Consider the following 57,671-nt stretch of genomic DNA (forward strand, 5'->3'; position numbering starts at 1 on the left):
GTCTTATTGCATCATAAATATAAGGATATACAAGGCCAAATGGCATAAGTAAGGAGTGCTCTTAAGAGAGCACCCCAACATTTGACTTAGAACCTCTTTTTTAGAATCAAAATAATGCTTACCTGCTAGTTTGCTAGATGAAAACAATTTGTAAGAGCGATTTTAATGAGTGAAACCTTAATCAACATGCATGTTCTCATATTTTAAATCTTAACGTATGGAAATTTATATGAACCCTTGTAATACGATGTATGATATTTTATACTGTAACTATATTCCAGTGAAAGGGAAGAATAAATTATGGATAAAGAAATGATGAAGGGTAACATTGATTTGATTCTGTTGTCGTTGATAGCAGAGAGGGATTTGTATGGATACGAAATGACGAAGAAGCTTAAACGTTTGAGTGATGAAGCGTACAGTATGAGTGAAGGAACGTTATACCCAGCGCTAAAAAGAATGGAACGCAAGGGTTGGGTGACTTCGTATTGGAGCGCCCCGGAAGGTGAAAGACGGAAAAAATATTACACGATGACCAAAGAAGGCGAAACCGAACTTGAGCGTAAGCAAAAAGATTGGGCATCGATTCAAAGTCTGCTTTATAAGGCTAGAAGATCGTATGACACGTAAGCTGGAGGTTTATGTGAAGCGGATCGCCGCACAGACTGACTGCAGTCGCTCTGAGCAAGAAGATCTGTATGAAGAGATGTTAACACACGTTCTAATGCGACGCGATGAAGAAATGGAAGCAGGCAAAACGGAAAAGGAAGCGGAGGAAGAGGCGATGAAAATGTTTGGGAAAGAGGCTCATATCGGAGATGGTTTACAACAGGTGATGTTTCCGTACCGCCGAGAGTTGCTGCTCTTACTTGCCTTGCTCGGTTTTTTGTTTACATTTGGAAAATATGCAATGGTCCTTGTTCAAGATCAGACAGCCCTTTGGTATCTTTTCGTCGGAATTATTGGTCATTCGATTGTACTGTTTTTCGCATTGAACCGTACTTTTGTCGTCAACCGGAAGCTTTGGCTGGCACTTGGTTTGGTACTGAACCTATTGTTTCTTATGACTCAATGGTCGACTTATTATAATTTCTCAATTCCGGCACTTCTTTTGATGTTACTGCTCAATTTGTATCTTTTGTACCGGACAGTTTTGACGTATGAGCGCCAGAAGGACCATATAGCATCCCGGCGAATCATCCATATCGTCAATATCACGCTTTCTCTAGTCGGTGGGTTAGCAGCATTGTATATTCATCTTATTGCTATGGGATTTGGCGCTCCTGCTACTATTTTGTTAAATGTGTTTATTCCTATGGCCTTATGGGCAGTGCTTTATACGGTTCAGATAAGGTTGCTTCCTCGTTATCCGAAATTAATGGTTGGAAGCTTGGTTTTGACCGTTCTCATTCTGGCGTATATGTTTTGGCCGTTCATCGTTCCATCTATCATGTGATTGTTTGATTAAGAGGAGTGAGTAAATGAATAAAAAAGGAATGTTGATTGTATTAGGTTTCATTATTATTGTGACAGCCGGTTTTGCTGCGGCGGGAGGCATAGTGGAATCCAGTCAAAACGCAAAGCCGTCTTTTACCGGCGAATACAACGTCGCATCAGATGGGCGTATCGCTTATGTGATGGAATCAGACGGCAGACAGACACTGTATGTGAAAGGTCAAGGTGCAGAAAGTCATGAAGTCTACACGGCTGAAGAATCTAAGATGTTGTGGAGTCCAGTGTTCAACGAAAACGGAGATTTTTCCGTTGTCGAAACGACCGGGTACCCAGAAGCTCCTTCTGGTAAACAAGAATTTCAGCTTGAACACAGCGATGTTCATACGATTTCCGCGGAAGGTGGAGATGTAGAAACCGTTTTACAGGCACGTGGTGTTATCACTAATCTCGTGAAGGATCCGGCACGAAAGCGCTGGATCATCAATGGTATCCATCTCAGTACGCAAGGGGAGCCGGAAGAAGGGTTCATACCTTACGCATCGGGTTTATATACGTTGAAGCCGAACGGTGATTTTGAAGAAATACAGTCGTTTGAGACGTATTCACCAAGTTCGCTGAGCATAGCAGAGAATGGGAAGAGGATGCTCATGGTGCTACCTGATGATTATGAAAATGCCACGCCGGATTCGATGTTTGAATCTGTGGAACGGATTTATGAAATGAACATCGAAAAGCCGGAGGAGATGAAGATCATATCTAATAAAGATAGTGAAGTCCCAATCAGTGAAGTGGTATGGATGGAAGATCAAAATAAATTATTATACCAGACAATCATGAATTACGGGGAAGACGGTTTGTATGAGTATGACATGGTATCGTATGATCGTGCATCTGGAGAAGAAGGGGATCGCCTTCGCATTAATGATTCCGTACAGCATGCAAAGCTCACCAGCGATAACACACTTTTGTATTATGTGAAAGAGGTGAGCGAAGCGAACCAGTCAGAATCCTATGAATTGTTCAGGTATCACCTAGAGAGTGGGGAAGAAGAAAAAGTTGAGCTTTCGCCGTAATTCCACTGACTTCTTCTTTTTGACAAATTCAATTGACAAGACGTTTGAAGTAGATATACATTAGAAGATAAGGCATAGCCTTGAATTGAAAACTGAATGCGTTCAATGGTGGCTTTATGATAAAGCTGAAAAGGGAAGACCGGTGAAATTCCGGCACGGTCCCGCCACTGTAAAGATGATTCATATAGGTGGCTCCCACTGTTCATAGAACGGGAAGGGCTATATGAAGAAGATTCTGAGTCAGGAGACCTGCCATTGGAAAGAACATTTGATCCTACGGGAGATAGGAGGGTGTTACATGTGACTAGGCCAGCAAGTGATTGCTGGACAAATTTGTATGTAATCTTAAATGCCCAAGTGCACCTTCTTTTAGGAGGTGTATTTTTTTATGGGGAAAGAGAGGAGAAATGGTGTGGAACCACTACCTATAAGTTATTCGAGAATGTCGCAAACAAGATTGGTATTACCACCAGATACGAATCATATGGATACGATTTTTGGTGGAAAAGTGTTAGCCTATATTGATGAAATTGCTGCGTTAACAGCGATGAAACATTCTGGCAATGTGGTTGTTACAGCATCCATTGATTCAGTCGATTTTATATCATCAGCACAGGTTGGTGACGCCTTAACTTTGGAAGCTATCGTGACTAGTACTGGACGGACATCAATGGAAGTGTATGTGAAAGTATTTGCTGATAATTTATTACTTGGCAAAAAAGTGCTGACCACAGAATCGTTTTTATCGATGCTGGCGGTAGATCGTGATCGGAATCCGACTGAAGTACCTGGGGTTATTCCAGAAACAGAGGAGGAGTGTCGGTTGTATGAGACTGCAAATTCGAGAAAAGAACTTCGAAAAAATCGGATGCGTTTGAAATGAAAAAACGGAAGAATATTCGATGTCTAAAATAAATTAAACGTAAATTAGGAAGTTGGCATCGAAGGATCATTTAGATTTTAATGGACATTTACCTTACAATCCAAAATAGACACAGAAGAACTGAGATCAACTCTCAGTTCTTTTTTTATATCAGCCCCTTAATTCAACAAACATTCAATTATGATGGATAAATTTAATGAAAAAGCAAAAATTACTATGTAGGGTAGGTATTTCGAAAAAGTGGAGGAAGTCATATGAATGTCGCGAACGTTTTAACGATTATTGGATTTGCATTATTAATGATTATTCTATTGGCTATTGCAGTTATTGCATTTTATTTAATCAGGGTCGATCGAACGCAGAAGCAGCATCCAATTTTACGTAATTATCCTTTAGTCGGTAGGATGAGATATTTTCTAGAACGTATTGGGCCAGAAATGCGTTCTTATTTATTTAATAGTGATAACGGGGGAGAACCTTTTTCACGTGTGGAATATGAGGATATCGTTAAAAAGGCTAAATATAAGCGTGATGTACTAGGATTTGGTTCTAGAAGAGATTTTGAAGAAGAAGGCTTTTATATACGAAATTCAATGTTTCCAAGATTAACAGAAGAGTTGAAAATGGACCGAATGACAGAAGTTTTAACTAATCGTTATTTACTGATTAAAGAGCCATTATTCACGCAAAAAGTAGAGGAATGGGAATCTGATCAATCTTTAGCTTATTTGTTAGATGAACAGGATTCGATTGTGATTGGGCCAAATACTAAGAATCCGTTTAAGGTTAAAGGCCAAATTGGGATGTCGGCCATGAGCTATGGATCATTGGGTGACCGGGCTATTTCAGCATTGTCTGAAGGGTTAGGCATTGCTAAAGGGACTTGGTTGAACACTGGCGAAGGAGGCATATCTGATTACCATCTAAAAGGTGGAGTGGATATAATTATGCAAATTGGGCCAGGACTATTTGGTGTTCGAGACCGTGAAGGGAATTTCAGCTGGGAGGCTTTGAAAGAAAAAAGTGACATTCCTGAGGTGAAGGCATTTGAGATCAAGATGGGACAGGGTGCCAAAACACGTGGTGGACATATAGATGCTGAAAAGGTCACTGAAGAAATTGCTAGAATTCGAATGGTCGAGCCGTATCAATCCATTGATAGCCCCAATCGGTTTGAGGATTACAGTGATTTTCCTTCACTTTTAAATTTTATCGATGAAGTTCGAGAGCATGCAGGAAAACCTGTCGGCATCAAAGTTGTCATAGGAAGTCGTTTTGATGCCGATGATTTAGCAAAGAATATTAAGGAGACAGGGATTTCACCGGATTTTATCACCGTAGATGGTGGTGAAGGAGGAACTGGAGCATCTTATCAAGAGTTGTCGGATAGCGTTGGGTTGCCAATTAAATCTGCGTTGCCACTAATGAATGAAGCGTTAGTGCAATATGGTGTAAGGGATCAAGTGAAGATCATTGCATCAGGTAAATTATTTTCCCCGGATCGTGTGGCGATTGCATTAGCTATGGGAGCGGATTTGGTCAATATAGCTCGAGCTTTCATGATTACAGTTGGTTGTATTCAAGCTTTACAGTGCGAATCAAATGCTTGCCCAGTCGGTGTTGCAACAACAGATCCAGAACTTCAGAAAGCTTTAGTTGTAGATGAAAAGAAACATCGTACGGCTAACTATGTCATTTCGATGCGTAAGGGGCTTTATCGACTGGCAGCAGCGACTGGGTTAGAGTCACCAACTGGATTTAGAAGAGAACATATCATGTATAAAGACGATCAAGGTCATGTTATAACATTGGATGAAATATATCGTTCAATCACATAAAACTTTTAGTAAGGATGATGGAGAAGATGAATGTATCTGAAACGATTGTGCGTTGTTTGGAAGCAGAAGAAGTTGAATACATTTTCGGTGTACCAGGTGAGGAAAATATTGATTTATTAGATGCCCTATACGATTCTGATATTGAGTTTATCGTAACGCGTCATGAGACGAGTGCGGCTTTTATGGCTGGAATTTATGGTCGACTGGCTGGTAAACCTGGTGTCTGTTTAGCAACTTTAGGGCCTGGTGCGACGAATTTACTGACAGGGGTTGCGAATTCGAATATGGACTTGAACCCAGTAGTAGCCATCACGGGCCAAGCGGGTTTGAATAGACAGCATAAAATTAGCCATCAGTATTATGATTTAATCAAAATTTATGAGCCAGTGACAAAATGGAATGCTCAAATTAAAACACCTGACATAGTGCCAGAGGTGGTTCGAAAAGCGTTTCAAGTGGCTAGTTCTGAAAAACCAGGTGCGACGCATTTCGATCTTCCAGAGGATATTGCCAGCGCAGAATATAAAGCTGAACCATTAACTGTACGAATGCCAAAACTTTCGGGTGCGAGTGAAGAGACGATACAGGAGGCAGCTGAACTCATTCAATCAGCGGAAAACCCACTTATTATAGCAGGGAACGGAATTACCCGCGGGAAAGCTTCTAACGTCTTACGATCATTCATCGAACATACGTCGATTCCTGTTGTCCACACCTTTATGGGGAAAGGAGCTTTGCCTTGGACACATGATTTAAGTCTACTGACGGCTGGTTTAGGCAGTCAAGATTATATTACGTGTGGTCTCAATGCTTCTGACTTAATTATCACCATTGGCTTTGATATAGCAGAGTATTCACCAAAAGACTGGAATCCTGAAGGGGACAAGCCTATTCTTCATATTGATACGACGAATCCTGAAACAGACGCCTTCTATCCAGTCAAAACAAGCGTGATTGGAGATATAGGGCAGAATTTATCGAAACTAAAGCAAGCACTTCCTCAGCTAGAACGCGATGTCACTTGGGCAAAAGAAGTGCGAGACAATGCGATGAATGAATTAAAGGACTATGAACAAGATTCTGGTTTTCCTGTTAAGCCACAGAGAATTATTTCGGACTTAAGGGAAGCACTAAACGATGATGATATCGTTATCTCGGATGTTGGTGCACACAAAATGTGGATGGCACGCTTGTTTCACACGGCCGAACCGAATACATGCCTGATTTCGAATGGTTTAGCTTCTATGGGAGTGGCTGTTCCAGGTGCAATTTCGGCTAAGATGGTCCAGCCAGAAAAAAATGTTGTAGCTGTTTGTGGTGACGGAGCTTTTCTGATGACAGGTGCTGAATTAGAAACGGCCGTGCGTCTTAATTTACCAATTGTCGTTTTATTATGGCGTGACGATGGCTATGGATTAATCGAATGGCACCAGATGAAGAAGTTTAACCGTGCGTCTTATATTGAATTTGGCAATCCTAATTACGTGGATTTAGCCAAATCATATGGTTTTGAGTCATTTGAGATTCAACAAGCTGAAGAATTATTACCAACGTTGAAACAAGCCATAAGCTTAAATAAACCTGTATTAATCGATTGTCCGGTTGATTATCGTGAAAACATGAAATTAACTGAGAAACTGGGCGACATTATTTGTAAGTAATGACGACAAGAGGTGACATGGATGAGAATTGGATCAATTATTAACGGGAATGAGATCAATGAAGATCAACGCGAAACTGAAGAAGTGGTCAATCCTTTTAATCAACAGACGATTGCCGAAATCGTCTTAGCGAAAGAAAGTGATTTAAATGAAGCAGTAGATGGGAGTTTTGATGTCTTTCATTCTACAATGAAGCATATGCCGGCCCATCAGCGTAGTGATATTTTGCGGAAAACGGCTGATTTATTAGAAAGTCGGCAAGAGGAGTTCGCACAAACGATTATGCAAGAAGCGGGAAAACCGATTGTGAGCAGTCGAGCAGAAGTCGAGCGTTCCATTCAAGTCCTTCGTTTTTCCTCTGAATGGGCTAAACATATCATGGGTGAATTAATTCCAATGGATGCTGCAAATGGTGGTGAGAATCGACTAGGTATGGTAAAACGAGAGGCGCTGGGAGTCGTTGGGGCCATTACACCTTTTAATTTTCCGTTAAATTTATCACTTCATAAAATTGCACCAGCGATTGCAGCTGGAAACACGGTCGTTTTTAAACCGGCTGAGAAAACGCCCGTTACAGCTTATAAATTAACGAAGCTGTTTTCTGAAGCGGGTCTACCAGATGGTGTATTGAACTTAGTGATCGGGACTGGAAGTGAAGTGGGCAGTCCTTTAACGCAACACGAAAAGTTAGAAAAAATCTCATTCACTGGAAGTTTACCAGTTGGAAAAGAGATCAGTCAGAGCGCTGGGTTTAAAAAAGTAACACTCGAATTAGGGTCGAATTCACCCAATATTTTATTTGAAGATGCTAACGTTGAACAAGCTGTGAATAAGTTAGTTAAAGGGGCTTTTACTTATTCAGGTCAGATCTGTATCTCAGCCCAAAGAATATATATTCAAGAGGGTATTTTTGATGCTGTTGTTGAACAGCTCGTTAATATGACGGAGGCGTTAGTTATTGGTGACCCAAGTGATGAATCAACGGATTTAGGCCCAATGATTAGTGAAGATGAAGCCGAACGTGCAAAACAGTGGATCGATGATGCTGTGTCCAAAGAGGCAAAAGTATTATCAGGTGGTAAACAAAAAGGCACGATGCTTGAGCCGACAGTGATGGCACAAGTCCAAAACGATATGAAAATTATCGCGGATGAAGTTTTCGCCCCAATCGTTTCAGTGATCCCTTTTAAAACGGAAGATGAAGTTGTCGAAATGTCGAATGATTCGATTTATGGCTTACAAGCAGGTGTGTTTACGAAAGATATTAACCGAGCGTTACGTGTTGCCGACCAATTAGAGATGGGAGGCGTGTGGATTAACGAAATGTCCACCTTTAGGCGAGACAACCATCCTTATGGCGGCGTGAAACAAAGTGGAATGGGTAAAGAAGGTGTGAAATATGCTGTTGAGGATATGACGGAATTGAAGTTTATTGGCGTGAATTTAGAGTCTGAATAGTCATGGAAGGAGGAGTGGTAAGCTCCTCCTTTTTCAGTTATATCTAGCATTTTCTATTAATATCGGTTAAGAAGACGGAGATACGCATGAGACGATGCAGCTTAACCTTGATCAATAGCATTGTTTAACTTTTTGCGATACTTATCTTGCCAGGACGATTCATCTTTTAAGAGGTCGTCGCAAAAGCTTGCTACATCTTCGCCAGTTAGTTTTGTTACTTGTCTGTTATGGGCTGCACCTTCTTCAAATAAGTCAAGAATCCCTTCAAAGATTCGCTTGGCACTTTTCCAATCTGACACACCACCAGTGGACCAAATATACTTTTGCATTGCTTTATAAGCGTTGTAATAGTCATGAGGCAGAGCTTTCGCGCGTGTTTCCATTGCTCGCCATTCGCGTTTGTCATTTAGACTCCCAACCAACTTTTCAAATATACTCATCATGATTCTCCTTTCAATTTTAATCTTTGAGTTTATTAATCGTACTCGAAATAAATCCCCACTTTTCCCAAAAATCGTTTAGATGCTTATATCCTGCTTCGTTTAGTGTGTAAAACTTTCTTGGCGGCCCTTTGGTTGAAGGTTTTTTCTCGATATTGACGAGATCGTTTTTCTCAAGTCGCATCGTAATCGTATAAACGGTACCTTCAACAATATCTGTAAAACCGAGCTCACGTAGTTGCTGGGTGATCTCATAGCCGTATGTCTCACCACGGCTAATGATTTCAAGGACACATCCCTCAAGTACGCCTTTCATCATTTCTCTGAAGTTATGCATAGTGACCTCCTTTCAAGGTGTTAATCGAAAAGTTATTTATGTTTTCACTATTCCGTAATACTTACTACTAGTATATAGTAATACAGAATAGTGAAAGTGTCAAATTTGTTTTTAATGATACCAGTGTGGGTAAGTCGACTAATATACATTCCATACATTCGGTGTTGCACGAGTTGGGTTAGGGTGATGAGTATTGCATGAGAAGCTAGTATGACGCTGGTCATGCTTTGTGCTATACTCATATAAAAGGCTAGGGGAGGCGCTTGTATGAGTATCACATTTGATGTGGAACGAACATTTAATGTATCGCAGCAAACCGCGTATAACAGTTTGATCGACCTAGATGCTGCTCATCATTGGATGCATGGTTTGGTGCGAATGGACCGATTAGATGATGGCCCGATTAAAGTCGGTAGTGAATGGAAAGAAACGAGAAAGATGTTTGGTAAGGAAGCTTCGGAACATTTTGAAGTGATGGAGTTACAAGAACCGGAGAAAATTGTGTTACGTTGTGATGGTTCAAAAGGATCGACGGGTAAAGGGGAATATATTTTTACGTATACGGTGGATTCAGCTGGTGACCAATCACAGGTAACCCTTCACGGAGAGATTAAGGGGTTAACAGGCTTATCGAAACTCTTTGGAAAGCTCATGGCTGGGTCGTTTAAGAAAGCGTGTGCGAAAGATTTAGATGCGTTAAAACAGTATTTAGAAAACTAAAGTTAAGACATGTGAATGGAGGATTAGTCATGAGTGAATATGGCACATTAGAAGAAATCGATGGCGGTTACGCTCTAAAATTTCAACGCTATTTCCCATTCGAGGTGGAACACGTTTTTGACTACCTGACAAAGTCAGAGTATTTCTCAGCATGGTATCCATTTGCAACGGGTGAGATGAATCTTCAAATTGGTGGGAAGATTATGTTCGATGATGGTGAGGGCTCGGTTTATGAAGCGGTCATTACAGAATTTGATCCACCTAATAGATTTAATTTACGTGAAGGTGATGACCTTCTACATATGCAGTTGGATATGAAGAGTGATGGTTGTCAACTGGATTTCACGCATATTTTTGATGATCGAACCTATGCGAAATATATGGCAGCAGGATGGCATCGTTGTCTTGATGCATTAGGTTTGATGGTGCATGGTAATCCAGTTGAATGGCCTGAGAATGGTGCGGAACTCCGTGAAGTATATGAGGAGCAGTTTGATTTGTAACAACTGTTGATTGTTGTTTTTACTCTACCTCAGATAAATGTATTTCAGTAATGGTCTTAAACAGTTTTTCAGATTCACTCTTGCCTAATTGAACATATTTTCCACCTTCTATAACAAGTTCCACCATATCTTTGTTTGGGCTAATCCATAGGTGATAAATCAACTCCGATTGTTCATTGTTCCCTTCGAAACTGAACTTGTAATGTGGAGGGTAAGCCATACTTACCTCCTTATTTTCCCAACTGGCGCTCTCAAGTATATCTTTGGCTGTCTGGACTGTCTCTTTTTCGGTTATTTCTTTGAAATATTCATACTTATTTTCTTCTCCGACACGCTTTTGCACTAAAATCTTATCACCCTCAATTTCAATCCCATTTGAACAACCTGCAATTAACATTAGAAGCATACTAATAAATGGAATTAAATACTTGTAATGTTTCAAGATATCACTCCCTTAATAAATTAGACGATATTATTGTGTGAAAGTTTCAAAATATTTCTACGTATTATATCATATCTTTAAAAAAACAATCTTAAAAAACAGTCTAAAATTAAATAAACGACTATTAGGGCTGATGTTGTCATAAACAATATCAGTTCTTTTACTATGAATAGATAACTTAGCAGTTCAAAATTCTACCAAACAAAAAAGGTGATTATTTTTAGATTATAGAATTATATTTAGAGAGGGGTGAATGAGTTTTGTTTAGAGAAATGGTTCAAGATATCCTTAGTTATTTGAATGGTGTTAATGAACTCATCCAGACGATCGGTATCTTTATATTATCGTTAATTCCGTTTGTGGAATCTCCGGGCGGTGCAGCCGTTGGGGTTCTGGTAGGACTCCCGGTTATGTGGGCTTTAGTCATAAGTGTAATCGGTAACTGGTTGTCTATTATGGCGATCGTCATACCATATAATGCGTGGCTTTTTCGATATCGAAATTCTGATCAAAGGGGATTTATACATAGAAGAACCAGTAAAGCAAAAGCTAGATACGAAAAGTATGGGGTTCCAGGTGTGGCTCTCCTTGCTCCTTTAATTGCCTCTGGTCATATCGCAGCATTTGGATCTTTAGCTGCTGGTGCTAGTAAACGAACGGTCGTCTTTTGGCATGTCATTAGTATTATTGTATGGGGTGTGATTGGAGCAACGTTAGGATTCTATTTAAAAACTGATGTCTTGTCTTGAAATGACTATTAACTAACGTTTTAAAAGCAAGCTAAACCTCTTCTTATTAGTTTTTACTTTTAATTCTCTATGTGGGATAATAACGTGAGAGCATGAGAGGAGACGGTTAATCACATGATTGAATTAGTTATTAAGCCAACATTTGTAAAACAGTTTCAACATAAATTCCCATTGATTCATAAAGAAGCGGTGCAAAACATGAATGATCTCAACAATGAAGGGGAGCTCGTTCATTTAGTGGATGGGAACAGACGCTTTATCGCGAAAGGTTATTATGGTAATCAAAATAAAGGGTTAGGATGGGTATTAACCCATAACAAGGATGAATCAATCGATAAGACCTTCTTTCGGTCAAAGATTTTGGCAGCGATTAATAAACGTAAAGCATTCTATGAGGATCCAAATACAACGGCGTTTCGTTTGTTTAACGGTGAAGGAGACGGTATTGGTGGCCTAACCATTGATTATTATAATGGCCATTATTTGCTTAACTGGTATAGTGAAGGCATTTATGCGTTTAAAGAGCTGATCGTGGCGGTGCTAACGGAATACGGTGAATGTGTATCGATTTATGAGAAGAAGCGATTTGATACGAAGGGATCGTATATTGACGATGATGACTTCGTTTACGGCGAACGACCAGAATTCCCGCTCATCATTCAAGAGAATGGTATGAACTATGCCGTTGATTTAAATGATGGGGCAATGACAGGTATTTTCTTGGATCAGCGCGATGTGCGCCAGGCGCTTCGGGATCGTTATGCGAAGGACAAGCATGTGCTCAATACGTTTTCATACACTGGTGCATTTTCAGTCGCAGCCGCATTAGGTGGTGCAGAGAGTACCACGAGTGTCGATCTCGCCAAACGTAGTGAACCGAAAACCATTGAGAATTTTAGCTTGAACGGCATCGATTTAGAACAACAATCAACATATGTCATGGATATTTATAGTTACTTTAAATATGCGAAACGACACGGGCTCAATTACGATACAATTGTTTTAGATCCACCGAGCTTTGCGCGTAATAAGAAAAAGACATTTTCTAGTGCTAAGGACTATCCATCACTTATTAAAAATTCAGCAGAAATTATCAACAAAAATGGTGTCATTGTCGCTTCGACGAATAATGCGTCATTCGATATGAAACATTTTAAAAAGTTAGTTGATCAAGGATTTAAAGAAGCGGGTTTATCTTACCAAGTAAAAGAAGAGTTTGGCTTACCGAGAGATTTCACCACGCATAGTCTTTATAAACAGAGTGATTATCTAAAAGTCCTTGTTTTAAAAGTTTGATTATAGTCACACCCAAGAAACTGATGTCGTGAAGATCGATATCAGTTTTTTATTAGCCTCATCCGACATAATTGATCACTAAATGTCGAGTCTTTAATCATAGGCTTTGATACGATTGAAATATGGAAAGGAGGGGGTGCCCAGTGTTAAAGGAATTAAATGATGTTATTGAGTACATTGAAGATCATTTAACAGATGATCTATCACTTGAGCATGTTGCGGGATATGCTGGAGTATCTGATTATCATTTTCGTAAAGTATTTTTCTATTTAGCAGGATTGACTTTAAATGAATATATCAAATACCGAAAACTATCTGAAGCCAATAAAGATTTATTGAATGGAGAACGGGTTACAGATGTCGCTTTTAAATATGGCTATCAATCTGTCGATGGTTTTACACGAGCGTTTAAGAAGTGGGCAGGGTTTTTACCATCTGATGTGAGTCATCAAGGCTTCAGTAAAGCGTACCCCAAACTTTCCTTTGTGATTTCAGTCAAAGGAGGTAATGAAATGGAATTTAGAATAGTTGAGAAGCCGGCGTTTAACTTAGTTGGTGTTAGTAAGTGTGTTCCGATGCAGTTTGAAGGCGTGAATCAGGAAATTGTAGAATTAGCTGAGAGTATAACTGAGGAACAGCGACAAGAAATGCGGGAATTACAAAACATCGAACCGTTTGAAATCGTCAATGCTTCGTATGATGCGGATGCGCAATTTCAAAAAGAAGAAGGAGATTTAACCCATTTAATCGGAGTACTGACCACTCGAGAAGATGTAAGTGAACAATTAGATCAAGTGTTTGTGGATGCCTACACATGGGCAGTGTTTCCGAATGAAGGGCCGTTCCCGTCGACGATGCAAGATACCATGGCCAAAACACATTCAGAATGGTTACCGTCTTCTGATTATGAGTTAGTTAACGCCCCGACATTTTCGTTTGCTAAGATGGATGATGAAAAGCAGGGTTATGCTTATAGTGAAATCTGGCTTCCGGTTAAAAAGGTCAAATAACGAATAGGCTACTTATGAGCTTGGTAGAACAGATATTGTACCAAGCTCATTTTTTCATGAAATTTTAATGCAACCAAATTCTAACTAACCACAGAATTCCTCGTACCATATACTTGATTGGGATTAGGATTAGCTCAGGAATAAATAACAAGACGTCGAACCAGTTTTCAAAACGGTTTCGACGCTTTGGTTCATTTTCACTCACGTTAAGTCACCTCATCCTAAATTTAAACGTTAATTAGTTAGCTCTGTTCTTAAAATAATTCACTGTCGAATGAACAGCCATGACTAATCCGAAACTAAAAAACACGACGATGACTAAGTTCACGAAAATACTCCAAATATGATCGTCTGGCAAATACGCGAATAAGAAAAACATCGGGATTAAAAAGATAAAATCTAATATACCCATACGATTGAATACATTGGTTAATTGACTATCCATAGATACCGCTCCAATTGCGAAGTATGATTATCTTAATAATTTGAATCATTATAACATAATTTGGAATAAAACGTGATAACCTAATCAATCCCATGATATGATGTTTATTATAGTATAAAACAAAATAGGTGACATTTTTGTAGAAAAGTTTAAGGAGTTGTACTAATGAGCGAACAATTATCGATTCAGCCACTTCAAAAAGACGATCTTGATTTTCTATATCAAATGCGAATCAACTCAGATGTGATGGACTATTGGTTTGAAGAACCTTATGCATCGAAAGCACAAATGGTTAAATCTTACGAAGCAAATCTTGAGCAAGATTCACACCGGTCGTTTATCTTATATCATGGTGAAGAAAAAATCGGGTACTTAGGGTTATTCGATATCGATTGGCGACATCGTCATGCTGAATTTGCGATCATGATTGATCCAGCGTTTCAAGGGAACGGGTATGCGACACGCGCAACAGAATTTATGATCGACTATAGCTTTAACCAATTGAATTTACATAAGCTGTTTTTGTATGTGGCTCAAGCGAACGAAAAAGCAGCCTATATTTATGAAAAAGTCGGTTTTGAGCGAGAAGGCTTCCTAAAACAACACTTTTTTATTAATGGTCAATACTGTGATGTGATCATGATGGGGTTGTTGCGTGAAAATGTTATTAATAACGAAAACTAATTTAAAAGCCAGAACGGTTTCAACATTGAAATCGTTCTGGCTTTTTGTATTAACGACTTTGCTTATCATGAATGGATTGTTGAACGGTTTGTTTAAAGCTATCATACACGTCATGCCATAAAGCTTCGTCACTCGTGAAACGACGTGTTAAAGCTTTAATCATATCTTTTTGAGCTGCTTGAAATTCAGGGTCATCTTTATCAGGTAATGCCGCCGCATATTCATCAACGAGTGCCTGCGCTTTTGGTGAGCGAGGTCCCCACTTACCAATCACTTCACCGTTTTCATTAAGGGCTAAAATAATTGGAATTGAGCGACTGCCGTTAGTTAAATGTCGATCAATCAATTCGGTCTCTGAGTCACGTAAAACAACGCGCATATCGATATTGGCTGCTTCAGCCACTTGGCGAATAATCGGATTGATCATCATCGCATCCCCACACCAGTCTTCTGTAATCACGAGAAGATGAAGGGACTGTTCACGTAATGTATGGGCTAACTCTTGATCTGGTAATGTAAAATATTCATAGACGCTATAGCTTTTGTCTTTCAGTTGACTCATGTTTTCCATATAACTTTGAATCGATTCAGCTTCGTTAAAATATTGTTCTTCACTTTTCATCTTATCCCACCTTTATAAATACCTGTTAGATTCATCGTATCACGAATGGAATAGAAAAGTAGATTTAGGCGCTTAACAATAATCTAAAGCCCTTGTTAAAGTTTAGTATTGTTAATGCATGGTTTTGCACTTAGTTGTTGGATTGTGAGAAGCGAAGGTGGCGACTCCTGGTCGACTAAAAGCGGTCACGTCCTGTGACCAACGTCGACATTAGGCCGTCCAGGCCGTCACAGGAACAGCACGTGTCTCGAGACCCCGCAGGCCACGCTTTTTGGCCGAGGAGGCTCGAGCCGTGCCTGCGGAAAGCGTCCACCGGTAGCGGATCACAATATCAACAACGGACTTTAGCAGAAAAAATATATTGACAGGGAATATGTTACCCATGTATGATACAGTTTAAATACTTTTTTAGATAAAAGCGTTTAAGCGTTTAAGTGATTAAGTTTATAAAGGGGAGTTCATAATGGGAGATCAACATGATTTCCGTATTCCAGGTTGGGAAGCGGCATTAATTTTATTATCGATGTTAGCGATTATCGGGGTGTCGCTCGTATCGTTTGGAGCAGACCCGCATGTGCCAATCCTATTCATTATTATGGGGTTAATTGTTTGGGCGAAATTACGGCGATTTGAATGGAAAGCGATCGAAAATGGCATGGTCAAGGGCGTGCAATCAGGGATTGTACCTGTGATTATTTTCTTATTGATTGGCGTATTAATCGCTGTTTGGATGAAGTCTGGAACAATACCAACATTAATTACGTACAGCTTTAATATTATCTCGGTCGATTATTTCTTAGTCAGTGTATTTATTGTGACATCGATTATTGCAGTGTTTGTCGGCAGTTCTTTTACAACGGTGTCAACGATTGGTGTCGCTTTTATCGCTATTGCGACAGCACTTGATGTGAATTTAGCGATGGCAGCAGGTGCGATTGTGTCTGGGGCTATGTTCGGTGATAAGATGAGCCCAATGTCTGATACGACGAACTTAGCATCATCTGTGAGTCAAGTGGATTTATTCGAACACATTCGACACATGCTTTGGACGACCATTCCAGCTTTTGTGATTACAGCACTTATATTTACGTTCTTAAAATTTGATTCGACACAAGCGAATATTGGCCAAGTTGAATCGTTAATCCAAGTTTTTCAAACGGAGACGACTGTGCACTGGATCGCGATTATCCCAGCACTACTAATGCTCTTGGCAGCCGTGAAAAAGTTTCCAGCGATTCCAACGATTTTGTTAGGAATTGTGAGTGGTTTTCTCGCTTCACTTGTACTACAGGCGGGATCAGTCAATATCTCAGAATGGATGACCGTCGTTCAAGCTGGTTTCGAAACATCAACAGGCAATGAGCAAGTTGATTCGATCCTTAATCGTGGCGGGATTCAGAGCATGATGTGGGCTGTTTCCTTGCTATTACTCGCATTATCAATGGGTGGTATCTTATCTGAGTTAAACGTCATTCACTCATTAATGGTCTCGATTCATAAATGGGTTGAAACACGAGGTAGAGCAGTCCTTTCAACCGTTCTGACTGGTATAGGTATTAATTTAACGCTTGGTGAGCAATATATGTCGGTTATTCTACCGGGTGAAGCGTACGCAAGTCGTTATCAGGAAATGGGTTATGAAGGGAAACATTTATCGAAAGTCTTAGAATCTAGCGGTACAGTTATTAATCCATTGATTCCATATGGTGTTAGTGGTGTGTTTATGGCGAGTGTTCTTGGCGTTCCCGTGTTATCATATCTTCCGTTTGCATTTTTCTGCTTGCTTTGTCCGATCATCACGATTATTTACGGATTTACTGGTATTTCAATGAAACGACACGATGATGTTACCTCTAACATGCGTCCATCTGTTTCATCTTCATAAAATATTAAAGTATTCAAGCCTTATGAGTTTCTATACTCGTAAGGCTTTTTTTATGAGAAAAGCGCCATATCAGTTATTTCAGTGGCTTTACAAAACCTTTACTGAACCTTTACACGCACTTAATGTTATTTTTCTGAATAGTGTTATACGCTTAAATTGTTCAAACATTTATGAAAACTAAGAGGGGGTTTTGAACGATGCAAAAGAAAATGTTGAGTTTATTCATGTTGGTTGGTTTACTTCTAATCGCTGCATGTGGAAATGGTGATGGAAGTGGCAATGGATCAAGCGAAAATTCAGGTGATAACACGAGTGAAGCAGCTGAAACCGCGTCAGGTGATGTTGCAATTGATGGATCATCTACGGTTTTCCCAATTATGGAGGCTGTCTCAGAAGAATTCCAAAAATCACACGAAGATATACGTGTAACAGTTGGTGTATCTGGTAGTGGTGGTGGATTTGAGAAATTCATCAACGGTGAAACGGATATTAGTAATGCATCTCGTTCAATTAAAGAAGAGGAGAAAAGCGCACTTGAAGAAAACGGCATTGATTACACAGAAATTGAAATAGCATTAGATGGTTTATCAGTCGTTGTAAACAAAGAAAACGACTGGGTTGAAGAGTTAACCATTGAGCAATTGAAACAGATTTGGTCTGAAGGTTCTGATGTCACAAAATGGTCTGATGTAAACGAAGAGTGGCCAGATGAAGAAATCGCATTCTTTAGTCCAGGAACGGATTCAGGCACTTACGATTACTTCAGTGAAGTTGTATTAGGTGAGAATCAGATTAAACGTGATGCGGCTTTATCAGAAGATGATAACGTCTTAGTTAACGGGGTCACAGGTGACAAGAATGGAATTGCTTACTTTGGTTACGCTTATTACCTTGAAAATAAAGAAGATTTAAACGTTGTACCAGTTGTTAATGGTGATGGCGAAGCTGTAAAACCAAGTCAAGAAACTATACAATCAGGTGAGTATGAACCGCTTTCCCGCCCAATGTACATTTATGTTGCGAATGAGTCAGTACAGAATGATGCAGTATATGAGTTCTTAACGTACACGTTAGACAATGCAGGAACATTAGCTGAAGAAGTCGGTTATGTCGGATTTTCTGAAGATCATTATCAAGAAGCACAAGAAAAGATTGATAGTCTAAGATAATAAACTATTTAACAGATCTTGATCAAACGAATATAAGGGGGCATGCCCTCTTTATATTCGTTTATATGTTAAGACAGTTGAGGAGTATGCTAGATGAAATCAACTCGAGAATTAATCCAAGAGAAACAATCAAATAAAAATATAGGCAGTATCATGGAGAAGGTCATTCCAATTGTTTTGCTTATGACAGCGATTATTTCGGTTTTAACGACCATTGGTATTGTTATCACACTACTAGTTGAAACCGTCACGTTCTTCCAAAGAGTGAGTATTGTTGAGTTCTTCACTTCAACTGAATGGTATCCATTTTATGAAGCAGATCCTTCCTACGGGGTGCTATCGCTAATAGCTGGGACGTTATTAATTACGGCGATTGCTATGGTTGTTGCTATTCCAATAGGACTTGGGGCAGCACTTTACTTGAGTGAGTATGCGACAGAACGAGTTCGCCAAATTGTTAAACCGATCTTAGAAGTACTAGCAGGAATTCCGACCATTGTTTATGGTTTCTTTGCCTTGACATTTGTGACGCCACTAATAAAAAATCTATATTTCTCTGATTTATCAATTTTTAATGCGTTAAGTGGTGGAATTGTTGTCGGGATCATGATTATTCCAATGGTAGCGTCGTTATCTGAAGACGCGATGCGGGCGGTGCCAAACCATATTCGTGAAGGAGCATTCGCGATGGGGGCAACCCGTCTCGAAGTCGCCTTAAAAGTTGTGCTACCTGGGGCTTTATCTGGTGTGATTTCCTCGTTTGTTTTAGCAATCTCACGTGCTATTGGCGAAACGATGATTGTTGCGGTTGCAGCTGGTTCAACACCGAAATTTACGGCTGACCCAACGGAATCGATCCAAACGATGACGGCATATATTGTTCAGGTTAGCCTTGGCGATGCGGGATATGGTTCAACCATTTATTACAGTATTTATGCGGTCGGTATGACACTCTTTATGTTTACGTTACTCATGAACTTATTATCCCAATACATTTCCCGTAAGTTTAGGGAGGAATACTAAATGTCATCAATTGATAAACAATTAATTCAACGTCAAATGGGTAAACGAACCTTTCAAAATAAATTATTAAAAGCCCTTTTCTTTATGTGTATTGTCTTTAGCATATTAGTACTAGGTGTATTAATTATACGGGTTATAACACAGGGGTTTACGCACTTAGATTGGGACTTTCTAACAAGTTTTGCGTCACGCTTTCCAGAAGAAGCTGGGTTTAAGGCAGCCATTGTCGGTTCTTTATGGCTCATGGTAATCGTAGCGCCAGTCTCCATCTTTTTAGGTGTAGGCACGGCCATTTATTTAGAAGAATATGCAAAAGACAATAGATTTACACGATTTATTCAGATGAACATTTCTAATCTAGCAGGCGTTCCGTCTGTCGTATTCGGGTTATTAGGCTTAACCTTTTTCGTCCGACTAATGGAAATGGGGCGCAGTATTATGGCAGGTGGATTAACCCTAAGTCTACTAATCTTGCCTATTATTGTTGTTGCAGCCCAAGAAGCAATTCGATCAGTACCCAATGATCAATATGAAGCTTCGTTCGCGATGGGGGCTAGTAAATGGCAAACGGTTCGTCGGATTGTCTTACCGTCTGCGATTCCAGGGATTTTGACGGGAAGTATTTTGGCTTTATCCCGTGCGATTGGTGAGACGGCACCGTTACTGATGATTGGGGCACTCACATTTATTGCTTATCTGCCTGAGAATGTGTGGGACGGATTTACGGTCATGCCGATTCAGATCTTTAATTGGACAGGACGGCCGCAAGAAGAGTTCCATCTCGTCGCTGCGTCAGGTATTTTGGTTCTCCTATTCTTACTGATCATCATGAACTCGATTGCGATCTACATTCGTAATAAGTTCTCGAAACGTTACTAAGGAGGTTATTGTATGGCACAAGCGCAACAAACAGCCGTTAAACATGATGCAATCTACTCGGTTAATCAATTTAATCTTTGGTATGGGCAAGACCATGCTTTGAAAGATGTGACGTTTGATATCCCTCAAAACCAAGTCACAGCTATTATCGGCCCATCTGGTTGCGGGAAATCGACCTTTATCAAATCGTTAAATCGCATGGTAGAAATGGTGCCTGTCGTTAAGATGGCAGGTTCGATTAACTATAAAAACAAGAATATCTTTGACCCGAAATATCAAGTTGAAGAATTAAGAACGAATGTTGGCATGGTATTTCAAAAGCCGAATCCATTCCCGAAATCCATTTATGAGAATGTTGTCTATGGCCCGAAAATTCATGGTATTAAGGATAAACAAACGCTTGATAGTATTGTCGAAAAGTCACTCAAAAGTGCGGCTTTATGGGATGAAGTGAAAGATCGTCTTCATGAAAATGCATTTGGCTTATCAGGTGGTCAGCAACAACGTCTTTGTATCGCTAGATCCCTTGCGATTGAACCTGATGTCATTTTGATGGATGAGCCGACTTCTGCCTTAGACCCGATTTCGACATTAAAAATAGAAGAATTAGTTCAGTCATTGAAAGAGGAGTACAGTATTGTAATTGTCACGCATAATATGCAACAAGCTGCACGTATATCAGACAAAACAGCCTTCTTTTTAAACGGTGAAGTGATCGAATATGATGATACGAACCAATTATTTTCCAATCCGTCTGATCAACGTACAGAAGATTATATTACGGGTCGATTCGGCTAAATAGCGGAGGTGCAAGCTATGGCAAGAGAGAATTTTACTGAACAACTTGATCATTTGAATAGTCTGCTAGTTGAGATGGGTCAACTAGCACAAAAGGCGATTAATCAATCCATTCTAGCCTTACAAAACCAAGATGTTGATCAGGCACTAAAAGTCATTGACGAAGATGACAAGATCAATCATTTAGAAGAAACGATTAATGAAGAAACAATTTGGCTAATTGCTAAAGAACAACCATTAGCTTCTGACTTGAGACGCTTAATCTCTACGTTAAAAATCACAACGGACCTAGAGAGAATTGGTGATTTGGCTGTCAATATTGCTAAATCAGTCATCCGTATAGGCGATGAGCCACTCGTTAAGCCACTAGAAGATATACCGCGCATGGCAACGATTACTCAAGAGATGGTAGAAGATGTGTTAAATGCTTATGCTTCAGAAGATTTGGTCCAAGCACAAAAAGTAGCCGACACTGATGATCAAGTAGATGAAATGTATGGAAAGATTGTTCAAGAGCTAATGGAAATGATGGCAAAACATCCCGAGCAAATTGCTCAAATCACCCAATTAGCCTTTATTTGCCGTTTCTTAGAACGTGTCGCTGACCACACGACGAATATTTCAGAAGGCATTATCTATTTGGTAAAAGGTAAAGTGTATGATTTGAATGATTAATGGTATACATTATGCTTATTAAAAATTAAAACCAAGTCTATTCCTTAAGACGACACGTCATGATCAAGGCGTGTCGTCTTTTTATATTAGTATCAAGTTATAAAAACAAAATGGTGCTTGCGTTTAACAGTGGTTAATGGCTAATCACTACATGCATATTTTGCTAGGTACCATGCAAACTAATCGCAACGAAAGGAGTGAAGTAAAGTAAACCACATCAATTACAAACGGAGGTGTCAGATGAATTGGCTCCTGATTATGAGCGCGAAAGAGAGCGGATTAAGCAAGAGAAGGCAAGAGAAGAAATGGCAGATGAACTAAATCCAGATGACTTTGACGAAGAAACAGGTCAACCAATTAATGACCGAAATGATGATATAACAGATGAATTAAATCCAGATGACTTCGATCAACGAAAAGAGTAAAAAGAGTGATAAAAATCCCCTTCTTAAAGACGATAAGAAGGGGATTTCACAATTTTCCGCTATAATACGCATTCATGAGTTCGTTTGAATTAAGCGGTTCTTTTTTCTAAAACCAAATGAAAAATTGAGAGGGAAACTGTACCCACTAATGCCAAGAAACCTAATATCGTATAAAGCATATTCGCATCATAGTAATCAATAATCGAACCGCCCATAAGAGAGCCAATGATACCAGAAACGCCGAAAAAGACGGTGTGGAACATTAAATGCCCTGTACCTTGGACGACTTTAGGGATGAGACGAGTGATATAATCGAAAGCCGTTAAGTACATAACAGCGAATGTTAGGCCATGCATAAACTGTAGTGAGATGACAATCCAAGGGTCATGGATAATCCCGAATAGAAACCAACGAATCGTATATAGAAGGCCAGCTGCTATGATGAAGAATAGCGTTTTATATTTACGGAACCAATAGCCTGCTGTCGCAAAAATCGCTGCTTCACTGATGACACCGACAAACCACGAAATACCGACTAAACTTTCCGTTCCACCTAATTCTGCAATATAAATACCGATATAGCTGTCACTCGTACGATGTGTGATCGTGATAAACATAATCAAGACAAGGAAAGTCATGAGCTTCCCGTTCTTGAACAGTTGTTTAACACTCTTGAGATTGACAGATTCTTTCGCAGGTTCAGCATCAGTTAATCTGAACGCGACGATTAATGCGAATGCGCCGAATAACAAATACGGCCAGATGATGTTTTCAATGTTGGTCCATGTTAAATATTGGCCAACAGCAAGAGAAGATACCGCGAATCCGATTGAGCCCCACATTCTAATCGACCCAAATGAAATATGGAGTTCATCTGCTCGTCTTTGTGATAAGCTATCTCCGAATGCTGTGATTGGTGCCGAGAAGAAATAGAGTAAAAAGGCAAATAATAAGATAAGGGCTAAACTATAAACATTGAAAAAGACCATACTGACGGGAAGAAGTATGATTAATAATAAGACTACAATTCTTTTAACGGTTTTAAGCTTATCACTGACATAACCCCAGAATGGTTCGGAAATCAGGGCTGCGAGTGGCCCGATGGCGAGCACCCAACCAATTTCTGTTCCAGATAGTTTCAATCCTTCTTGTAGATAGAGAGGTATGTAGCTTAATATAATCGTATGTGTCGCGTAAAACGAAAATAGAAATAGTTTTAATGGTGATAGGGATTCATTTTGTGTCATAAATTCTCTCCGATTTTGAAATAGTTAAACACTTAGAATATCGTAACATGTTTAGAGGTTATAAAACAGAACACGGCTTTTAGCAAAAATGATTAAATATATGGCGTATGATTTTCAAAGAGATATTCTCGGATCGGTTATTTTATTAGTGAAATGGGGAAAGAAAAGAGTTAGGAGGGATTAATGATGGGTAAAATGGTTGAAAAAATTGAAACACAAGCTTCTGGAATGAAATCTGTTACACAGTCAGGTAATCATAATATTGTGATAGACGAACCGCCGAAAATGGGTGGTTCAGATGAGGGACCTAATCCGTTAGCTACGCTACTAGCATCCTTAGCAGGTTGTGAAAATGTGATTGCGAACATGGTCGCTCAAGAAATGAATTTTGACTTACAAGGGATTGATTTTCGCGTGACAGGAGAACTAGATTCTGACGGCATGATGGGGAAATCCGACGTACAACCGTATTTTCAAACGGTTATAGTTGAGGCAGATGTGCATACGACTGAGTCAGAAACGCGTGTGAAGGATCTTCAAGAAACAGTTGATGCACGTTGCCCAGTTTTTACAGCACTAGAGGCTGCGAATATTGATATGCAGGTTGAATGGAAGAAAGCTTAATTTAGTGTGGAAGAGGATCATCAAGTTGGTGGTCCTCTGTTTTTGATTGAGAGGAGGATTGAATAAGGATGACTCAAACGGTCGTATTCGATGTGTATGGAACGCTATTTGATGTGCAATCTGTTCAAGATCAATGTGAGAGCGTCTTTCCTAATAAGGGGAGTGAAATCAGCCAAGTGTGGCGCGAAAAGCAGCTTCAGTATATGTTCTTGCATGAGCTCATGGGACATGACGTGCAGTTTGATGACATTACAGAGCGCGCGTTAGTATACGCTGTGAATTCAGTGGGTGAGGATTTAACAGAGGAGTCACGCCGACAGTTAATGACTGCTTATCAGCAACTGACATTATACGGTGAAACACAATCTGTCTTAACTTACTTGCGTGAAAAGGGATACCAGCTTGCTGTATTTTCAAACGGTACAGACAATATGCTTGAAGGATTGTTGAATGGGTCAGGCATACATGGTGATTTAGATGCTGTATTAAGCGTCGATTTAGCAGGTCATTTTAAGCCAACGATTAGTTCGTATCAAATTGTTACTGATCAGTTGAACGTCAGCAATGAGGAAGTCTTATTTGTGTCATCGAATGGTTGGGATATTGCTGGGGCCAAAAATGCCGGTTTTCAAACAGCTTGGATTAACCGAACTGACGGCCCTGAAGAGGAATTAGGGTTATCACTCGATTATCAAGGTGAGGATTTAACAATACTAAAATCGATTTTGTAAAAGAAAAGGCGATCGTAACTAGTTACGATCGCCTTAATTATCTATTAGTTTAAGGATTGAATAGCCTGATCAATCTCTTTGTCACCTTGGACGACTTGGAATTCTTGACCAACTGTACTGTCATGAACCAAGCTGGATAAAATCACGCGAGCAATGTCTTCACGTGCCACTTGATCAGGTTGTGTTTGTTCAGAGAGACTTACTTTGCCAGTTCCTTCGTCATTGGTTAAACGTCCTGGATGAATAATCGTGTAATCTAAGCCTGAATCACGTAACCAAACATCTGCGTAATGTTTCGCTGCAACATATGGTGAGAATGACTCGGGCGCTTCTTGAATCGCTTCACGAGTTGTATCAAATGAGCTGATCATTACAAAACGTTTGACGCCCGCTGCCTTTGTCGCTTCAATTGTTTTTACGGCCCCATCTAAATCAATCATCATCGTCTTATCTTTGCCTGTATGTGGTCCTGAACCAGCTGTGAAAACGACAGCATCGACGTCGTCTGCTGCTTTTTGAATTGCTTTGATATTATCTTCTAAATCTACAAGAGCAACTTCTGCCCCTAAATCTTCAAAATAGCTTGCTTGTTCTTGTTTACGAATCATGGCTTTTGCTTGCAGACCATCATGATCTTGGATGAATTGTACTAAATGTTTTCCGATTTGACCGTTTGCTCCGACAACTAATACTTTCATTTGTCTCATCCTTTCTTCATTCAATCTATGTCTAACGTAAACAAATATATAAGTGAAAGTCTATTATTATGCTTAATGATTTCAATGTTTGACAAATCAAACGTGGTCACATAATATGTTTTAAGTAATAATTCTTATAGGAATACTCAGGATTTTGGAGGTGTGCTTGATGAAATCAATGTTAAGAGCTTATTGGAATGGGTCACTGATTGTGAAGATATCAGTTGCTTTAATATTGGGGGTTTTAGTGGGGCTTGTTTTTGGTGAAAGCGTTGTTCAATACTTAAACCCATTAGGCGAGCTGTTGATTCGTCTGTTGAAGTTTTTAATTTTACCGCTTATTTTGTTTACACTTATTGTTGGTGTTAATCAAACGAATATACGCGATTTGGGGCGAATGGGTGGTAAGGTATTAGGGTACTACACGATTACATCTGCTGTTGCTATTATAGTTGGTGTTTCGATTGCGCTATTATTAGCGCCAGGTGAAGGGATGTCGTTAAATCCAAATGAAAGTTATGATTCACCTGAGCATCCTGGTATCGCAAGTGTGCTACTGAATATCGTACCAGAAAATATTGTGACAGCGTTTAATGATTTGAACTTACTTGGTATTATTTTTACTGCCATTACATTTGGGGTCGCGTTGGCTTACATGCGACAGTCAGATGCTTTGAAGCAACAAGGTGAAACACTTTATCAAGTGATCGAAGCGTTGAATGAAGCAACATTTAAGATTATGCGTGTCGTTCTTCAGTATTTACCAATTGGTGTCTTTGCAATTATCGCGACAACTGTTGCTGAGCATGGGATGGACACATTAACATCCTTAGGTGAATTTATCTTAGTATTATACTTGGCTTTATTTGTACAATTAATACTGTATTTAGTGTTTATTAAATTGACAGGTCATTCACCGTTGGCATTCTTAAAAGGTGCTCGAACACCGATGATTACAGCCTTTGTTACTCAAAGTAGTTCTGGGACGTTACCTGTAACATTAAATGCTGCTCGTCAGATGCAACTACATCAGCCTTTATATAGTTTTAGTTTACCGTTTGGTGCTACCGTTAATATGGATGGTGCGGCGATTCGAATTGCTGTATCAGCAGTGTTTGCTGCTACGGTAATTGGCGAACCATTATCAATTGCTGAAGTGCTAACCATTGTTATTATTGGAACGTTGGCATCTATTGGTACAGCTGGTGTGCCAGGTGCAGGAATTGTCATGATTGCCACCGTTTTTGCGCAATTAGGCTTACCAATGGAAGCAGTCGCATTATTGACAGCAGTTGATGCATTAGTTGGTATGGGTTGTACAGCACTTAATGTAACAGGTGATTTAGTTGGTACGAAAATCATTAATCGAAGTGAAGCGAAAAAGCAAAGTTGACGGTAACCTTATAGATAAACCTCCCGACACTGTTGGGAGGTTTGTTTTGTATGCTTTACTCTTTTACAATAGAATGAGACTAATTATGAATGGAGTATAACAATGGAATCAAGTAAATCACTACGCTGGAAGCAACGATTTGAAACATTTGAGCAAAGTTTTATTAAGCTTGCACCCTTCAAAGAAGAGATCTTTGAAAATGAATTGGAAGCAGCGGGGTTTATTCATTTCTTCGAAGTTGCATGGGAGCATGGTTTAAATACAATCATTGATTATTTGGATGCTCAGGAAATAGCTGTGGATTCTCATCGACAGGCAATTAAAGAAGCGAAGGATTTTCCGTTTATTAAAGACGAAAAAGTCTGGATGAAAGCCTTGAACAGACAAAATCTTACACTATATATTCATACGGATAAAGTTCGTCATGAATTAATTGAAAATATTCAAACGCATTATATCGACCAATTCAATCACTTTTATCATACATTGAAACAAGAATTATAAATAAATAAAAACGCCTCATTGCAGTCATAAGGCGTTTAAGCGGACTTTCGTTTTGGGAAAGTCGTAATCATTTTGTATAACAAAATATATAACAGACCTAAAGGAATAAGCGTGAAAAGCCAGTGTGACCATTCCATGATTCGTATGATGATGACGATCAATATAGGCAGTGTCAAAGCATACCCTGTCATTTTCCACAATTGATGGTAGGCGAGTTTCCGTTTTGTCATCGTTCGAATGATATAAGCAAGTCCTGCTAGCGCGGAAACGCCTGCCACCGTTAAGAACATGATGATAAACGGAAGGAGTACGATTAGTTGTGTGATAAACAGATCTAATGACGTTCCGCTTTCTTCGGTTAAATAGCGGTACGTAATTCGAATGGTGTCTGGTAAACACAAAGTGGTCATTAAAAGTAAAAGATAGACCATTGTATCGCGCATGGTTTCACGATTTAATGCAAATAAAGCCTGCTTTTTAGGTAGTTTGAGACTGTTTCGTAAAATTCTAGCCATCGTCATCATGCGTCATTCCTTTTTGGTCCTATCATCTATTTAAATCGATTTAAAGTTCATCGTTAAATGCAGCTAGTTCTTCGTCGATTATTTTTCTTACTTTATCTATGCATTGTTCCGGCGTCTTACCGAAGACACGTCGATTATTAACGAGGGCAAATGGACGCATAGCACACATGCCACAGTTATTGAGGCAACTGTTTTCCAATACCGCAACATCAGGGTATTCGGATTCAATGATACCTTCTAAATCGACTTCGGTCATCAAGTTGCCGTCGCAAATTTCTACGACTACGATGCCCATTGTTCATCCTCCTAACACAATTAATAGGGCCAACCAATATTATATCGTTTTTCGGCTTGTATACCAAAGGAAATACTTGATGGACTTTATTTAAATTAGAATATCTTTTATTGCGTGGCTAATTATTTTAGTATTTAATAGTGTTACCAAGTTAATGAGTTAAAGGAGCGTGTTGACATGTCAGTAGATGTGGTCCGTCAATTAATTGATTACCAAGCCTTCTATCACCGATTCCAGCCGATATTAAATTTAAATAGTCAAACCATTGTTGGTTATGAAGCATTATTACGATCTGAGTGGATTGATGCTCCTGATGAGTTTTTTCGGTCGATACAAGATCCAGAGACATTACTTAAACTAGATAAACTATCCATCAGCCATGCTGTTAAACAATTTAATGAGAGTGATGTGTCTTCTGGGGTGTTATGTATTAATGTGTTACCATCAACAGTTTCAACAGTAGACTTCCCATCATTCTTGTATAACCTCATTAACGATTATCATATGGCTCCTGATCAAATCATTGTGGAGCTAGTCGAATTAGAAGCGATTAAAAATCTTGAGGCACTAAAAGTGTCTGCCCAGCAACTGAAAGATTATGGCTTTCAATTGTCGATAGATGATGTAGGTAAGGGGTCGTCTTCATTTCGATTGATGATTGAAATGGAGCCGGATATTATCAAAATGGATCGTTATTTCACCTCAGAATTGGCTTACTCAACGCTTAAACAAAAAATGATTGAGTCTCTGATTGGTTATTGTAAAGAAACCAATACACAATTTATTCTTGAAGGTATTGAAGCCGCCAGTCACTTGGATGTAGCACGCCATTTAGGTGTTGAACAAGGTCAAGGTTATTATTTGGCAGAGCCCTTTTTACTCTAATTGTTTTGAAAGAATGTCGAAAAATTTCGTAACACGTAACTTTTTGATTGACAGCGATTTCATAGATATATAGACTAGTATTTGTCAGAAAAATAGAACAAGTACTGGGAGGAGTTTCATGAAACGTTTAGTCATGTTCCTATTTGTTACGATGCTAGTATTAGCAGCTTGTAATGGTGGGGGAGATGAGTCATCAGAAGATCAAGAAAACAGTCAAGATGGAAGTGAAGAAGTAGAGAATGAAGAAGGTTCTGATGGAGAGAGCAGTTCTGAGGGTAGCGAAGATGGTAGCTCAGAAGATGTTTCGCTAGAAGAACAAGCTTTAAATGTGATGCGTGATTATAGCGCTGTCATGGAAGAATCTTATGAAGCTGGTGCAGAAGCGGACTTTGAATCAGTTGATGAGTTTGCTCAACATCTAGTCGATGAAGCACCGATTACAGAAGCACAAGCTAATGAAGTCGCGAGTGAAGCACTTGATGGTGAAGAAGGTAGCTTAACTTGGGCGGAAAAGGACTATACGTTCTTGTTTGATGAAGAGCTTGCTTCAACAGTCGATTCATTAGAGCTTATGGAAGATAATCTACAGGTAAGCATGACAATTGATGAAGGCGAAGAGTATCGCGGTAACTATGTTTACAATGTCGTTAATGTTGACGGCGAATGGAAGTATGACAATTTCCAATTTGGCTATCTACAAGGTGAACACCCTGATGATCAAACTGAAGAATCAAGTGAGGAAGATAGTAGCGAAGACGAAGAATAATGACTCTATCTCGATAAGGCCTTAGCTATTAAGCTGAGGCCTTATTTTTATTTGTTTGAAGATAAGACTGTTTAAGGTAAAATGGAAGGGATAGAAGGAGGTAATTCATATGGCGTTTGTCATTACAAGCCCTTGTCAAAATGAAAAGGCAGCAGAATGTGTGGATGTCTGCCCTGTTGATTGTATAGAAGATGGTGGGGATCAATTTTACATAGATCCTGAAGTTTGTATTAACTGTGGAGCGTGTGTATCCGTTTGCCCCGTTTCAGCTATAGTAGAGGATTTAGAAATGATGCCCGACGATGAAGTTTATTTAGAAAAAGCCGAAGCCTATTTCAACAACAAATCATAGCCCTTAACCCAAAGGAATGGCCGATTATTCGGTCATTTTTTTATGTTTTCGCTCTGATAAAGTATAATGTTGATTTATTTAATTGATGTAACGCTTAGTTGTTGAATTGTGAGGAGCGAAGGTGGCGACTCCAGTGGGAACAGCACGTGTCTCGAGACCCCGCAGGCCACGCTTTTTGGCCGAGGAGGCTCGAGCCGTGCCCACGGAAAGCGTCCACCGGGAGCGGATCACAATCCAACAACGGACTTTAACAAAGCCGAAGCCTATGTTTTAAACAAAGACTTTAAGGATATAGTCTTATGACAATGTCATATTTTGAGGGAGGTTGATGAAATGGCATTAAAACAAGAACAAGATCTAGCTGATGTTAATGAACTGTCTCGCGAAGCCTATATTGATGAACGAATGAGAAGTCATAATCGATTTTATAAAGATATTTATAACTTGTTGTATACAATCAATGATTTTACGATTGCAGCATGGTTCTTAGTAGGAAGTGTGTTTTTCTATTTTGAATCTTTGAAGGTATGGGGCGTGACTTTATTCGTTTTAGCTAGTTTTCAATTTATGATTAAACCGACCATTCGTTTAGTCCATGAAATCAAAGCACGTCGCTATTATGGTGAAGAATATGACGAGTTAACAAACCAGTCCTAACATAAAAGCATCCCTAGATTTAAATCCAGGGATGCTGTCGCTTGTTAGTGGGATAAGTGCGATATTCCATGATATAATGGCAATACTTATGAAGGCTTAAAGCATAGAAAGAATCCAACCGATTACGACGATTGCACCAATAACCATTAAAATTGTACGTAACATATGATCACCACCTTAATGAGTTCTTAATGCTACACTTCCCTAATCAACAGGAATACAAACATAAGGCAATCATTTTGAATTTAAGATAAATAAGTGATAAGGTATTATTAGATTAATCAGTTGTTAATGGTGGTTAAAGGAGTGAGACGATGAAGCATATTTTTAAAGAAGGCGAAAGCTTAGATAACCCGACGTTGTTATTATTACATGGAACAGGTGGAACAGAAGAAGACTTATTACCACTTGTCGATTATATTGATCCGACAGCGAATGTGTTAAGTGTAAGAGGTAACGTATCGGAAAATGGAATGCCTCGTTATTTTAAACGATTAGCGGAAGGTGTGTTTGATGAAGAGGATTTGATTTTCCGTACGCAGGAACTGTATGAATTCCTTGATCAAGCAGCTAAAGATTATGGATTTGACCGTCAGAATGTCATTGCTGTAGGGTATTCCAATGGTGCTAATATCGCAGGTAGTCTGTTATTCCATTATCAAGATTCACTGCGTGCAGCGAGTCTGCATCATCCAATGGTGCCGAGACGAGATGTTGATTTACCAGATTTATCAGGTAAAGGTGTATTTATAGCAGCTGGAACGAACGACCCGATTTGCCCAGATCAAGAGTCTGAAGATTTGAAGGCTATCTTAGCTGATGCTGGAGCAGACGTTAATCTTCACTGGGAGAGTCAAGGTCACCAGTTGAATTTAGGTGAAATTAAAGCGGCTCAAGATTGGTATCAAAAATTGGATTAAATATAAATTAAGCCTCAAAAGGATCTTCCCTTTTGAGGCTTTTTTACATGATTAAATCATCTGCTTAATCCATATGAGCAAACGGAAGCTCTGTCTCAACTTCTCCGTACATTTTGTCTAGATTCACATTCTCACCGTTTAACCAGTCCCCAAAGTTAAATCGTGTAGGTTCAGCATCGCCACCAAGTGCAAACCAAACTTCACGTTCTTTAGGAAAGTAGGCAGAAGTATGAAGGGTACCTGACCAGCTTTTGTAGTTGTCCGCGAAAATACTACCATCTCGGTCATTCATTAATTGAAAAGCAACGTCTGCACTCATATTTGGATAACGTTGATGATTGATGGCCTCTTCGCGTTCATAGGAATCACCCAGGTAATGACGATTTTCATCGGTTAGTTCTTCGAAATGATTTGTGCAAACATTAGCTGTACGAATGGCAACACCTCTTGGGCTTGCCTCTACGACATAGGTTTCACCATTAGGGTCTAATAAAATATAGCTAAAGGCATTGCGATGAGGTATTGCTTGTAATAACTGCTTCGCTTCATCAACATTTCGGCAAGTTTCTAAAATCATTCTTCCAATCATATAGCAGACAAAACCTGCCTCAGGGGTTTTACGATGGGTGAAATTATAAGCCATTACAAGTCCATGCTCATTCATGCCATCCATACGGCCGGTTAACCGCGAAGTTGGTCCAATTGTTGCATAGCCACCATCACTAGGCTGGAATAAACTGAAACGTCCTTCATAGGTTTGAGGGTGATAATCATAATTACGAATCATATAGTCTTGTTCAGTTAAAATCGAGCAGCCACTTCGGTTAATTTCCACGCGGTAGCCACCAAAATCACGCAATACTTCTTCTAGGGACATCTCTAACCCGTCGCGTAGTCCTAACAATTCATCCCACATTTGTGGTGCAAATCGCATAAATTGTTGTTTTGTTTCATCGATATCAATCTGGAAGCGTGGACGTCTTATTTTCCAATGCTTCAAGCGATTATGTATGATTTTTGTACCTTTTAAGGCTTTTCCTTGTTCCAAGCCAAAATGGTAATGGCTACCTCTGTATTGAACGATCTGACTTTCGATTGGTTTCATGGTTTCACCTCTTTTGGACTATCTCAATCACTTTATCATGGATTAATGCCATTTTAAATGTGAACGCTTGATAAACCTTTTGGTGAATTGGTTTGGTTGCTGATTTTCCTATGATATTATATAATACAGTGTTGGTAACTATAGATAAAATTAATTAAAATATGTAGCTAAGCTAAAGTTCGTTGTTGAACTGCGCTCCGCTTTCGGTGGACGCTTTCCGTGGGCACGGCTCGAGCCTCCTCGGAAGAAAAACGCTTCCTGCGGGGTCTCGAGACACGTGCTATTCCCACAGGAGTCGCCACCTTCGCTTCTCGCAGTTCAACAACTTAGTGCTAAATCAATTGAAATCAACACTAAACTTTAGTAAAGCAAAAAAATAAAAGCAAGGTGATCATAATGTCTAATAAGGATTACAGAGTATTGCTTTATTACAAGTATGTTCCGATTGAAGATCCGGAAACATTTCGTGATGAGCACTTACAATTCTGTTTTGACCTCGGATTAAAGGGTCGTATTTTAGTTGCTGAGGAAGGTTTGAATGGAACCGTCTCAGGAACGGTGGAACAAACGAATAAGTATATGGAAGCTTTACGTGCTGACCCACGTTTTGCAGATATTGAATTCAAAATTGATGAAGCGGATGATCATGCATTTAAGAAGATGCATGTTCGTCATCGTGATGAAATCGTGAACTTAAGCTTGGATGAAGAAGAAGACGTATCACCGATGGAAGATACGGCTGAATTTCTTGATCCAAAAGAATTCCATGAAGAAATGCAACGTAATGATGCCATTATTCTAGACGCACGTAACGATTATGAGTATGATGTTGGTCATTTTCGTGGCGCCATACGCCCGAACATTCGCACATTCCGCGAACTACCTGATTGGATTAAGGAAAATAAAGACATGCTTGAAGGTAAACGTGTCTTAACGTATTGTACAGGTGGAATTCGTTGTGAGCGTTTTACAGGTTGGTTAAAAGACGAAGGTATAGATGATGTTGGTCAATTACATGGTGGCATCGTCACATATGGTAAAGACCCTGAAGTTCAAGGAGATCTTTGGGACGGTCAATGTTATGTTTTTGATGAACGCATTACAGTACCGATTAATCAAGTTGAACACAATGTCGTAGGTCGCGATTATTTCACAGGTGAGCCATGTGAACGTTATATAAACTGTGCGAACCCGGATTGTAACGAGCAGTTACTAGCTTCAGAAGAAAATGAACATTTCTATATGAGAAGTTGTTCACCTGAATGCCGTGAGCACCCTCGCAATCGCTATATCGAGGAACACGGTTTATCTGAAGAAGAAGTTCAAACGAAGATAGCTAAGATTGAAGCTTCGAAAAAACAAGAAGTTTAATCTGGTTATTGACTTAAGAATAAGTAAGTGGTAAGATGCATATAATCTAATTAACAAAATTGTATAACAATTTAAACTCTTATCAAGAGTGGCTGAGGGACTGGCCCGACGACGCCCGGCAACCTTCGAACAACGGTTTGAAAGGTGCTAATTCCTGCGAAGCAAGTGTTTGCTTTGGGAGATGAGAGAGACAAATGGATTCGTCTATTTACACCTCTCTATCTTTCAAAGATAGGGAGGTTTTTTTATGGTTTTGAAAGCGAAAGGATGACAGCAATATGAACCGAGTCACTGATCGTGTAGTTATTCCGAACGTGACATTAGAGTCAGGGACGTTTCTTGAAGAAATTGAACTTGTTTATGAACGAGCTGGAACAAAAGGTGAACCAATCATCCTCGTGTGCCATGCTTTAACAGGCAATCATATCACAGTAGGTACAGAAGATGACCCTGGATGGTGGCGAGGGTTAATCCATGAAGGAGGTTATGTTGATCTCGATCAATATGAGGTGATCACTTTTAATACATTAGGTGGATGCCACGGTTCTACAGGGCCCTTATCGCTAAGTCCAGAAACAGGTCAGATATATGGTGCTGACTTTCCGAATTTAACGCTCCGTGACTTAGTCGAGATTCAATTTTTAGCTTTGAAGAAGTTAGGTGTTCATCAACTCCATACTGTGATGGGAAGTTCATTAGGAGGCATGCAAGTGCTTGAGTGGGCTGTGATGTATCCGTGGTTTATTAAATCGATTATTCCACTAGCAGTTACTCCTCAGTTCAGTGACTACGCAATCGCGTTTAATCATATTTCGGCTCAAGCGATCCGCCAAGATCCTAATTGGAAGCAGGGAAAAATCCCGAAAGACGGACTTGGTTTAGCACGTTCGATTGGCATGATTACCTATCGTTCTGCGCCGTTATTCCAATCGCGGTTTAACCGAGAGCACGATGGAGATCAATATCAAGTCGCGCATTATTTAAACTATCAGGCAGAAAAAATTGCTGAACGTTTTGATGCGAATAGTTACTTAGTTTTGTTAGAGGCGATGAACAGTCATGACCTTAGTCGAGGACGGGGGGATTTAGAACAAATATTTTTTGATTGGCAAGTCCCTGTATATGCATTCGGTTTTGAACATGACTTGTTATATCCGCCAGAAGATATTCGAAAGTTTATCCAAGATCTTCAAGCATTTGATAAGAAAGCCCATTATATACATGTTGATACAGCATTTGGTCATGATGGATTTTTAGTTGAATTTGATCATTGGGGACCAGAAGTTGAAAAGGTCCTTCAACAAATAGATAAATAAGGAGCGATTAATATGAGTAATCAAGAACAGTATCGAGTCGAAACAATTGGAATTCACGGTGGTTTAGAAGCAGATCCAGCAACAGGAGCACGCGCATTACCGATCTATCAAACGAACTCTTATCAGTTCAATCATACAGAACACGCAGCAAATTTATTTTCTTTACAAGAAGAAGGCTTTATCTATTCACGTATTGGCAATCCGACAGTCGGAGCATTTGAAGATCGAGTGGCTCAGTTAGAAGGAGGCATTGGTGCTTTAGCTTTTTCCAGTGGTATGGCGTCGATTTCAGGTGCGATTTTTAATTTAGCTGAAGCGGGGGATGAGATTGTAGCAGCTTCTACCTTATACGGAGGCACATATAACTTATTCTCAACGACACTGCCTAAACATGGCATTACGACACACTTTGTCGATCCGACTGAACCTGAGAATTTCCGCCAAGCAATTACGCCGAAAACAAAAGCGGTCTTTGCTGAGACGATTGGAAATCCTGGTTTGCACGTGTTGGATATAGAAAAGGTAGCAGAGATTGCGCATGAAGCAGGTGTACCATTAATCGTTGATAATACGTTCCCAACACCTTATTTACTTCGTCCAATCGATTATGGAGCAGACCTCGTCGTCCATTCTGCAACGAAATGGTTAGGTGGCAATGGCACGACACTAGGTGGTGTGTTAGTTGATGCTGGTAAATTTGATTGGAATTCGCCGAAGTTCCCAGGCTTTACGGAACCTGATCCGAGTTACCACGGAATTGTGTATGCTGAAGCACTACCTGAGGCCGCATTTATTACGAAGGCGCGTGTTCAAGTGCTTCGTGATACTGGGGCGACATTAAGCCCGTATAATGCTTTCCAATTAGCGTTAGGGCTTGAAACATTACATGTGCGTATGAAAGAACATGTTGCGAATGCCCATCGCATTGTCGAATATTTAGATCAACATCCAGCGATTGATTGGGTGCTATATCCAGAAAAAGATGACCATCCATCACAGTCATTAGCGGCTAAATATTTACCTAAAGGTGCTGGATCAATCGTGGTGTTTGGTATCAAAGGTGGAAAAGAAGCGGGTGCTTCTGTAATTGATAACGCTCAATTATGGTCGCATTTAGCTAATGTCGGTGATGCGAAAAGTTTAATTATTCATCCAGCAAGTACAACGCATCAACAGTTAAATGAAGAAGAACGCAAAGCATCTGGCGTAACCGAAGATTTAATTCGCTTATCTGTTGGCATCGAACATGTCGATGATTTAATTGCTGACTTAGAGCAAGCGATTGAAACAGCGACTGGCCAAACATCACAGGCAAGTGAGGTTCATTCATAAAGGAGGCTTGTTATGGAGCCGATTCGTGTTGCATTATTAGGTTTTGGGACAGTGGGTCAAGGTGTTTATGATCATATAGAAAAAGAACAACAATCATTAGCGCAAACGTTAAATCGCCCAGTTCAAGTAACGGCTGTTCTCGTCAATGATGAATCGAAACATCGTGACGTGGCGAACCATGTCTTACTCACGACCAATATAGATGATGTGCTAGCTCAACCGATTGATATCGTGGTTGAAGCAATCACAGGGGTTGAGTCAGCGTATCAATACGTCACAGAGGCCATTGAACAGGGATGTCACGTGGTGACTGCCAATAAGGCTATGTATGCAGCAAAAGGCGGGCAGCTACAAGACCTAGCTGAAGAGCATAGGGTGAACGTAAAATACGATGCTGCTGTAGCTGGTGGCATTCCGATTATTGACACGCTAAACCAGATTCATCAACTTGAATCCGTTCATCGTATCGAAGCGATTTTAAATGGAACATCCAATTATATCTTAACCGCGGTTGCTAAAGAGGGATTAACCTTTCATGAAGCGTTAACTCAAGCGACAAAACTCGGTTATGCAGAAGCGGATGCAAGCCATGATATTGATGGATTTGACGCCTTGAATAAAGCCTATATATTAGCCGATTTACTTCGGAAAGATCATCAGGAGATCACAGTCATTCGTCGAAAAGGCCTTGATCAATTGCAATTAGATGAAGCTCTGAATAACCCAACTAATCAAGTATTAAAGCCAATTGTAACGATTGATGCTACATCAGAATCTGCGATTGAGGTTGTTGTTGAGCCGACGTGGGTTGATGAAAGCCATCCACTATCTTCGGTTGATGGCGTACAAAATGCGATTGTTATATCTAGTGATCGACTTGGATCTTTAAAATTAGAAGGAGCAGGAGCAGGTGAGAAACCAACTGCTCATGCGATTGTTCAGGATATTGTCAAAACGGTGAAAGAAGATAATCGTATCTTAGTCTAGTTTTATACAGTATGGGAATTCGTCCGTTAGTACTCTATTCGTTATGTTAGAATGATGATAGATTATGACGTTTAGAAAGGACGAAATTTATGCAATTGAGTAATCAACACCAAGAATTATCACCTAGCTATGATCCGTGGGAAGCGTATATGGACGTTGACGAACACGGAGAACTCGTGCTCTCTAATATTGAATTCACGACAACGCATTTATGTAATATGCGTTGTCGTCATTGTGCGGTTGGCGATACGTTAATGACTCGTGACCCTGACCCACTGCCGATTGATGTACTTTTAAAACGATTAGATGAAGTGCCACATTTACGAACTTTGAGTATTACGGGTGGCGAACCGATGTTATCGAAAAAGTCTGTGGAACAATACGTCGTCCCGTTATTACGTTATGCTCATGAACGTGGGGTTCGCACGCAAATTAATTCTAATTTAACACTGCCTTATGAACGTTACGAGGCTATTGTTCCTTATTTAGATGTCTTGCATATTTCGCATAATTGGGGCACCGTTGAAGAATTTGCGGAAACGGGATTTGCTTTAATGGAACGGAAACCCTCATTCGATAGTCGTGCTATGTTTTTCGATCGGTTAGTTGATAATAGTCAACGCCTTTCTGCAGAAGGTGTGATGGTTTCAGCTGAAACCATGTTAAATGGCCGAACGTACCCACATTTACAAGAAATTCATGAGCATGTCTTACAAATGGGGTGTGCCCGTCACGAGATTCATCCGATGTACCCAGTCGATTTCGCGAAAGATTTAGATACATTATCGCTCTATGAGATGAAACAGGGAATTCGTCATTTACTAGATATTCGTGATCAAGATGTCTGGATGCTTTTCGGGACACTGCCGTTTTATCCATGTAGCCAATCAAATGATGATTTAGAATTACTGCAACGTCTAGATCAAGCGAAAAATGTCACAGTCCGTAATGATCCTGATGGGCGCTCACGATTAAATGTGAATATTTTTTCTGGTGAAGTGACGGTGACAGACTTTGGGGATGAGCCGAGTCTTGGTAACATTCAGCATACGCCATTAGTTGAAAGTTTCGACCGGTGGATGGCATCTAATCTAGCGCAGTCATTGAATTGCCACTGCCCAATGGCGAAATGTTTAGGTCCGAATGTGTTAGTCAAAGACACGTATTATCCAAACGTTGATTTCCAGAAGCGACAGGCTAAAATTTCTCTACAAAATCGATAGTTTTTGATGCAGGGCGGATGGTCATACCATTCGCTCTGTATTTTTGACTCTGTTAGGTTTAGTGGAGATTTTCAAAAAATACAGCACTTAGTTGTTGAATTGTGAGAAGCGAAGGTGGCGACTCCTGCAGGAACAGCACGCGTCTCGAGACCCCACAGGCCATGCTTTTCGGCCGAGGGATGCACCTGCGTCTTCTAGTAACGCTTCGAAGTAGGCTTCCTCGGTGCAAGTTCCAAAGAAGTTGATTCGATGTAGTTGCCTGGCTCGAGCCGTGCCTGCGGAAAGCGTCTACCGAGAGCGGATCGCAATTCAACAACGGACTGTATCAAAGTTTTATCTTTTAACAAATAATCTAATTATTCCGATTATTTAAAATAGCATTGTGATTTCGATTTTAAAACGGTATGATATCCCTTAATACTTATTAGTAGGAAAGGAGTCGACCAATCAAATGAAACTCATATTAAAATTATTAACAGGTATTATTCTCGGTACGATTATTGGATTAATAGGGATTGAATGGTTAACGCGTTCCCTTGTGACAGTCAGTGACCTATTCGGACAGTTTATTGAATTCATGATTCCGCTCATTATTCTATTTTTTATTGCTTCAGGAGTATCCCATTTAGGTCAGAATTCTGGAAAATTAGTTGGACTAACTTTAGGGACGGCTTACACCTCAACCATTTTAGCTGGTACAGCAGCTTTCTTCGTTGCGACGATTATTATGCCGTTCGTGGCACAAGAAGGTACTGCTCCAGAGGAAGGAAGTGCGCCTGAAAGTTTTCTTGATTTAACGATTGATCCGTTAATGGGGGTTATCACCGCGCTAGTGTTAGCATTTACGTTTGGTATTGCTATGGCGAAGCTTAAAAGTGAGGCCTTAATTAAGGTTTTCGATGAAGGTAAGGCGGTCGTTGAATTTGTGATTATGCGTGTAATTATTCCAATTTTACCGTTTTTCATCGCAGGTATATTTACAGAAATGGCTGCTGAAGGCACAGTCTTTGATACATTATCTGTGTTTGGTGTTGTGCTAGTGGTTGCGATTGTCATGCATTGGATATGGTTATCCATTCAATATACGATTGCTGGTTTTTACACGGGCCAAAATCCATTCAAGTTACTCAAGACCATGTTACCAGCCTACTTCACAGGACTTGGAACAATGAGTAGTGCTGCTACAATTCCAGTGACATTAAGGCAAGCAAAACAAAATAATGTGAAAGATGATGTGGCAGATTTTACAGTACCTTTGAGTGCAAATATTCATTTATCGGGAAGTATGATTACCATTGTAAGTTGTACAGTAGCCGTTATGACTGTCATGGACGGTTTTAGTTCACCTGGATTATTTGATATTTTACCAGTTATTGCAACACTCGGTGTGATTATGATTGCAGCACCTGGCGTTCCGGGTGGTGCAATCATGGCAGCAATCGGTATTCTAGGTTCGATGCTCGGTTTTACAGAATCGGCTATTGCCCTTATGATCGCATTGTATATGGCACAGGATAGCTTTGGTACAGCAACAAACGTCACAGGTGATGGCGCGATTGCATTGTTAGTCGATCAGTTCACAAGTAAGATGAAGAGTTAAAAAAAGTGCTAGATTGCTGAAGCTTAGCAATCTAGCACTTTTAATTTTTTATTAATCTTCATCAACCGGATAAACACCATTTTCGTCATGCACTTCTTTACCTGAAAGTGGCGGGTTAAAGACGCAAACAACGCGCATATCTTCTTTGCCACCACGAAGTAAATGTTCATCATGCTCGTCTAGTGAATAAACGGTACCTGGTGTGATTTTGTATACTTTGTTATCTTTAAGTGTTTCAACCTCACCATCGCCTTCGATGCAGTAAACTGCTTCTAGATGGTTTTGATACCAAATATGTGTCTCTGTTCCGGCTTTAATCACCGTGTCATGTAGAGAAAAGCCCATACCATCTTGCTTTAATAGCAGGCGACGACTGTCCCAGTTTTCCCCTCTAACGTCATTTTCTGTTCCGATAATGTCTTGTAATTTAACTGTTTTCATAGTGTAAGAATCCCCTTCCTATATTTATCTATAAAATTTTACTTAAAAACTCTTGTGTTCGTGGGTTTTGTGGTGATTCAAAGAGCTGTTGAGGTTTTCCTTCCTCCATCACAACCCCTTCATCCATAAACATCACGCGATCACCAACTTCGCGAGCGAAGCCCATTTCGTGTGTGACAACGACCATCGTCATCCCTTCACGAGCTAGGTCTTTCATAACTTCAAGAACATCGCCAACTAATTCTGGATCTAAGGCAGAAGTCGGCTCGTCGAATAACATGACTTTAGGTTCCATGGCTAATGCACGAGCGATTGCTGCCCGTTGTTTTTGTCCACCTGATAAACTATCAGGGTATTCATTCGCCTTATCAGCAAGGCCTACCTTTTCAAGGAGTTGGGTACCTAATTCATTTGCTTGATTTGCATCTAGTTTTTTAACTTTAGTTGTTCCTAATGTCACGTTTTCTAGAACTGTTTTATGAGGAAATAGGTTAAAATGTTGAAAAACCATTCCTACCTGAGCACGTAATTGATTGATATCTGTCCTAGGATCATTAACCGTTTCTTTGTCTATGGTGACTTCACCTGATGTAATATCTTCTAATAGGTTGAGACAGCGTAAAAATGTACTTTTACCTGAACCCGACGGACCAATGACACAAACAACTTCGCTCTCATCAACTTTTGCATCAATTCCTTTCAGCACTTCATTTTTACCGAAAGACTTGTGTAAATCCTTAACTGTAATCATCTAGACATCCAACTTCCTTTCGACACGACGTAAAATAAGTGATGTTGGAACCGTAATCATCAGATAGATTATACAAACCATCACGAGGGTTTCGAACACTTCAGCTGTTGCATTGTAGTATGTACGGCCTTGGTATAATAGTTCGTTTACTGCAATAACCGAAAATAAGGAAGTGTCTTTTAAGCTAATGATAAATTGATTCCCTAATGGTGGAATCATCCGTTTAAAGGCTTGTGGCCAAATAATATAACGCATGGTCTGTTTTTCTGTTAAACCAATGGCTCGTCCCGCTTCAAACTGTCCACGGTCAATTGAATAGACAGCTCCACGAACAATTTCTGCTATGTATGCACCAGCATTTAAAGTGATGGCGATGATTGCAGCAGTTAAACCACTGATATTCACCCCAATTAAATCCTCAGAAATACCAAAATAGATAAAGAGGACTTGAGCAAGAATTGGAGTACCACGGACCACCTCAACAAATACAGTAGTAATACCATAAATGATACGGCTCTTAGAAAGGCGCCCTAAGCCTGCTAATGCCCCTAAAATGAAACCAAAAATTAAACCGGTGATGGTAATGATTAATGTTAGTTTTAACCCTTCTATTAAGAAGGGAAGTGAGTTAATATAGGGTGAATCCATGATTGTATCGATCATAAATGCATCGCTCCTTTATAGACTCATCCAGTTCAATAATAAGAAGAAAAGCGTAACAAGCATGACCTTGTTACGCTTGATTGTGATTAGGTCTTAGTTGGATTTTTATTGAAATTCTTCTGGCGGTTCTTCACCAAACCATTCTTGATAGATCTCTGCATATGTTCCATTATCAATGATTGTTGCAAGAGCTTCGTTAACTGGCTCTACTAAGTCCGATCCTTCAGGAAAGGCGATGCCATATGGTTGACCTTGCTGTAAATCGCCAACTGTTTTTAAAGAATCCGGAGCATTCTCTTTAATATAATATTGAACGTTTGGTAAGTCGTAGAATACCGCATCTAAACGGTTGGCTTCCAAGTCCATATAGGCTGTGACGATTTCAGGAAATGCTGTAACATTCGCATCTGTTTCATCATTTAAAAAGGCTTCACTTGTTGAGCCTTGGCGCGATCCAATATCCATACCATCCACATCATCAATGGATTCGATGTCTGAGTCCTGTGGAACAGCTAGGATTAAACCTGAATCGTAGTATTTATCCGAGAAGTCCATGTTTTCATCACGGTCATCAGTGATAGAAATTCCGGCAATTCCCATATCATGTCTTTCTGAACGCATTGAAGCTAATAAACCATCGAAGTTCATTGTTTCGTATTCTACTTCAAACCCTGCCTCATCGGCTATAGCATTTAATAAGTCAATGTCGAAACCTTCCATTTCACCAGTGTCAGGATTTAAATACTCAAAAGGTTGAAAGTTAGCGTCTGTTGCGACAGAGAATGTTTTACCTTCAACACCTTCTCCTGAGCTTCCATCATCGGAACCACAGGCTACTAAAGTGAATAATGTTACTAAAGTAACTAAACTTAGTATCCATTTTTTCATCTGCTTATGTACCCCCTAAATTTTTCAATCTGACTATTATTTTCTCATTATATGCACAAGTTTGGAAAATAGAATTAATCATTATAATTATGAATTATCAGATATTTATAACGATTTTCTTACCCTCAACTCATTTATTTCTAAAATAGCGTTAATTTCTTGTAGTATTCTTTTATTTAATCTAAATTTAGTTAATTTAAGAAAAACAAAAAAGATGTTGGCACAAAAGAATAATTAGCTATACAAAAGACGAATATTTGAAATTATCACAGATGAGTAGTAACAAAGCGAAATCAAAACACGTAGACGCCTGTGGGAACAGCACGCGTCTCGAGACCCCACAGGCCACGCCTTTCTGGCCGAGGAGGCTCGAGCCGTGCCCACGGCAAGCGAAGTGTTTTGATGGAGCGTCATTCAAGCAGAAAACCCGAACGATTTATTTTTTAATTAAATCGTTCGGGTTTTGCCTTGCATTATAAACTTTTGTCCCAACCTCGTTTATAAAGGCTTAATAAGGGTCGGAAGGGTGAGCGATGTCATCTGAATTTAATTCAGGTGCAGGTGTTGCGTTTGGATCGTTTAAGCCCTGAGCGACACGTTTTCCATATTCTGAGTCAGCTTTCGTTAGGTTTTCGATCATATGATTTTGAATGGTTTCATGACATTGAGATAAAGCATTAACCAAGTTACTGATCAATTCATTCTGTTCCCATTCATTCATGCGGCGGTAAGTTTCACCTGCCTGGCCAAAGTGGTTTTGCCGTTCAATCGGGTCACGGACAATATTACCTTCCACATAAGGTTCGTGTTCCTGGCCAGGATTCTCGGCTTCCCGGTATCCATCTAGCGCTGAAGGTTCGTAGTTAATGTGCGGGTTTTTGTCCTCAGCATAATCTGTGCGGTAATCCATTTGACCACCGTTTTGGTTGGTGCGAATCCCTTTTATTGGACTGTTAATCGGTAATTGTAAGTAGTTTGCGCCGACACGATAACGCTGAGTATCGGAGTAGGAATAGGTTCTACCTTGTAATAGTTTGTCATCTGAGAAGTCGAGGCCATCGACGAGTACGCCTGTCCCGAATGCAGACTGTTCCACTTCAGCATGATAATTTTTCGGGTTATCATTTAACACCATTTTACCGACTTTATGCCAAGGGAATTGGTCACGATACCACAGTTTAGTCGGATCGAGAGGGTCGAAATCGAGCTCTGGATGCTCGCCTTCTTCCATGATTTGAACGTATAATTCCCACTCAGGGTAATTGCCTTCTTCAATGGCGTTAAACAAATCTTCTGTGGCATGATTAAAGTTTTCGCCTTGGATCTGGTTCGCTTCCATTTGTGTTAGGTTTTTAATACCTTGAACGGGTTCCCAGTGGTATTTAACTAAGACAGCTTTTCCTTCAGCATTCACCCATCTATAAGCGTGGACACCTGATCCTTGCATGTGACGATAATTCGCAGGAATGCCCCAAGGTGAAAACAGGAATGTAATCATATGGGTCGCTTCAGGTGATTGACTGACGAAATCCATAATCCGTTCAGGGTCTTGAATATTGGTGACAGGATCGGGTTGAAAGGCGTGAACAAAATCAGGGAACTTAATGGGATCACGAATAAAGAAGATTTTTAGATTATTGCCGACTAAGTCCCAATTACCATCTTCCGTATAAAATTTCACAGCAAAACCTCGGGGATCTCGTAATGTTTCAGGAGAATGTTTGCCGTGATTAACAGTGGAAAATCGGACAAAGACAGGTGTTTGTTGACCTTTTTCAAATACCTTAGCTCGAGTGTATTTTGATAGAGGTTCACCGTCTATTTCACCATAAGATTCAAAGTAGCCATAAGCACCAGCACCGCGTGCATGAACAATACGTTCGGGTATTTTCTCACGATCAAAGTGACTGATCTTTTCAAGAAAATCGTAGTTTTCAAGAACCATTGGGCCTCGTTTGCCGACGGTTCGGGCGTTTTGATTATCCGTGACAGGGTGACCTTGCTGGTTCGTCAACGTTTCTTTTTGATGATGTTTTTTCATATTCATAACCTCCTTACTAATCACGTCATTAGTATGAACAATTGATTAAAACTTATTAGCCAATGGGAAAAATTCTATATATAATAGGAATAAGAAGAAATAGAGGAGGCACGTTATGCAATTTCATGAAACAGAATTACCAGGTGTCGGTAAGAAAATCACCTTTAAAAATAGTGAAGGAATTTATACTGTGATGATTTTACATCATAGTGGGAAACGTGAATTTTATTATTTAGAGGATGATGACGATGATGAACCTTTATTTTCGACAACATTGACTTCAGAGGAAACGAAAGAGTTGGCGATTAAATTGCTTGGAAGTCGTGAGGAAACGCCTGAAGATGATGCTTACGATCAAATGAGTCTCGTTCGGAAAAAGGCATTAGTTAACTGGGTGGATATTAAACAAGGTTCATGCATGATTGAACGGTCAGTTGGTAGTGCTCAAAACTTGAGTGAAAACGAAGTATCAATTGTTGCTATTTTCCGTGAAGATGAACTGCTGTCCAAACCTGCTGATGATGTGGTGATTCATGAAGGCGATACTTTAATGGTACTTGGCCGGAAAAAAGCGGTCGAAGAATTCGAAAAGACTTGCAAGGAATAGTATCTCATGGACCTACCAGAGATGTTGTCAGCAGGGTTACTGTTATTATTATTATTTGTAGTCGGTTTTGTCTCGCTTAAAATTAAGGTTCCTAATGTGATCACGTTCTTATTTGTAGGATTGGTAATTGGGGGATTGATTGAGGATTCACATATATTAGGTTTTGCTGGAGAAGTAGGCATTATTTTATTGTTCTTTATGTTAGGGATGGAATTTCCCTTAAAACAGTTAAGTCAAGTAGCAAGGAAAGTATTTAAAGCTGGCATTCTTGATGTCATACTCAGTTTCGGTGTGGCTATGGGCATTGCTTTGATGTTCGGTGTCGACTGGATTACGGCGATGCTGATTGGTGGTGTAGCTTATGCGACCAGTTCGTCAATCACCGCGAAATTACTAGAGGGCAGTAAGAGAATGGCGAACAAAGAATCTGAATTTATGTTAGGGTTGTTAATCTTTGAAGATATCGTTGCACCTGTTTTGGTCGCTGTTTTAGTTGGTTTAACGGCTGGTTCTGCGGTTACAGCTGGTTCAATCACCTTGATTCTGTTACAAGTATTACTACTTATGGCAGGAGCCATTCTCCTATCGTTATGGGTGATGCCGAAGTTTCGACCCTTTGTTGACCGTTATATGAACGAAGACTTTTTCGTACTGTTTGTCATAGGCTTAGCCTTAACATATGGTGGCTTAGCGTTATACTTAGATCTTTCTGAAGTGTTGGGTGCCTTTTTGGCTGGAATTGTATTAGCGGAGTTAAAACGGACAGAAGAAATGGAACATTTAGTCATAAACTTTCGTGACTTATTATTACCTTTGTTCTTTGTTTATTTCGGTACGAATATTGAATTAACAGAAGGGATCCCCATGGTTCCGTTGTTATTGATCCTATTAATTTGGTCTATTATTGCTAAACTAGCAGTAGGTTATTGGGGCGGACAATCATATGGGATGTCAAAACGTGTTTCTTTAAGAGCAGGGTTATCCTTTACACAGCGCGGTGAATTTTCGATTATTATCGCTGCTTTAGCATCACAGGAGATCGCGGCGTTTAGTAGCGTGTTTATCTTAATGTCAGCTTTAATTGGTGTCGTTTTATTCCAAAACGCACCGAAAATCGCCAATCGATTTTTCCCTAAAAAACCTAAAGCACAGTCGACATAATATATAAGAAACTGAGAAAAAAGGATATTTAATTGTGCAAAAGATGAATGTTAGCAAAACATATTAGTTAAGCAAATATGAAGCGGAATCAAAACACGTAGACGCCTGTGGGAACAGCACGCGTCTCGAGACCCCGCAAGCCCCGCTTTTGGGCTGAGTAGGCTCGAGCCGTGCCCCGGTAAAGGAAACACAGCGATTGCGTCAGCAGAGCTGATGTTGAGCTTATGTCACGTAGAACCAAGCGAAGTGTTTTGGTGGAGCGTTATTTAAGCAAAGACCCGAACGATTTTTTCAATTAAATCGTTCGGGTCTTACTTTGCTTTATGAGGTTTTGTCCCATTCTCTTATTTATCTTGGTTAAATGGTTTAGCCATACGTTCAATGGATTCATCTTCCGCATCCAAATATAATGTTCGTGTTGGAAAGGCAACAGACACATCTTCTTCTGATAATATGTCCATGATTTGTAGGTTAATATCTTCTTTAATTTTGACGTGCTCTTCCCACTCCGTAGTTTTCGTAAAGAAATAGAGCATAATATCTAAACTGCTATTGTTATATTCAGTGAATCTTACCACAATGGTTTCTGGATGAATACCATCATGATTCTCTAAGAGTTCACGAATACGCTCAACTACGGTTTCAAGTTTTTCTTTCGGTGTACTATACTCAACTCCTAAATTAAAGTAAATACGACGTTTACCCATTTCACTCCAGTTTGTGATTGGTTCGTTTGATAATGTTGCATTAGGAATTGTGACGAGTGATTCGGCGAATGTTCTCACTCTTGTACTTCTGAATGTGATGTCTTCAACGATACCCTCAACACTAGGTGTTTCAATCCAATCATCCATCGTGAACGGCTTTTCGGTGATAATCACAACACCACCAAATAAGTTTTTGATGACCTCTTGAGCTGCAAGAGCAAAGGCTAGTCCACCTAAACCTAGTCCTGCTACAAAGCCACTTACTTCATAGCCGAATTCTTGAGCGATGATACTGAAACTGATGGCGATGACAATAAATCGAATCGCTTTAGATATAAAAGGGATTAAGATTTGATCAATCTTTAAGCTGATCCTGTCGTTAATTTTCATCAAGATTAATGAAGAACTAGAAGCTAAATTATATAGTCCCCAAGTAATGACGATAATAACGGATGAACGGATGAAGTGCCTAAACAATTCATTATCTTGTTCGAGGAATGGAACATAATGAACGGCAATATAAACCCCGACAATAACGAATAACCATCCGACTGGTTTTTCGTAGGATTTAACAATATAATCAAGTAAATCAGATTTAGTTTTATGTGTGACAGCTAGAATTAATTTAAAAATATATTTTGCGAACAATCCTTTTGCGACTAAAAAGCCGAGAAATATGGCACCCGCAATCATTAAGCTATACCAATGGTCATAATGAATTATGTATTCCCAAAATCGCCAGTTCATATTGAGAGCTCCTTGTGATCATGCTTTTAATGCTAAATTTATCATACTACAGCGTTAAAAAAACTTAAAGGCTACTCCTTAAAATAAGAAGTAGCCTTTGGATTATTAGGATACTGTTTGTGCTTCAATCGCACGGATAAAACGATCAGCTGTTGAACCACTGGATTGTGGGTTTTGACCTGTGATAAGGTTATGATCGCGAACTGAATAATCGCTCCACTTATCACCTTGTTCAAAGTTTGCACCTTTTTCACGCAATTTAGATTCAAGCATGAATGGCATGTGTTGATCTAATTGCATTTCTTTTTCCTCTTCATCTGTAAAGGCTGTTAGGTTTTTGTCTTTCACAATAGGTGTGCCATCTTCATAGGTCACATTGACTAACCCAGCTGGGCCGTGACAAACAGAACCGATGACTTTATCCTTTTCAGCGTATTGCTGTAAGACATATTGTAAGGTTTCACTATCTGGTAAGTCGAACATGGTGCCGTGTCCACCTGGTAAGAAGACACCATCAAATGCATTCGCATCTGCTTTGGATAATTGCTCGGTATTTTCTAAAGCTGTTTCAGCAGCCTTCCATTCAGGTCGATCTTCAATGCTATTTGGATCAAGTGGGACCTCGCCACCTTTAATACTTGTTACTTTCACATCATATCCTTGCTCTATAAACTTAAGATAAGGAACCGCGAATTCTTCTAGCCATAATCCTGTTTTGTGATCTTCTGTGATCGTTTCGTGATTAGTTAAAATCATTAAGATTGAATTTGCCATGATGATTCCTCCTTTTCTAATTACCTTTGTAACACGGTTGTTTAGCATGATTCAAAAAGTATGCTTGAATAGTTTTAGCAAAGTTGCGGTGGAATATTGAAATTCGTATTAAATGTATAAGGTGGTGCTGGTGGAATGGAAGGGATGCCTCCATAAGCTGGTGGATTAGGCACGTAATTAAAGTAAGAGCAGCCGTCAATACTTGGTCCGTGAGCCCAACGCCCTTCAGCACTTGCATTGCCTTGTGAAAAGTTGTAGAAGTCATAGGCAACTGACTTCAATTCTTGATTAGAAGGGAAGGTCGATGGAACCACGACACCTTCGCGTTCTTCAAGTTCTTGTAAAGCGGCTAACCACATATTCTGGTGCATGCGATCTCGAGCAATTAAGAAAGATAACATATCTTTCACACCACGATCGTTCGTCATTTCATATAAACGAGTGGCTTGGAGACGTCCTTGTGATTCTGCCATAACATTCGCACGAAAATCCGCAATCAAATTACCACTTGCTCCAATATAATCTGCCGTCCAACTGTTACCATTACTATCTTGTGGCATGGCGCCAAGCCCTGAGACAATGGCATGCTGGGGATCCATACCCCCAATAATCGCTGCCATAGCAGGATCTTCAGAAGCTTGCTCGAGTGTGCCTGCTGGTGCATCATCTAATAGACGGGCAATCATGGTCGCTAACATTTCAACGTGTGCAAGTTCTTCTGTCCCGACGTCATAGAGTAAATCCTTATATTTTCCTTCCATACGCAAATTGAATCCTTGGAATAAGTATTGCATCGCAACTGAAATTTCCCCATATTGCCCACCTAAAATTTCTTGAAGGCGCCTTGCAAACAAAGGGTTAGGTCGTTCAGGTTTAGCTTCGAACTGTAATTCCTTCACATGATAAAACAATAGATGTCACTTCCTTTTCCTCCAGTGTCATTCTATATCTATGGGTATGTGAAGATGGTTTGTCCCTATTCTTTTACTTATCAAGATTATTAAAGCAGTTTGCGTTTGGGTTTTTGCCTAGTTGGATCCGTTGTGTGTAAGATACTTGGTCTTAAATCATTGTATGGAATAGGTGAACGGAACAGCGTTAATAAAAACGCGCGACCATCAAACGGGATAAATGGCCATAAAAATGGAACATCAAGCGTTTTGGTTTTTATTAACAAGAGAATCCACAACGTTATAATTATGATAAAACCTGTCGAGCCAAAAGCAGCAGCCCCTGTTAGAAACAGTAACCTAAAAATTCGATTAGCAAGACCCATTTCATAACTTGGTGTCGCGTAACTCCCGATGACTGCAGCAGCAATATATAGAATCACTTCATGTGTGAACAGACCGACTTCTACTGCGATCTCCCCAATAAGAATAGCTGAAACAAGTCCGAGTGCAGTTGCCAGAGCACTTGGTGTATGAATCGCTGCCATCCTTAATATCTCGACCCCAACTTCAGCCAGTAAGAACTGAATATAAATAGGAATTTGTCCAGGTTGTTCAATGCCAATGAATTGAAAACTTTCGCCTCCTAATTGTTGATCTGTTGCGAGTAAATACCACATAGGTAATAGAAAGAGTGCTATGAGAATGGCCGCAAATCGAATCCAACGTAAGAACATCCCGACAACAGGTGCTTGCCGATATTCCTCAGCATGTTGCAAATGATGCCAAAAAGTCGTTGGACAGATCATGACACTCGGTGACCCATCGACAATGATTAAGACATGCCCTTCCAATAAATGAACGCTTGCTGTGTCACTACGTTCGGTATAACGGACGAGTGGATAAGGATTTAGTCGCTTACCAAATATATATTCTTCAAGTGTTTTCTCTCCCATGGATAAACCGTCGACTTCAATGGTTTCAATGGATTGGGTAAGTTTGTCTACTATATCCTGATCCGCAATACTATCGATATAAGCAATGGCAACATCCTTCTTCGACCGTGTACCCACTTGCATATATTTCATATTAAGGGAACGATCGCGAATATGACGACGTATAAGACCAGCATTGAAGACAATGGTTTCGACAAAACCATCGCGTGGACCACGTACAACTCTCTCTAGGTCAGGTTCTTGAGGTGAACGTATGGAATATTCTCGTGTATCGACTAAAATGGCTTCATCACAATCTTCAATAATGAAAGCAGCCTGACCTGACAGAACTTGAGTGATGACCGTTTCGAGATCATCTGTTGTTTCAATTTCTTGGTGCGGAATAATGGACTGAGTTAACGTATCAATTGGGTCTTTTTCCAAATCAGATGTTTCCACATTATTTAAACTTTTAATCGTTTCAACTAAAGAATAATTATTAGCAAAGCCGTCTACATAGAATAGAGCCATTTTTCGTTCGGCGTGGACGAGTTGATGATGAATAACATCAAAATTGTCATCAACACGTAACTGTTCAGTTAAAAATTGAACGTTTTTCTTAAAATCTTTATAGACGGGATTGGATTTGTCCTGTGTTCCCATGTGTTCACCTTCTTCATAAATGCTTAATGTTAGTATGAAGAGGGTATGAAAAACTTATACGTGATGGTGTAAAGAGAGGGGTTTGTATGAAGTCTATATTTCGAATAGGAATTGTTTTATTTTACCTACCTGCCATATTCGGATTTGGTGAAGCGGGGAGGACGGGGTCAAATCACGAGCTACTCGTATACAGTTTATTGTTCGGTTTATGTTTAATTCAAGTTGGACTAGTAGGCTATTGGCGTTATGAATCGTCTAAAATATGGCGTGTTAGTTTGTTTATTTTATGGATCGGGATTCCGTTTCTTATGATTAGCCAGTTCGTCTCGTTGTTGGATTTAGCTCATGAGGTTGAGCAAAACGTGTTGTCTCAACATGGAATATTATTACCCATTGGCATATTGTCATTAGGATTTCCAGTCGGATTGATGTTATGGGGCTATGCTATTAATCGAGATCTAACACCATTAGGATTAGGTTTATCAATATCGGCTTTAATCATGGCAACAGGCTTACTGTTAACGCCGATGATCCACCACATTGGCATCATACTCGTTTCAATTTGCTTATATGGATTATCGAATAGGATGTTTTAGTAAAAAATTTTTTAAGTTAAGTGTTGATTTTAATTAATTTATGACTCAGTTGTTGAATTGCGAGGAGAGAAGGTGGCGACTCCTGCGGGAATAGCACGAGTCTCGAGACCCCGCAGGCCACGCATTTGGGCCGAGGAGGCTCGAGCCGTGCCCGCGGAAAGCGTCCACCGAGAGCGGATCGCAATTCAACAACGGAATTTAACAGCCCCACATAAAAAATCTCCCGGGAAGTTCCCGAGAGATTGTGGATTTATTAGTTTGTGCCACCCATATCTTGCATCATCATATCATTCATCATCTGATTTAATTCTTCAAAACTAATCGTTTCTTCATTTTCCGGATCGATACTAAATTCAACATCTCCATTACGGTTGCTGTAAGTCGTTTGTACATTCGTGTAAAACTGCATCGATTCATCTGATTCTGGATCTTCAAATAACAGATCAGCTTCAAGAGTATTTTCTTGGACTTGGTCATCTTCAATCACCATTGACATATCAAATTGTTCAACGGTTAAAACCTCATCCATTTCTTTCATCATCGTATCGAAATCTTGATTAAATGTATCTACCTCTTCTTGAGTGAACATTTCATCAAACTCTTCCATGAAGGCCTCCATTAAGTAACGGAAATCTTCTTTTGTAATTGAGACAGAATAACGATTTTCTTCTTGTGTGAAGTCACCTTCATCTTTTTGTTCAATGAAATCTTTAAAAATCGCCTGACTGCGTTCTTGCATTTCTTCTTGCTCCATCTCAGGCATATCTTCACCTTCGACACCTTGCATATTCTGTAAATCCATTTTAACAAGCTTTCCTTTAGCTTCTTCAGGAATTGGGAACATCATCCCTAAATTATCAGCTAGGCTATCTGTTCTCATATACATAACCTGGTTTTCTAGGTCTTGTAAGAATGGAAGTTTAACATCAAGAGATAATGGCGGAATCGAACCGCTAATATCCATAACTACTTCTTGCATTTGTGCTTCTTGATCATATGCTTGATCAACTTGTAGTTCAAAGTCATTTAACATACTCGTAACTTGGTCAAACATTGGATCATTCATATTGCCACTTAATTCAAAGTCCACTGTTGATGACGATTCATAACTTTCAGCGTTCATCATGTTATCGAATGCGTCAGCGACAACTTCCTTATTGCTACGTTCATCACCACATGCTGCTAACACAACAAATAATACTAACACAGCTGTGAGTAATACTTTTTTCATTTTGTTACCCCTCTCCTAAATAATGACAACTTAATCATACCACATTTTCAGCTCATAAAGTGTTGAAAACAGTAAATTCTTTTTATAAAAATTTTAACAGTATTTTGCTATACGGTGGAGCTAGTGATGAACGTTAATTTCTTTTTGCCTGCTGTAATATGTGCTGGGGTTTGGATATAATTTTCGCCATCTGTATCGACTTCTAATGTTTGATCGGATCGAATGACAATGTCTTTTGCTTGAAAGTGACGAATTTGATTAAGTGGTTTCGTACGACTGAACACATTTTTAAGTGACAGCCATTCTTTAATGGTGTTCATGTTGGATTCTTCAACAATGACAATATCTAAGCGTTCATCGCTAATGTCTATGGTTTCAATCGGGAAATGATGTGTTCCAATGAAAAATCCATTCATCACAAGTAACATCGCTGCATCGATTTCATAGTCTTCACCGTCAGCTGTGACATAAAATCGTTTCGTATCGCCTGCTTGAAAGGACTGAATCGCACTAATGAAATAACTTAAGGTCCCGAATGATTCCTTCAACTCTTGGTCAATACCTTCAGAGGCATCAGTAATCAGACCCATCCCAGCAAAGTTTGTGTAATAGTGATTGTTAATTTGAGTAATATCGACTTCTTTTGTCTCATTCTGATTAATGACAGGTCCAAATTTTTTGAGGTTCTGGGGTAGTCCAATTGTCCGTGAAAAATCGTTACATGTACCTCCAGGTAGTAACAAAATAGGTGGCACGTCATTTAGTTCGGCAAGTTCGTTAACGGCTGTATGTAGAGTGCCATCGCCTCCGTACAGGATTAATAAATCATACTGGGAAACCGTATGGCAGCGATTTTTTAATTCTTGCTCTGATTCTGTTTGAACAAGATCGATATCTTTAATTTGTGTTGCTAATATTGGCATGATTTGTTTTAACATGGTTTCTTTTTCTTGAGCATTTTTATTGCCATTAAATAAAAATATAGCGTGACGGTAGTGCATGTAATCACCTCTGTGTAGTATGAATTCCCCTTTTGATAAATTTGAAACGGATTAAAAACCGGATGTCGTCATAGGAAAATTCATCTATTCGTTCATTTCACTATAAACTGTATATAAGGATTATTATAGTTTTTTGAATATAATCTCTCAAATTATTTAATAAAACACTTAATTCAAGCCTATTATACGTTAGAATGGGTATATCATTAGTGTAATGGTATTGCACAATCGTTTGGTTAAAGCGAGAAGGGAGAGAGCGTTGTGTCAGTATTGCAAACAAAAGGATTAACGAAACAATTCGGTCAAGTTAAAGTTTTAACTGGGGTCGATTTGGATGTTGGTAAAGGAGAAATCTTTGGGTTTATTGGTCCTAATGGTGCTGGGAAGTCGACAACGATTCGAATTTTATTAGGTATTTTGAAAGCAACAGCTGGGGAAGCGACTATTTTTGGTCAGGATGTTTGGCATGATGCTGTTAAAATTCATAAACGCATAGCGTATGTACCAGGTGATGTTAATTTATGGCCTAATCTAACAGGTGGTCAAGTGATTGATTACTTAGTTCATTTGCGAGGTCAAGAGGTGAATCAGGAACGGAAACAACGCTTGATTGAACGTTTTCAGTTGGATCCGACAAAAAAATGCCGTACCTATTCGAAAGGGAATCGTCAAAAAGTAGCTTTAGTGGCAGCGTTTGCAGCGGATTGTGATTTATATATTTTAGATGAACCGACCTCAGGGCTCGATCCCCTTATGGAACGGAAATTTCAGGAACTGATTTTAGAGGCAAAAGCAGAAGGAAAAAGTGTACTACTGTCGAGTCATATATTATCTGAAGTCGAGAAGTTATGTGACCGTATTGCGATTATTCGTGATGGTGAAGTGATTGAAACCGGGACGATGTCAGACTTGCGCCATTTAACACGAACGCATTTATATGTCGAAACAGAAAAAACGTTGGCCTTACCAGATCAAGGGATTCACGAATGGAAAGAAACGGACTGGGGTTACCAATTTCAAGTTGACCGGGAAGTATTAGATGATGTGATGCAAGCCATTGCACAAGCTGGAGTGACGAAAATTGAAAGCGCCCCACCGACTTTAGAGGACTTATTCATGCGTCATTATGATGTTGGAGAGGGTGACGTCTAATGCGAGCTTGGTTTAGTAAAACGGGGTCTATTCTGTTATGGCAATTGAAACAAGATCGATTGAGATTAGTCATATGGCTGGTTTCTATTATAGCTGTCACTGTTTTAACAGCCATCTTATTTGAAGGATTATATCCAGATGAAGGAGATCGTCAACGACTGGCGCAATCTGTCTTAAATCCAGCGATTACGATGTTGTTAGGACCAGCTTATGGTGTCGAACAGTATGATATTGGCGCGATTATAGCACATCAAATGTACTTATTCACAGCGTTAGCAACTGCAATTTTTAGTATTTTAACAGTATCGAAACATACGCGTGAAGAGGAATCACTTGGTCGCATGGAAATCATCCGTTCACTTCCAACAGGACGTTTGGCTCCATTAGCTGCGATTATGATTCACCATACGCTGTCATTTGTCGTATTGGCCTCTGGTGTAGGGGCTGGATTGTACTTATTATCGGTTGCCTCGATTTCGTTTGAAGGTGCTTTGTTATATGGCGTAGGAATAAGTGCTGTTGGTCTGTTTTTCGCTGCTGTTACAGCCGTTTGTGCACAATTAGCAGAGTCATCTAGAGGCACGATTAGCTTAGCGTTTTTTGTGTTGATTGTATCGTATGCGATTCGGGGGCTCGGCGACGTATCGTATGACGGATTATCTTGGTGGTCACCGCTTGGATGGATGCTTGAGACGCGTGTGATGGTGGATAACCATTGGTGGCCAGTCGCGCTGTTATTGGTAGCGGCATTATTATTAACGGGTCTAGCGCTTTATTTGAATGCAAAACGTGATTTAGGAGCAGGATTATTACCAGCCCGTCAAGGTCCACGAAATGCTTCGAAATGGTTACAGACTCAAGTTGGTTTTACAGTGACGATGCAACGAGTCTCGATTATTGCTTGGGTCGTCGGTATGCTGATTTTCGGAGCTACGTATGGTTCCGTGTTAGGGGAAACTGGGACATATGTAGCAGAAATTGAAATTATGAAAGAGATGCTGAATATTGACCAATTAACAGGTCGAGCCTTAATTGAAGAATTCGTTTCGATGTTAGCTGTTATCATTACGATTTTTGCGACGGTTCCGGTTGTTTTATCGATGTATCGATTGGCGAAGGAAGAAAAATTAAATCGATTGGAATCTGTTGTTGCCACAGCCACATCAAAACAGTCACTTCTCGGTGTACATTTAGTGATCGGTTTATTGTTTAGCTTGATCGTTGTCAGTGCCGCTGGTATTGGTATGGGACTGATGGGTCAGAGATCAGTTGATGGATTGCAGTTTATGACAGTTTTTGAAACGATGATGGCGTACTTACCTGCAGTTTGGATCATGTTAAGCTTGGCAGCGTTATGTGTTGGTATTGGAAGATGGCTGTGGATCACTTGGGCCTATTTAGGTTATTCCTTTGTTGTCGTGTA

At 39.7% G+C, this 57,671-nt stretch carries 62 protein-coding genes and 2 riboswitches (1 of these 64 running past the window's edge); of the genes, 40 read left to right on the forward strand and 22 right to left on the reverse strand.

What is annotated here, in order from left to right:
- The first annotated feature begins 300 nt into the window (after positions 1-300).
- From FHR85_RS11660 to FHR85_RS11690, 7 genes are all read left to right on the forward strand, one after another.
- Positions 301-630 carry a PadR family transcriptional regulator gene (locus tag FHR85_RS11660; RefSeq protein WP_167263456.1) on the forward strand — a complete coding sequence of 110 codons (330 nt, stop codon included), beginning with the start codon at positions 301-303 and terminating at the stop codon, positions 628-630.
- A gap of 13 nt (positions 631-643) precedes the next feature.
- Positions 644-1,456 carry a permease prefix domain 1-containing protein gene (locus FHR85_RS11665; protein WP_167263458.1) on the forward strand — a complete coding sequence of 271 codons (813 nt, stop codon included), beginning with the start codon at positions 644-646 and terminating at the stop codon, positions 1,454-1,456.
- Between the two features lie 25 nt (positions 1,457-1,481).
- A complete protein-coding gene (locus FHR85_RS11670) occupies positions 1,482-2,528 on the forward strand; it encodes a hypothetical protein (RefSeq protein WP_167263460.1) in 1,047 nt (348 codons plus the stop codon).
- Between the two features lie 89 nt (positions 2,529-2,617).
- A riboswitch (cobalamin riboswitch) is annotated at positions 2,618-2,799 on the forward strand.
- Between the two features lie 117 nt (positions 2,800-2,916).
- Positions 2,917-3,411: an acyl-CoA thioesterase gene (locus tag FHR85_RS11675; protein ID WP_167263462.1), complete on the forward strand. Its 495-nt coding sequence runs from the start codon at positions 2,917-2,919 to the stop codon at positions 3,409-3,411.
- A gap of 254 nt (positions 3,412-3,665) precedes the next feature.
- A complete protein-coding gene (locus tag FHR85_RS11680) occupies positions 3,666-5,249 on the forward strand; it encodes an FMN-binding glutamate synthase family protein (RefSeq protein WP_167263464.1) in 1,584 nt (527 codons plus the stop codon).
- A gap of 26 nt (positions 5,250-5,275) precedes the next feature.
- On the forward strand, positions 5,276-6,910 hold the full coding sequence (locus FHR85_RS11685) for an acetolactate synthase large subunit (RefSeq protein ID WP_208379676.1): 1,635 nt from the start codon (positions 5,276-5,278) through the stop codon (positions 6,908-6,910).
- Between the two features lie 21 nt (positions 6,911-6,931).
- The gene (locus FHR85_RS11690) at positions 6,932-8,368 is read left to right on the forward strand and encodes an aldehyde dehydrogenase family protein (protein WP_167263469.1); all 1,437 of its coding nucleotides are present in this window, start codon (positions 6,932-6,934) and stop codon (positions 8,366-8,368) included.
- A 101-nt stretch (positions 8,369-8,469) separates the two neighbouring features.
- Here the strand turns inward: FHR85_RS11690 and FHR85_RS11695 are convergent, their stop codons facing one another.
- Both FHR85_RS11695 and FHR85_RS11700 read right to left on the reverse strand, forming a co-directional pair.
- Entirely contained in the window at positions 8,470-8,808 is a 339-nt protein-coding gene (locus FHR85_RS11695) for a DUF1048 domain-containing protein (protein ID WP_167263471.1), read from the reverse strand.
- Between the two features lie 19 nt (positions 8,809-8,827).
- Positions 8,828-9,145: a PadR family transcriptional regulator gene (locus tag FHR85_RS11700; RefSeq protein ID WP_167263473.1), complete on the reverse strand. Its 318-nt coding sequence runs from the start codon at positions 9,143-9,145 to the stop codon at positions 8,828-8,830.
- Between the two features lie 267 nt (positions 9,146-9,412).
- Between FHR85_RS11700 and FHR85_RS11705 the strand changes: the two genes are divergently transcribed.
- Together FHR85_RS11705 and FHR85_RS11710 are read left to right on the forward strand one after the other, a co-directional pair.
- On the forward strand, positions 9,413-9,865 hold the full coding sequence (locus FHR85_RS11705) for an SRPBCC family protein (protein WP_167263475.1): 453 nt from the start codon (positions 9,413-9,415) through the stop codon (positions 9,863-9,865).
- A 29-nt stretch (positions 9,866-9,894) separates the two neighbouring features.
- The gene (locus FHR85_RS11710) at positions 9,895-10,368 is read left to right on the forward strand and encodes an SRPBCC domain-containing protein (protein ID WP_167263477.1); all 474 of its coding nucleotides are present in this window, start codon (positions 9,895-9,897) and stop codon (positions 10,366-10,368) included.
- A 19-nt stretch (positions 10,369-10,387) separates the two neighbouring features.
- Here FHR85_RS11710 and FHR85_RS11715 read toward each other — a convergent pair whose 3' ends face one another.
- Entirely contained in the window at positions 10,388-10,810 is a 423-nt protein-coding gene (locus FHR85_RS11715; RefSeq protein WP_167263479.1) for a YhfM domain-containing protein, read from the reverse strand.
- 260 nt (positions 10,811-11,070) lie between these two features.
- Between FHR85_RS11715 and FHR85_RS11720 the strand changes: the two genes are divergently transcribed.
- The 3 genes from FHR85_RS11720 (at position 11,071) to FHR85_RS11730 (ending at position 13,865) form a co-directional block, all read left to right on the forward strand.
- Complete coding sequence (locus tag FHR85_RS11720; RefSeq protein ID WP_167263481.1) at positions 11,071-11,559, forward strand: small multi-drug export protein; 489 nt, start codon at positions 11,071-11,073, stop codon at positions 11,557-11,559.
- A 114-nt stretch (positions 11,560-11,673) separates the two neighbouring features.
- Entirely contained in the window at positions 11,674-12,855 is a 1,182-nt protein-coding gene (locus tag FHR85_RS11725) for a class I SAM-dependent rRNA methyltransferase (RefSeq protein ID WP_167263483.1), read from the forward strand.
- 143 nt (positions 12,856-12,998) lie between these two features.
- The gene (locus tag FHR85_RS11730; protein ID WP_167263485.1) at positions 12,999-13,865 is read left to right on the forward strand and encodes a GyrI-like domain-containing protein; all 867 of its coding nucleotides are present in this window, start codon (positions 12,999-13,001) and stop codon (positions 13,863-13,865) included.
- A 64-nt stretch (positions 13,866-13,929) separates the two neighbouring features.
- On the opposite strand, the gene FHR85_RS11735 is transcribed toward FHR85_RS11730, so the two are convergent.
- Together FHR85_RS11735 and FHR85_RS11740 are read right to left on the reverse strand one after the other, a co-directional pair.
- A complete protein-coding gene (locus tag FHR85_RS11735; protein WP_167263487.1) occupies positions 13,930-14,070 on the reverse strand; it encodes a hypothetical protein in 141 nt (46 codons plus the stop codon).
- A gap of 33 nt (positions 14,071-14,103) precedes the next feature.
- A complete protein-coding gene (locus FHR85_RS11740) occupies positions 14,104-14,310 on the reverse strand; it encodes a DUF6007 family protein (RefSeq protein ID WP_167263454.1) in 207 nt (68 codons plus the stop codon).
- 165 nt (positions 14,311-14,475) lie between these two features.
- Here FHR85_RS11740 and FHR85_RS11745 point away from each other — a divergent pair, with 165 nt between their 5' ends.
- Positions 14,476-14,994 carry a GNAT family N-acetyltransferase gene (locus FHR85_RS11745; RefSeq protein ID WP_167263490.1) on the forward strand — a complete coding sequence of 173 codons (519 nt, stop codon included), beginning with the start codon at positions 14,476-14,478 and terminating at the stop codon, positions 14,992-14,994.
- A gap of 49 nt (positions 14,995-15,043) precedes the next feature.
- Here FHR85_RS11745 and FHR85_RS11750 read toward each other — a convergent pair whose 3' ends face one another.
- Complete coding sequence (locus tag FHR85_RS11750; RefSeq protein WP_167263492.1) at positions 15,044-15,616, reverse strand: thioredoxin family protein; 573 nt, start codon at positions 15,614-15,616, stop codon at positions 15,044-15,046.
- Between the two features lie 463 nt (positions 15,617-16,079).
- Between FHR85_RS11750 and nhaC the strand changes: the two genes are divergently transcribed.
- From nhaC to FHR85_RS11785, 7 genes are all read left to right on the forward strand, one after another.
- Complete coding sequence (nhaC, locus tag FHR85_RS11755) at positions 16,080-17,501, forward strand: Na+/H+ antiporter NhaC (protein WP_167263494.1); 1,422 nt, start codon at positions 16,080-16,082, stop codon at positions 17,499-17,501.
- 197 nt (positions 17,502-17,698) lie between these two features.
- The gene (locus FHR85_RS11760; protein ID WP_167263496.1) at positions 17,699-18,670 is read left to right on the forward strand and encodes a PstS family phosphate ABC transporter substrate-binding protein; all 972 of its coding nucleotides are present in this window, start codon (positions 17,699-17,701) and stop codon (positions 18,668-18,670) included.
- Positions 18,671-18,763: 93 nt separating this feature from the next.
- On the forward strand, positions 18,764-19,693 hold the full coding sequence (gene pstC / locus FHR85_RS11765) for a phosphate ABC transporter permease subunit PstC (protein WP_167263498.1): 930 nt from the start codon (positions 18,764-18,766) through the stop codon (positions 19,691-19,693).
- Positions 19,694-20,572 carry a phosphate ABC transporter permease PstA gene (gene pstA, locus FHR85_RS11770; protein WP_167263500.1) on the forward strand — a complete coding sequence of 293 codons (879 nt, stop codon included), beginning with the start codon at positions 19,694-19,696 and terminating at the stop codon, positions 20,570-20,572.
- A gap of 12 nt (positions 20,573-20,584) precedes the next feature.
- The gene (gene pstB / locus FHR85_RS11775; RefSeq protein ID WP_167263502.1) at positions 20,585-21,370 is read left to right on the forward strand and encodes a phosphate ABC transporter ATP-binding protein PstB; all 786 of its coding nucleotides are present in this window, start codon (positions 20,585-20,587) and stop codon (positions 21,368-21,370) included.
- Between the two features lie 18 nt (positions 21,371-21,388).
- Entirely contained in the window at positions 21,389-22,045 is a 657-nt protein-coding gene (gene phoU, locus FHR85_RS11780) for a phosphate signaling complex protein PhoU (RefSeq protein ID WP_167263504.1), read from the forward strand.
- A 245-nt stretch (positions 22,046-22,290) separates the two neighbouring features.
- Entirely contained in the window at positions 22,291-22,470 is a 180-nt protein-coding gene (locus FHR85_RS11785) for a hypothetical protein (protein ID WP_167263506.1), read from the forward strand.
- Positions 22,471-22,559: 89 nt separating this feature from the next.
- On the opposite strand, the gene FHR85_RS11790 is transcribed toward FHR85_RS11785, so the two are convergent.
- Entirely contained in the window at positions 22,560-23,717 is a 1,158-nt protein-coding gene (locus FHR85_RS11790) for an MFS transporter (RefSeq protein ID WP_167263508.1), read from the reverse strand.
- 186 nt (positions 23,718-23,903) lie between these two features.
- Here FHR85_RS11790 and FHR85_RS11795 point away from each other — a divergent pair, with 186 nt between their 5' ends.
- Together FHR85_RS11795 and FHR85_RS11800 are read left to right on the forward strand one after the other, a co-directional pair.
- Positions 23,904-24,341, forward strand: coding sequence for an OsmC family protein (locus tag FHR85_RS11795; RefSeq protein ID WP_167263510.1), 438 nt, complete (start codon positions 23,904-23,906; stop codon positions 24,339-24,341).
- 68 nt (positions 24,342-24,409) lie between these two features.
- On the forward strand, positions 24,410-25,072 hold the full coding sequence (locus FHR85_RS11800; RefSeq protein WP_167263512.1) for a haloacid dehalogenase type II: 663 nt from the start codon (positions 24,410-24,412) through the stop codon (positions 25,070-25,072).
- Positions 25,073-25,116: 44 nt separating this feature from the next.
- Here FHR85_RS11800 and FHR85_RS11805 read toward each other — a convergent pair whose 3' ends face one another.
- The gene (locus FHR85_RS11805) at positions 25,117-25,770 is read right to left on the reverse strand and encodes an SDR family oxidoreductase (protein WP_167263514.1); all 654 of its coding nucleotides are present in this window, start codon (positions 25,768-25,770) and stop codon (positions 25,117-25,119) included.
- Positions 25,771-25,939: 169 nt separating this feature from the next.
- Between FHR85_RS11805 and FHR85_RS11810 the strand changes: the two genes are divergently transcribed.
- Positions 25,940-27,163 carry a dicarboxylate/amino acid:cation symporter gene (locus FHR85_RS11810; RefSeq protein WP_167263516.1) on the forward strand — a complete coding sequence of 408 codons (1,224 nt, stop codon included), beginning with the start codon at positions 25,940-25,942 and terminating at the stop codon, positions 27,161-27,163.
- 102 nt (positions 27,164-27,265) lie between these two features.
- On the forward strand, positions 27,266-27,667 hold the full coding sequence (locus FHR85_RS11815) for a nucleotidyltransferase substrate binding protein (protein WP_167263518.1): 402 nt from the start codon (positions 27,266-27,268) through the stop codon (positions 27,665-27,667).
- Between the two features lie 35 nt (positions 27,668-27,702).
- Here the strand turns inward: FHR85_RS11815 and FHR85_RS11820 are convergent, their stop codons facing one another.
- Together FHR85_RS11820 and FHR85_RS11825 are read right to left on the reverse strand one after the other, a co-directional pair.
- Entirely contained in the window at positions 27,703-28,182 is a 480-nt protein-coding gene (locus FHR85_RS11820; RefSeq protein ID WP_167263520.1) for a DUF1189 family protein, read from the reverse strand.
- A 49-nt stretch (positions 28,183-28,231) separates the two neighbouring features.
- Positions 28,232-28,486, reverse strand: coding sequence for a YuzB family protein (locus FHR85_RS11825; protein ID WP_167263522.1), 255 nt, complete (start codon positions 28,484-28,486; stop codon positions 28,232-28,234).
- Between the two features lie 177 nt (positions 28,487-28,663).
- On the opposite strand from FHR85_RS11825, the gene FHR85_RS11830 reads away from it, so the two are divergent.
- From FHR85_RS11830 to FHR85_RS11850, 5 genes are all read left to right on the forward strand, one after another.
- Positions 28,664-29,371, forward strand: a complete 708-nt coding sequence (locus FHR85_RS11830) for an EAL domain-containing protein (RefSeq protein ID WP_167263524.1) — start codon at positions 28,664-28,666, stop codon at positions 29,369-29,371.
- 118 nt (positions 29,372-29,489) lie between these two features.
- Positions 29,490-30,137: a hypothetical protein gene (locus FHR85_RS11835; RefSeq protein ID WP_167263526.1), complete on the forward strand. Its 648-nt coding sequence runs from the start codon at positions 29,490-29,492 to the stop codon at positions 30,135-30,137.
- Positions 30,138-30,246: 109 nt separating this feature from the next.
- Entirely contained in the window at positions 30,247-30,489 is a 243-nt protein-coding gene (locus tag FHR85_RS11840; protein WP_167263528.1) for an indolepyruvate ferredoxin oxidoreductase subunit alpha, read from the forward strand.
- A gap of 333 nt (positions 30,490-30,822) precedes the next feature.
- Positions 30,823-31,146, forward strand: a complete 324-nt coding sequence (locus FHR85_RS11845; RefSeq protein WP_167263530.1) for a YrhK family protein — start codon at positions 30,823-30,825, stop codon at positions 31,144-31,146.
- Between the two features lie 314 nt (positions 31,147-31,460).
- A complete protein-coding gene (locus tag FHR85_RS11850) occupies positions 31,461-32,066 on the forward strand; it encodes an alpha/beta hydrolase (RefSeq protein WP_167263532.1) in 606 nt (201 codons plus the stop codon).
- Between the two features lie 64 nt (positions 32,067-32,130).
- Here the strand turns inward: FHR85_RS11850 and FHR85_RS11855 are convergent, their stop codons facing one another.
- Positions 32,131-33,171 carry a C45 family autoproteolytic acyltransferase/hydrolase gene (locus FHR85_RS11855; protein WP_167263534.1) on the reverse strand — a complete coding sequence of 347 codons (1,041 nt, stop codon included), beginning with the start codon at positions 33,169-33,171 and terminating at the stop codon, positions 32,131-32,133.
- A gap of 396 nt (positions 33,172-33,567) precedes the next feature.
- Here FHR85_RS11855 and trhO point away from each other — a divergent pair, with 396 nt between their 5' ends.
- The 6 genes from trhO to FHR85_RS11885 all read left to right on the forward strand — a co-directional run bounded on the left by trhO (position 33,568) and on the right by FHR85_RS11885 (position 41,000).
- Positions 33,568-34,542: an oxygen-dependent tRNA uridine(34) hydroxylase TrhO gene (gene trhO / locus FHR85_RS11860; RefSeq protein ID WP_167263536.1), complete on the forward strand. Its 975-nt coding sequence runs from the start codon at positions 33,568-33,570 to the stop codon at positions 34,540-34,542.
- A gap of 76 nt (positions 34,543-34,618) precedes the next feature.
- Positions 34,619-34,730: riboswitch (SAM riboswitch) on the forward strand.
- Between the two features lie 90 nt (positions 34,731-34,820).
- On the forward strand, positions 34,821-35,858 hold the full coding sequence (metX, locus tag FHR85_RS11865; RefSeq protein ID WP_167263538.1) for a homoserine O-acetyltransferase MetX: 1,038 nt from the start codon (positions 34,821-34,823) through the stop codon (positions 35,856-35,858).
- Between the two features lie 12 nt (positions 35,859-35,870).
- Positions 35,871-37,190, forward strand: a complete 1,320-nt coding sequence (locus tag FHR85_RS11870) for an O-acetylhomoserine aminocarboxypropyltransferase/cysteine synthase family protein (RefSeq protein WP_167263540.1) — start codon at positions 35,871-35,873, stop codon at positions 37,188-37,190.
- 12 nt (positions 37,191-37,202) lie between these two features.
- Entirely contained in the window at positions 37,203-38,177 is a 975-nt protein-coding gene (locus FHR85_RS11875; RefSeq protein ID WP_167263542.1) for a homoserine dehydrogenase, read from the forward strand.
- An 89-nt stretch (positions 38,178-38,266) separates the two neighbouring features.
- A complete protein-coding gene (gene yfkAB, locus FHR85_RS11880; RefSeq protein ID WP_167263544.1) occupies positions 38,267-39,400 on the forward strand; it encodes a radical SAM/CxCxxxxC motif protein YfkAB in 1,134 nt (377 codons plus the stop codon).
- Positions 39,401-39,851: 451 nt separating this feature from the next.
- Positions 39,852-41,000 carry a dicarboxylate/amino acid:cation symporter gene (locus FHR85_RS11885; protein ID WP_167263546.1) on the forward strand — a complete coding sequence of 383 codons (1,149 nt, stop codon included), beginning with the start codon at positions 39,852-39,854 and terminating at the stop codon, positions 40,998-41,000.
- Between the two features lie 51 nt (positions 41,001-41,051).
- Here the strand turns inward: FHR85_RS11885 and FHR85_RS11890 are convergent, their stop codons facing one another.
- The 5 genes from FHR85_RS11890 to FHR85_RS11910 all read right to left on the reverse strand — a co-directional run bounded on the left by FHR85_RS11890 (position 41,052) and on the right by FHR85_RS11910 (position 45,790).
- Positions 41,052-41,441 carry an ectoine synthase gene (locus FHR85_RS11890; RefSeq protein WP_167263548.1) on the reverse strand — a complete coding sequence of 130 codons (390 nt, stop codon included), beginning with the start codon at positions 41,439-41,441 and terminating at the stop codon, positions 41,052-41,054.
- Positions 41,442-41,469: 28 nt separating this feature from the next.
- The gene (locus tag FHR85_RS11895) at positions 41,470-42,192 is read right to left on the reverse strand and encodes an amino acid ABC transporter ATP-binding protein (RefSeq protein WP_167263550.1); all 723 of its coding nucleotides are present in this window, start codon (positions 42,190-42,192) and stop codon (positions 41,470-41,472) included.
- On the reverse strand, positions 42,193-42,855 hold the full coding sequence (locus FHR85_RS11900; protein ID WP_167263552.1) for an amino acid ABC transporter permease: 663 nt from the start codon (positions 42,853-42,855) through the stop codon (positions 42,193-42,195).
- Positions 42,856-42,960: 105 nt separating this feature from the next.
- Entirely contained in the window at positions 42,961-43,743 is a 783-nt protein-coding gene (locus FHR85_RS11905) for a transporter substrate-binding domain-containing protein (protein WP_167263554.1), read from the reverse strand.
- A gap of 508 nt (positions 43,744-44,251) precedes the next feature.
- On the reverse strand, positions 44,252-45,790 hold the full coding sequence (locus FHR85_RS11910; RefSeq protein ID WP_167263556.1) for a catalase: 1,539 nt from the start codon (positions 45,788-45,790) through the stop codon (positions 44,252-44,254).
- A 109-nt stretch (positions 45,791-45,899) separates the two neighbouring features.
- Between FHR85_RS11910 and FHR85_RS11915 the strand changes: the two genes are divergently transcribed.
- Both FHR85_RS11915 and FHR85_RS11920 read left to right on the forward strand, forming a co-directional pair.
- Complete coding sequence (locus FHR85_RS11915; RefSeq protein ID WP_167263558.1) at positions 45,900-46,391, forward strand: cation:proton antiporter regulatory subunit; 492 nt, start codon at positions 45,900-45,902, stop codon at positions 46,389-46,391.
- Positions 46,392-46,397: 6 nt separating this feature from the next.
- The gene (locus tag FHR85_RS11920) at positions 46,398-47,552 is read left to right on the forward strand and encodes a cation:proton antiporter (RefSeq protein ID WP_167263560.1); all 1,155 of its coding nucleotides are present in this window, start codon (positions 46,398-46,400) and stop codon (positions 47,550-47,552) included.
- Between the two features lie 344 nt (positions 47,553-47,896).
- Here FHR85_RS11920 and FHR85_RS11925 read toward each other — a convergent pair whose 3' ends face one another.
- The 4 genes from FHR85_RS11925 to FHR85_RS11940 all read right to left on the reverse strand — a co-directional run bounded on the left by FHR85_RS11925 (position 47,897) and on the right by FHR85_RS11940 (position 52,268).
- Positions 47,897-49,006: a mechanosensitive ion channel family protein gene (locus FHR85_RS11925; protein WP_167263562.1), complete on the reverse strand. Its 1,110-nt coding sequence runs from the start codon at positions 49,004-49,006 to the stop codon at positions 47,897-47,899.
- Positions 49,007-49,111: 105 nt separating this feature from the next.
- Positions 49,112-49,780: a type 1 glutamine amidotransferase domain-containing protein gene (locus tag FHR85_RS11930; protein ID WP_167263564.1), complete on the reverse strand. Its 669-nt coding sequence runs from the start codon at positions 49,778-49,780 to the stop codon at positions 49,112-49,114.
- Between the two features lie 74 nt (positions 49,781-49,854).
- Positions 49,855-50,691 (reverse strand): manganese catalase, encoded by an 837-nt coding sequence (locus FHR85_RS11935; protein WP_167263566.1) that lies wholly within the window; start codon positions 50,689-50,691, stop codon positions 49,855-49,857.
- Between the two features lie 89 nt (positions 50,692-50,780).
- Positions 50,781-52,268, reverse strand: a complete 1,488-nt coding sequence (locus tag FHR85_RS11940; RefSeq protein WP_167263568.1) for a spore germination protein — start codon at positions 52,266-52,268, stop codon at positions 50,781-50,783.
- An 86-nt stretch (positions 52,269-52,354) separates the two neighbouring features.
- On the opposite strand from FHR85_RS11940, the gene FHR85_RS11945 reads away from it, so the two are divergent.
- On the forward strand, positions 52,355-52,864 hold the full coding sequence (locus FHR85_RS11945; protein WP_167263570.1) for a hypothetical protein: 510 nt from the start codon (positions 52,355-52,357) through the stop codon (positions 52,862-52,864).
- Positions 52,865-53,117: 253 nt separating this feature from the next.
- Here the strand turns inward: FHR85_RS11945 and FHR85_RS11950 are convergent, their stop codons facing one another.
- Entirely contained in the window at positions 53,118-54,095 is a 978-nt protein-coding gene (locus tag FHR85_RS11950) for a hypothetical protein (protein WP_167263572.1), read from the reverse strand.
- Positions 54,096-54,202: 107 nt separating this feature from the next.
- Positions 54,203-55,096 carry a diacylglycerol/lipid kinase family protein gene (locus tag FHR85_RS11955; RefSeq protein WP_167263574.1) on the reverse strand — a complete coding sequence of 298 codons (894 nt, stop codon included), beginning with the start codon at positions 55,094-55,096 and terminating at the stop codon, positions 54,203-54,205.
- A gap of 261 nt (positions 55,097-55,357) precedes the next feature.
- Between FHR85_RS11955 and FHR85_RS11960 the strand changes: the two genes are divergently transcribed.
- Positions 55,358-56,248, forward strand: a complete 891-nt coding sequence (locus tag FHR85_RS11960; RefSeq protein ID WP_167263576.1) for an ATP-binding cassette domain-containing protein — start codon at positions 55,358-55,360, stop codon at positions 56,246-56,248.
- A protein-coding gene (locus tag FHR85_RS11965; RefSeq protein WP_167263578.1) for an ABC transporter permease crosses the window boundary here: on the forward strand, positions 56,248-57,671 show its 5' portion. The gene runs 178 nt beyond the window's last position; the window shows 1,424 of its 1,602 coding nt (coding positions 1-1,424); it begins with the start codon at positions 56,248-56,250; the stop codon falls past the right edge of the window. The genes FHR85_RS11960 and FHR85_RS11965 overlap by 1 nt, the downstream gene beginning before the upstream one ends.

Origin of the sequence: Alkalibacillus almallahensis (assembly GCF_011761495.1) — a bacterium.
Lineage (GTDB): Bacteria > Bacillota > Bacilli > Bacillales > Alkalibacillaceae > Alkalibacillus > Alkalibacillus almallahensis.

Coding starts and splice junctions, on each gene's coding strand:
- FHR85_RS11660 (WP_167263456.1), top strand. CDS start 301: ATGGATAAAGAAATGATGAAGGGTAACATTGATTTGATTCTGTTGTCG.
- FHR85_RS11670 (WP_167263460.1), top strand. CDS start 1,482: ATGAATAAAAAAGGAATGTTGATTGTATTAGGTTTCATTATTATTGTG.
- FHR85_RS11675 (WP_167263462.1), top strand. CDS start 2,917: ATGGGGAAAGAGAGGAGAAATGGTGTGGAACCACTACCTATAAGTTAT.
- FHR85_RS11680 (WP_167263464.1), top strand. CDS start 3,666: ATGAATGTCGCGAACGTTTTAACGATTATTGGATTTGCATTATTAATG.
- FHR85_RS11685 (WP_208379676.1), top strand. CDS start 5,276: ATGAATGTATCTGAAACGATTGTGCGTTGTTTGGAAGCAGAAGAAGTT.
- FHR85_RS11690 (WP_167263469.1), top strand. CDS start 6,932: ATGAGAATTGGATCAATTATTAACGGGAATGAGATCAATGAAGATCAA.
- FHR85_RS11695 (WP_167263471.1), bottom strand. CDS start 8,808: ATGAGTATATTTGAAAAGTTGGTTGGGAGTCTAAATGACAAACGCGAA.
- FHR85_RS11700 (WP_167263473.1), bottom strand. CDS start 9,145: ATGCATAACTTCAGAGAAATGATGAAAGGCGTACTTGAGGGATGTGTC.
- FHR85_RS11705 (WP_167263475.1), top strand. CDS start 9,413: ATGAGTATCACATTTGATGTGGAACGAACATTTAATGTATCGCAGCAA.
- FHR85_RS11710 (WP_167263477.1), top strand. CDS start 9,895: ATGAGTGAATATGGCACATTAGAAGAAATCGATGGCGGTTACGCTCTA.
- FHR85_RS11725 (WP_167263483.1), top strand. CDS start 11,674: ATGATTGAATTAGTTATTAAGCCAACATTTGTAAAACAGTTTCAACAT.
- FHR85_RS11740 (WP_167263454.1), bottom strand. CDS start 14,310: ATGGATAGTCAATTAACCAATGTATTCAATCGTATGGGTATATTAGAT.
- FHR85_RS11745 (WP_167263490.1), top strand. CDS start 14,476: ATGAGCGAACAATTATCGATTCAGCCACTTCAAAAAGACGATCTTGAT.
- FHR85_RS11750 (WP_167263492.1), bottom strand. CDS start 15,616: ATGAAAAGTGAAGAACAATATTTTAACGAAGCTGAATCGATTCAAAGT.
- nhaC (WP_167263494.1), top strand. CDS start 16,080: ATGGGAGATCAACATGATTTCCGTATTCCAGGTTGGGAAGCGGCATTA.
- FHR85_RS11760 (WP_167263496.1), top strand. CDS start 17,699: ATGCAAAAGAAAATGTTGAGTTTATTCATGTTGGTTGGTTTACTTCTA.
- pstC (WP_167263498.1), top strand. CDS start 18,764: ATGAAATCAACTCGAGAATTAATCCAAGAGAAACAATCAAATAAAAAT.
- pstA (WP_167263500.1), top strand. CDS start 19,694: ATGTCATCAATTGATAAACAATTAATTCAACGTCAAATGGGTAAACGA.
- pstB (WP_167263502.1), top strand. CDS start 20,585: ATGGCACAAGCGCAACAAACAGCCGTTAAACATGATGCAATCTACTCG.
- phoU (WP_167263504.1), top strand. CDS start 21,389: ATGGCAAGAGAGAATTTTACTGAACAACTTGATCATTTGAATAGTCTG.
- FHR85_RS11790 (WP_167263508.1), bottom strand. CDS start 23,717: ATGACACAAAATGAATCCCTATCACCATTAAAACTATTTCTATTTTCG.
- FHR85_RS11795 (WP_167263510.1), top strand. CDS start 23,904: ATGGGTAAAATGGTTGAAAAAATTGAAACACAAGCTTCTGGAATGAAA.
- FHR85_RS11800 (WP_167263512.1), top strand. CDS start 24,410: ATGACTCAAACGGTCGTATTCGATGTGTATGGAACGCTATTTGATGTG.
- FHR85_RS11805 (WP_167263514.1), bottom strand. CDS start 25,770: ATGAAAGTATTAGTTGTCGGAGCAAACGGTCAAATCGGAAAACATTTA.
- FHR85_RS11810 (WP_167263516.1), top strand. CDS start 25,940: ATGAAATCAATGTTAAGAGCTTATTGGAATGGGTCACTGATTGTGAAG.
- FHR85_RS11815 (WP_167263518.1), top strand. CDS start 27,266: ATGGAATCAAGTAAATCACTACGCTGGAAGCAACGATTTGAAACATTT.
- FHR85_RS11820 (WP_167263520.1), bottom strand. CDS start 28,182: ATGGCTAGAATTTTACGAAACAGTCTCAAACTACCTAAAAAGCAGGCT.
- FHR85_RS11825 (WP_167263522.1), bottom strand. CDS start 28,486: ATGGGCATCGTAGTCGTAGAAATTTGCGACGGCAACTTGATGACCGAA.
- FHR85_RS11830 (WP_167263524.1), top strand. CDS start 28,664: ATGTCAGTAGATGTGGTCCGTCAATTAATTGATTACCAAGCCTTCTAT.
- FHR85_RS11835 (WP_167263526.1), top strand. CDS start 29,490: ATGAAACGTTTAGTCATGTTCCTATTTGTTACGATGCTAGTATTAGCA.
- FHR85_RS11840 (WP_167263528.1), top strand. CDS start 30,247: ATGGCGTTTGTCATTACAAGCCCTTGTCAAAATGAAAAGGCAGCAGAA.
- FHR85_RS11845 (WP_167263530.1), top strand. CDS start 30,823: ATGGCATTAAAACAAGAACAAGATCTAGCTGATGTTAATGAACTGTCT.
- FHR85_RS11850 (WP_167263532.1), top strand. CDS start 31,461: ATGAAGCATATTTTTAAAGAAGGCGAAAGCTTAGATAACCCGACGTTG.
- FHR85_RS11855 (WP_167263534.1), bottom strand. CDS start 33,171: ATGAAACCAATCGAAAGTCAGATCGTTCAATACAGAGGTAGCCATTAC.
- trhO (WP_167263536.1), top strand. CDS start 33,568: ATGTCTAATAAGGATTACAGAGTATTGCTTTATTACAAGTATGTTCCG.
- metX (WP_167263538.1), top strand. CDS start 34,821: ATGAACCGAGTCACTGATCGTGTAGTTATTCCGAACGTGACATTAGAG.
- FHR85_RS11870 (WP_167263540.1), top strand. CDS start 35,871: ATGAGTAATCAAGAACAGTATCGAGTCGAAACAATTGGAATTCACGGT.
- FHR85_RS11875 (WP_167263542.1), top strand. CDS start 37,203: ATGGAGCCGATTCGTGTTGCATTATTAGGTTTTGGGACAGTGGGTCAA.
- yfkAB (WP_167263544.1), top strand. CDS start 38,267: ATGCAATTGAGTAATCAACACCAAGAATTATCACCTAGCTATGATCCG.
- FHR85_RS11885 (WP_167263546.1), top strand. CDS start 39,852: ATGAAACTCATATTAAAATTATTAACAGGTATTATTCTCGGTACGATT.
- FHR85_RS11890 (WP_167263548.1), bottom strand. CDS start 41,441: ATGAAAACAGTTAAATTACAAGACATTATCGGAACAGAAAATGACGTT.
- FHR85_RS11895 (WP_167263550.1), bottom strand. CDS start 42,192: ATGATTACAGTTAAGGATTTACACAAGTCTTTCGGTAAAAATGAAGTG.
- FHR85_RS11900 (WP_167263552.1), bottom strand. CDS start 42,855: ATGATCGATACAATCATGGATTCACCCTATATTAACTCACTTCCCTTC.
- FHR85_RS11905 (WP_167263554.1), bottom strand. CDS start 43,743: ATGAAAAAATGGATACTAAGTTTAGTTACTTTAGTAACATTATTCACT.
- FHR85_RS11910 (WP_167263556.1), bottom strand. CDS start 45,790: ATGAATATGAAAAAACATCATCAAAAAGAAACGTTGACGAACCAGCAA.
- FHR85_RS11915 (WP_167263558.1), top strand. CDS start 45,900: ATGCAATTTCATGAAACAGAATTACCAGGTGTCGGTAAGAAAATCACC.
- FHR85_RS11920 (WP_167263560.1), top strand. CDS start 46,398: ATGGACCTACCAGAGATGTTGTCAGCAGGGTTACTGTTATTATTATTA.
- FHR85_RS11925 (WP_167263562.1), bottom strand. CDS start 49,006: ATGAACTGGCGATTTTGGGAATACATAATTCATTATGACCATTGGTAT.
- FHR85_RS11930 (WP_167263564.1), bottom strand. CDS start 49,780: ATGGCAAATTCAATCTTAATGATTTTAACTAATCACGAAACGATCACA.
- FHR85_RS11940 (WP_167263568.1), bottom strand. CDS start 52,268: ATGGGAACACAGGACAAATCCAATCCCGTCTATAAAGATTTTAAGAAA.
- FHR85_RS11945 (WP_167263570.1), top strand. CDS start 52,355: ATGAAGTCTATATTTCGAATAGGAATTGTTTTATTTTACCTACCTGCC.
- FHR85_RS11950 (WP_167263572.1), bottom strand. CDS start 54,095: ATGAAAAAAGTATTACTCACAGCTGTGTTAGTATTATTTGTTGTGTTA.
- FHR85_RS11955 (WP_167263574.1), bottom strand. CDS start 55,096: ATGCACTACCGTCACGCTATATTTTTATTTAATGGCAATAAAAATGCT.